Annotated in this window: 53 protein-coding genes (1 of these 53 cut by a window edge); 35 read left to right on the top strand and 18 right to left on the bottom strand. The window is 71.4% G+C overall.

The genetic code is table 11. From position 1 onward, the window contains the following. From ABCQ75_RS11755 to ABCQ75_RS11740, 4 genes are all read left to right on the top strand, one after another. On the top strand, positions 1-259 hold the end of the coding sequence (locus ABCQ75_RS11755; RefSeq protein WP_345885562.1) for an HAD family hydrolase. Its footprint begins 2,744 nt before the window's first position; the window shows 259 of its 3,003 coding nt (coding positions 2,745-3,003); its start codon lies beyond the left edge, outside the window; the stop codon is at positions 257-259. Next, complete coding sequence (locus ABCQ75_RS11750) at positions 259-1,365, top strand: ABC transporter permease (RefSeq protein ID WP_345885561.1); 1,107 nt, start codon at positions 259-261, stop codon at positions 1,363-1,365. The genes ABCQ75_RS11755 and ABCQ75_RS11750 overlap by 1 nt, the downstream gene beginning before the upstream one ends. Before the next feature lie 114 nt (positions 1,366-1,479). Beyond that, positions 1,480-2,190, top strand: a complete 711-nt coding sequence (locus tag ABCQ75_RS11745; protein WP_345885560.1) for an ABC transporter ATP-binding protein — start codon at positions 1,480-1,482, stop codon at positions 2,188-2,190. A gap of 166 nt (positions 2,191-2,356) precedes the next feature. After that, the gene (locus tag ABCQ75_RS11740; RefSeq protein WP_345885559.1) at positions 2,357-2,851 is read left to right on the top strand and encodes a hypothetical protein; all 495 of its coding nucleotides are present in this window, start codon (positions 2,357-2,359) and stop codon (positions 2,849-2,851) included. 128 nt (positions 2,852-2,979) lie between these two features. On the opposite strand, the gene ABCQ75_RS11735 is transcribed toward ABCQ75_RS11740, so the two are convergent. Further along, a complete protein-coding gene (locus tag ABCQ75_RS11735; protein WP_345885558.1) occupies positions 2,980-3,651 on the bottom strand; it encodes an MBL fold metallo-hydrolase in 672 nt (223 codons plus the stop codon). 40 nt (positions 3,652-3,691) lie between these two features. Between ABCQ75_RS11735 and ABCQ75_RS11730 the strand changes: the two genes are divergently transcribed. From ABCQ75_RS11730 to secG, 13 genes are all read left to right on the top strand, one after another. Beyond that, positions 3,692-4,081 (top strand): GntR family transcriptional regulator, encoded by a 390-nt coding sequence (locus tag ABCQ75_RS11730; RefSeq protein ID WP_345885557.1) that lies wholly within the window; start codon positions 3,692-3,694, stop codon positions 4,079-4,081. A 236-nt stretch (positions 4,082-4,317) separates the two neighbouring features. Further along, positions 4,318-7,152 (top strand): excinuclease ABC subunit UvrA, encoded by a 2,835-nt coding sequence (gene uvrA / locus ABCQ75_RS11725; protein WP_345885611.1) that lies wholly within the window; start codon positions 4,318-4,320, stop codon positions 7,150-7,152. 55 nt (positions 7,153-7,207) lie between these two features. Then, the gene (locus tag ABCQ75_RS11720) at positions 7,208-7,909 is read left to right on the top strand and encodes an HAD hydrolase-like protein (RefSeq protein ID WP_345885556.1); all 702 of its coding nucleotides are present in this window, start codon (positions 7,208-7,210) and stop codon (positions 7,907-7,909) included. Further along, positions 7,903-8,568 (top strand): lysophospholipid acyltransferase family protein, encoded by a 666-nt coding sequence (locus ABCQ75_RS11715; RefSeq protein ID WP_345885555.1) that lies wholly within the window; start codon positions 7,903-7,905, stop codon positions 8,566-8,568. The genes ABCQ75_RS11720 and ABCQ75_RS11715 overlap by 7 nt, the downstream gene beginning before the upstream one ends. A gap of 43 nt (positions 8,569-8,611) precedes the next feature. Then, positions 8,612-10,627: an excinuclease ABC subunit UvrC gene (gene uvrC / locus ABCQ75_RS11710; RefSeq protein ID WP_345885554.1), complete on the top strand. Its 2,016-nt coding sequence runs from the start codon at positions 8,612-8,614 to the stop codon at positions 10,625-10,627. Positions 10,628-10,640: 13 nt separating this feature from the next. Next, the gene (gene rapZ / locus ABCQ75_RS11705) at positions 10,641-11,564 is read left to right on the top strand and encodes an RNase adapter RapZ (RefSeq protein WP_345885553.1); all 924 of its coding nucleotides are present in this window, start codon (positions 10,641-10,643) and stop codon (positions 11,562-11,564) included. Then, positions 11,561-12,610, top strand: coding sequence for a gluconeogenesis factor YvcK family protein (locus ABCQ75_RS11700; protein WP_427916092.1), 1,050 nt, complete (start codon positions 11,561-11,563; stop codon positions 12,608-12,610). Before rapZ ends, ABCQ75_RS11700 begins: the two co-directional genes overlap by 4 nt. 38 nt (positions 12,611-12,648) lie before the next feature. Beyond that, positions 12,649-13,629: a DNA-binding protein WhiA gene (gene whiA / locus ABCQ75_RS11695; protein WP_345885552.1), complete on the top strand. Its 981-nt coding sequence runs from the start codon at positions 12,649-12,651 to the stop codon at positions 13,627-13,629. Between the two features lie 92 nt (positions 13,630-13,721). Continuing rightward, complete coding sequence (locus ABCQ75_RS11690; protein ID WP_345885551.1) at positions 13,722-14,357, top strand: superoxide dismutase; 636 nt, start codon at positions 13,722-13,724, stop codon at positions 14,355-14,357. A 235-nt stretch (positions 14,358-14,592) separates the two neighbouring features. Continuing rightward, a complete protein-coding gene (gene gap, locus ABCQ75_RS11685; protein ID WP_345885550.1) occupies positions 14,593-15,600 on the top strand; it encodes a type I glyceraldehyde-3-phosphate dehydrogenase in 1,008 nt (335 codons plus the stop codon). Positions 15,601-15,638: 38 nt separating this feature from the next. Next, positions 15,639-16,883 (top strand): phosphoglycerate kinase, encoded by a 1,245-nt coding sequence (locus ABCQ75_RS11680; protein ID WP_345885549.1) that lies wholly within the window; start codon positions 15,639-15,641, stop codon positions 16,881-16,883. A gap of 126 nt (positions 16,884-17,009) precedes the next feature. Then, positions 17,010-17,822, top strand: coding sequence for a triose-phosphate isomerase (tpiA, locus tag ABCQ75_RS11675; RefSeq protein WP_345885548.1), 813 nt, complete (start codon positions 17,010-17,012; stop codon positions 17,820-17,822). Between the two features lie 55 nt (positions 17,823-17,877). Beyond that, the gene (gene secG / locus ABCQ75_RS11670) at positions 17,878-18,135 is read left to right on the top strand and encodes a preprotein translocase subunit SecG (protein ID WP_345885547.1); all 258 of its coding nucleotides are present in this window, start codon (positions 17,878-17,880) and stop codon (positions 18,133-18,135) included. Positions 18,136-18,277: 142 nt separating this feature from the next. Here the strand turns inward: secG and pgl are convergent, their stop codons facing one another. The 6 genes from pgl to tkt are packed head-to-tail and all read right to left on the bottom strand — an operon-like array spanning position 18,278 to position 26,506. Then, complete coding sequence (gene pgl / locus ABCQ75_RS11665) at positions 18,278-19,096, bottom strand: 6-phosphogluconolactonase (RefSeq protein ID WP_345885546.1); 819 nt, start codon at positions 19,094-19,096, stop codon at positions 18,278-18,280. Further along, entirely contained in the window at positions 19,086-20,027 is a 942-nt protein-coding gene (locus ABCQ75_RS11660) for a glucose-6-phosphate dehydrogenase assembly protein OpcA (protein WP_345885545.1), read from the bottom strand. The genes pgl and ABCQ75_RS11660 overlap by 11 nt, the downstream gene beginning before the upstream one ends. Next, positions 20,024-21,577, bottom strand: a complete 1,554-nt coding sequence (gene zwf / locus ABCQ75_RS11655; RefSeq protein ID WP_345885544.1) for a glucose-6-phosphate dehydrogenase — start codon at positions 21,575-21,577, stop codon at positions 20,024-20,026. Before zwf ends, ABCQ75_RS11660 begins: the two co-directional genes overlap by 4 nt. 25 nt (positions 21,578-21,602) lie before the next feature. Beyond that, a complete protein-coding gene (locus tag ABCQ75_RS11650) occupies positions 21,603-23,219 on the bottom strand; it encodes a glucose-6-phosphate isomerase (protein ID WP_345885543.1) in 1,617 nt (538 codons plus the stop codon). 2 nt (positions 23,220-23,221) lie between these two features. Further along, a complete protein-coding gene (gene tal / locus ABCQ75_RS11645) occupies positions 23,222-24,343 on the bottom strand; it encodes a transaldolase (RefSeq protein WP_345885542.1) in 1,122 nt (373 codons plus the stop codon). Positions 24,344-24,373: 30 nt separating this feature from the next. Next, positions 24,374-26,506, bottom strand: a complete 2,133-nt coding sequence (gene tkt, locus ABCQ75_RS11640; protein WP_345885541.1) for a transketolase — start codon at positions 26,504-26,506, stop codon at positions 24,374-24,376. Positions 26,507-26,957: 451 nt separating this feature from the next. On the opposite strand from tkt, the gene ABCQ75_RS11635 reads away from it, so the two are divergent. Beyond that, entirely contained in the window at positions 26,958-27,908 is a 951-nt protein-coding gene (locus ABCQ75_RS11635) for a heme o synthase (protein WP_345885540.1), read from the top strand. A 79-nt stretch (positions 27,909-27,987) separates the two neighbouring features. On the opposite strand, the gene ABCQ75_RS11630 is transcribed toward ABCQ75_RS11635, so the two are convergent. From ABCQ75_RS11630 to ABCQ75_RS11620, 3 genes are read right to left on the bottom strand one after another with little or no spacing between them, the layout of a single operon-like run. Continuing rightward, the gene (locus tag ABCQ75_RS11630; protein WP_345885539.1) at positions 27,988-28,926 is read right to left on the bottom strand and encodes a COX15/CtaA family protein; all 939 of its coding nucleotides are present in this window, start codon (positions 28,924-28,926) and stop codon (positions 27,988-27,990) included. Between the two features lie 6 nt (positions 28,927-28,932). Next, entirely contained in the window at positions 28,933-29,673 is a 741-nt protein-coding gene (locus ABCQ75_RS11625) for an ABC transporter permease (protein ID WP_345885538.1), read from the bottom strand. Next, positions 29,670-30,674 (bottom strand): ABC transporter ATP-binding protein, encoded by a 1,005-nt coding sequence (locus tag ABCQ75_RS11620; RefSeq protein ID WP_345885537.1) that lies wholly within the window; start codon positions 30,672-30,674, stop codon positions 29,670-29,672. The genes ABCQ75_RS11625 and ABCQ75_RS11620 overlap by 4 nt, the downstream gene beginning before the upstream one ends. Before the next feature lie 137 nt (positions 30,675-30,811). On the opposite strand from ABCQ75_RS11620, the gene ABCQ75_RS11615 reads away from it, so the two are divergent. Genes ABCQ75_RS11615 through ABCQ75_RS11595 form a run of 5 tightly spaced genes read left to right on the top strand, consistent with a single transcriptional unit; the run spans position 30,812 to position 35,514 of the window. Beyond that, on the top strand, positions 30,812-31,591 hold the full coding sequence (locus tag ABCQ75_RS11615; RefSeq protein WP_427916091.1) for a helix-turn-helix transcriptional regulator: 780 nt from the start codon (positions 30,812-30,814) through the stop codon (positions 31,589-31,591). Further along, complete coding sequence (gene sufB / locus ABCQ75_RS11610) at positions 31,591-33,060, top strand: Fe-S cluster assembly protein SufB (protein WP_345885535.1); 1,470 nt, start codon at positions 31,591-31,593, stop codon at positions 33,058-33,060. Before ABCQ75_RS11615 ends, sufB begins: the two co-directional genes overlap by 1 nt. A 2-nt stretch (positions 33,061-33,062) precedes the next feature. Further along, positions 33,063-34,349, top strand: coding sequence for a Fe-S cluster assembly protein SufD (gene sufD, locus ABCQ75_RS11605; RefSeq protein ID WP_345885534.1), 1,287 nt, complete (start codon positions 33,063-33,065; stop codon positions 34,347-34,349). Between the two features lie 50 nt (positions 34,350-34,399). Then, complete coding sequence (gene sufC / locus ABCQ75_RS11600; protein WP_345885533.1) at positions 34,400-35,170, top strand: Fe-S cluster assembly ATPase SufC; 771 nt, start codon at positions 34,400-34,402, stop codon at positions 35,168-35,170. A gap of 14 nt (positions 35,171-35,184) precedes the next feature. After that, a complete protein-coding gene (locus ABCQ75_RS11595; protein WP_345885532.1) occupies positions 35,185-35,514 on the top strand; it encodes a metal-sulfur cluster assembly factor in 330 nt (109 codons plus the stop codon). A gap of 86 nt (positions 35,515-35,600) precedes the next feature. On the opposite strand, the gene ypfJ is transcribed toward ABCQ75_RS11595, so the two are convergent. Then, complete coding sequence (gene ypfJ, locus ABCQ75_RS11590) at positions 35,601-36,500, bottom strand: KPN_02809 family neutral zinc metallopeptidase (protein ID WP_345885531.1); 900 nt, start codon at positions 36,498-36,500, stop codon at positions 35,601-35,603. Between the two features lie 41 nt (positions 36,501-36,541). Between ypfJ and ABCQ75_RS11585 the strand changes: the two genes are divergently transcribed. The 3 genes from ABCQ75_RS11585 (at position 36,542) to ABCQ75_RS11575 (ending at position 40,379) form a co-directional block, all read left to right on the top strand. Further along, positions 36,542-37,942: a class I adenylate-forming enzyme family protein gene (locus ABCQ75_RS11585; protein ID WP_345885530.1), complete on the top strand. Its 1,401-nt coding sequence runs from the start codon at positions 36,542-36,544 to the stop codon at positions 37,940-37,942. A 40-nt stretch (positions 37,943-37,982) separates the two neighbouring features. Next, positions 37,983-39,224, top strand: coding sequence for a thiolase family protein (locus tag ABCQ75_RS11580; protein ID WP_345885529.1), 1,242 nt, complete (start codon positions 37,983-37,985; stop codon positions 39,222-39,224). A gap of 228 nt (positions 39,225-39,452) precedes the next feature. Beyond that, positions 39,453-40,379 carry a hypothetical protein gene (locus ABCQ75_RS11575; RefSeq protein ID WP_345885528.1) on the top strand — a complete coding sequence of 309 codons (927 nt, stop codon included), beginning with the start codon at positions 39,453-39,455 and terminating at the stop codon, positions 40,377-40,379. Positions 40,380-40,533: 154 nt separating this feature from the next. Here the strand turns inward: ABCQ75_RS11575 and ABCQ75_RS11570 are convergent, their stop codons facing one another. Then, entirely contained in the window at positions 40,534-41,157 is a 624-nt protein-coding gene (locus ABCQ75_RS11570) for an energy-coupling factor transporter transmembrane component T family protein (RefSeq protein WP_345885527.1), read from the bottom strand. After that, positions 41,157-41,906, bottom strand: a complete 750-nt coding sequence (locus ABCQ75_RS11565) for an energy-coupling factor ABC transporter ATP-binding protein (RefSeq protein ID WP_345885609.1) — start codon at positions 41,904-41,906, stop codon at positions 41,157-41,159. Before ABCQ75_RS11565 ends, ABCQ75_RS11570 begins: the two co-directional genes overlap by 1 nt. A 201-nt stretch (positions 41,907-42,107) precedes the next feature. On the opposite strand from ABCQ75_RS11565, the gene ABCQ75_RS11560 reads away from it, so the two are divergent. Together ABCQ75_RS11560 and ABCQ75_RS11555 are read left to right on the top strand one after the other, a co-directional pair. Next, on the top strand, positions 42,108-43,835 hold the full coding sequence (locus ABCQ75_RS11560) for a RecQ family ATP-dependent DNA helicase (RefSeq protein WP_345885526.1): 1,728 nt from the start codon (positions 42,108-42,110) through the stop codon (positions 43,833-43,835). Positions 43,836-43,888: 53 nt separating this feature from the next. Next, positions 43,889-45,490 (top strand): ABC-F family ATP-binding cassette domain-containing protein, encoded by a 1,602-nt coding sequence (locus ABCQ75_RS11555; RefSeq protein WP_345885525.1) that lies wholly within the window; start codon positions 43,889-43,891, stop codon positions 45,488-45,490. A gap of 38 nt (positions 45,491-45,528) precedes the next feature. Here the strand turns inward: ABCQ75_RS11555 and ABCQ75_RS11550 are convergent, their stop codons facing one another. The 4 genes from ABCQ75_RS11550 to ABCQ75_RS11535 are packed head-to-tail and all read right to left on the bottom strand — an operon-like array spanning position 45,529 to position 47,676. Next, entirely contained in the window at positions 45,529-46,005 is a 477-nt protein-coding gene (locus tag ABCQ75_RS11550) for a YbaK/EbsC family protein (protein ID WP_345885524.1), read from the bottom strand. 35 nt (positions 46,006-46,040) lie between these two features. After that, positions 46,041-46,955 (bottom strand): SURF1 family cytochrome oxidase biogenesis protein, encoded by a 915-nt coding sequence (locus ABCQ75_RS11545; RefSeq protein WP_345885523.1) that lies wholly within the window; start codon positions 46,953-46,955, stop codon positions 46,041-46,043. Continuing rightward, positions 46,955-47,182, bottom strand: a complete 228-nt coding sequence (locus ABCQ75_RS11540; protein WP_345885608.1) for a hypothetical protein — start codon at positions 47,180-47,182, stop codon at positions 46,955-46,957. The genes ABCQ75_RS11545 and ABCQ75_RS11540 overlap by 1 nt, the downstream gene beginning before the upstream one ends. Before the next feature lie 11 nt (positions 47,183-47,193). After that, positions 47,194-47,676: a DUF3099 domain-containing protein gene (locus ABCQ75_RS11535; protein ID WP_345885522.1), complete on the bottom strand. Its 483-nt coding sequence runs from the start codon at positions 47,674-47,676 to the stop codon at positions 47,194-47,196. Between the two features lie 215 nt (positions 47,677-47,891). On the opposite strand from ABCQ75_RS11535, the gene fabG reads away from it, so the two are divergent. Both fabG and ABCQ75_RS11525 read left to right on the top strand, forming a co-directional pair. Next, positions 47,892-48,617, top strand: coding sequence for a beta-ketoacyl-ACP reductase (gene fabG, locus ABCQ75_RS11530; protein ID WP_345885521.1), 726 nt, complete (start codon positions 47,892-47,894; stop codon positions 48,615-48,617). Between the two features lie 158 nt (positions 48,618-48,775). Continuing rightward, positions 48,776-49,519 (top strand): SDR family oxidoreductase, encoded by a 744-nt coding sequence (locus tag ABCQ75_RS11525; RefSeq protein ID WP_345885520.1) that lies wholly within the window; start codon positions 48,776-48,778, stop codon positions 49,517-49,519. Positions 49,520-49,634: 115 nt separating this feature from the next. On the opposite strand, the gene serB is transcribed toward ABCQ75_RS11525, so the two are convergent. Beyond that, positions 49,635-50,510 carry a phosphoserine phosphatase SerB gene (gene serB, locus ABCQ75_RS11520; protein ID WP_345885519.1) on the bottom strand — a complete coding sequence of 292 codons (876 nt, stop codon included), beginning with the start codon at positions 50,508-50,510 and terminating at the stop codon, positions 49,635-49,637. Positions 50,511-50,579: 69 nt separating this feature from the next. Here serB and ABCQ75_RS11515 point away from each other — a divergent pair, with 69 nt between their 5' ends. From ABCQ75_RS11515 to ABCQ75_RS11495, 5 genes are all read left to right on the top strand, one after another. After that, complete coding sequence (locus ABCQ75_RS11515) at positions 50,580-51,431, top strand: ABC transporter ATP-binding protein (RefSeq protein WP_345885518.1); 852 nt, start codon at positions 50,580-50,582, stop codon at positions 51,429-51,431. Between the two features lie 2 nt (positions 51,432-51,433). Continuing rightward, positions 51,434-52,231 carry a sulfite exporter TauE/SafE family protein gene (locus tag ABCQ75_RS11510; protein ID WP_345885517.1) on the top strand — a complete coding sequence of 266 codons (798 nt, stop codon included), beginning with the start codon at positions 51,434-51,436 and terminating at the stop codon, positions 52,229-52,231. Continuing rightward, positions 52,224-53,132, top strand: coding sequence for a TrmH family RNA methyltransferase (locus tag ABCQ75_RS11505; RefSeq protein WP_345885516.1), 909 nt, complete (start codon positions 52,224-52,226; stop codon positions 53,130-53,132). The genes ABCQ75_RS11510 and ABCQ75_RS11505 overlap by 8 nt, the downstream gene beginning before the upstream one ends. A gap of 139 nt (positions 53,133-53,271) precedes the next feature. Then, the gene (locus ABCQ75_RS11500) at positions 53,272-53,445 is read left to right on the top strand and encodes a hypothetical protein (RefSeq protein WP_345885515.1); all 174 of its coding nucleotides are present in this window, start codon (positions 53,272-53,274) and stop codon (positions 53,443-53,445) included. Positions 53,446-53,922: 477 nt separating this feature from the next. Further along, positions 53,923-56,431, top strand: a 2,509-nt coding sequence (locus ABCQ75_RS11495; protein WP_345885514.1) for a DUF6531 domain-containing protein, incomplete at its 3' end; no start/stop codon positions are given.

Below are 56,431 nucleotides of genomic sequence, written 5' to 3'. Positions count from 1 at the left end.
GCGCAGCTTCGCCGGCCTCCGTCTCACCGCCGACGCGCTCGTGTTCTCCCCCCGGATGCCGGCGGGGCTCGGGGGGATCGCCTTCCACGTGCGCTACCGGGGCCACCTGCTCGAGGTCGCGCTGCGGGACAACTGGATCCGGGTGTCCTCTGCACCAGGGGACGCGGAGCCGATCCGGGTGCGGCTCGGATCCGTCGAGTCCCTCGTGCGGCCCGGCGGCGAGCACCGCTTCGACCTCACGCGCGGAAAGGGGGAGTGATGCTCTTCCTGGCCCTCAAGAACCTCCTGCAGGAGCGCACCAGACTGCTGATCAGCGTGGGCGGCGTCGCGTTCAGCGTCCTGCTCATCATGACCCTCCAGGGCCTCTACCAGGGCTGGAGCACCAAGATCGGCGAGTACATCGGGACCGTACCGGCCGACTACTGGGTCACCCAGGCAGGGGCGACGGACATGTTCCACACGCCCTCGGTCCTGCCGCTGGCCCTGCGGCCGCAGCTCGAGGCGCTCGACGGCGTCGCCTCCGCGAAGCCGTTCAGCGGGCGGCGCGTCGCGTTCGAGCGCGGGGACCGCGAGGTCAACCTCTACGTGATCGCCGACGACATCGAGAACGGCGTCGGCGCGCCCGCCCGCGTCGTCGAGGGGAAGGCGGTGCCCGGGCCGGGGGAGCTCATCATCGACCGCGTGACCGCCCGCAGCGAGGGAGTACGCCTCGGGGACAGGATCGCCCTCGCGGGCACGGACCTCAAGGTGGTGGGCTTCTCCGAGGGCGGGTACATCCTGAGCTTCTCGTTCGCCTTCGCCACGAAGGGCGACGCCGAGAGCATCCTCCGGCTCCCCGGCTCCACCAACTTCTTCCTCGTCACGCTCGAGGAGGGGGCAGACGCAGGGCAGGTCGCCGAGCGGATCGACCGTGTGGCAGCCGTGGACGCGATCACGAGGGAGGAGTTCATCGAGAACAACGTCAGCATCGTCACGGACACGTTCCTGCCGATCGTCGCGGTCCTCCTGCTGATCGGGGTCGCGGTCGGCATGACCGTGATCGGCCTGACCATCTTCACGTCCACGATCGAGAAGGCGCGCGAATACGGGGTCCTCAAGGCCATCGGGGTGAGCAACCGGCAGCTCTACACCGTGGTGCTCGAGCAGGCCCTCACCGCCGCTGTCCTGGGCTACGCGGTCGGCGCGGCCCTCGCCTTCGGCGTCGGCGCCCTCGCCGCAGCCTTCGTGCCGGAGTTCATCACCGAGATACGCCCCGTGGACATGGCCTGGATCTTCGCTGTCACGCTCGGCATGGCTGTCGTGGCCGCCTTCCTCCCGGTGCGCCGCCTCGCCCGGATCGACCCGGCGGAGGTGTTCAGGGCATGAGCGTCGTCTCCGCGCGCGCAGTCGGGAAGGTCTTCGGCTCGGGCCACACGGCGGTCCGGGCCGTGGACGGGGGGGGGCCCGCCGGGGAGCCCCGGGCCCCACGCCACATGCATTGTGCCCCCGCGGGTCGCCGCCGCGGCCCCCCCGCCGCGCGGGGCGGGGCCGGGCGCCCCCCCCGCGGGCGCCGCCGGCGACATCGTCCTGATCATGGGTCCCTCCGGGTCCGGCAAGACCACGCTGCTGTCGATGGTCGGCACACTCATGCGGCCCACCGAGGGGAGGATCCTCATCGACGGGCAGGACATCTCGGCCCTCGGGTCCGCGGACCTGGCCCGGCTGCGCCTGCGCCGGTTCGGGTTCGTCTTCCAGACCTTCAACCTCCTCTCCGCCCTCACGGCAGAGGAGAACGTCATGCTCCCCCTCCTGACGGCAGGCGTGCCGCGGCGGGAAGCCCTCGAGCGGGCCCGCGAGGCTCTGGCCCCGCTGTCCCTCGGCTCCCGGCTCCGCTCCCTTCCCCGGGACCTCTCCGGTGGGGAGAAGCAGCGCGTCGCGATTGCCCGCGCCCTGGCCAACGACCCCGGTCTGCTCCTGGCCGACGAGCCCACGGCGAACCTCGACAGCAGGACCGGGAGCGAGGTGACCCTGCTGATGTGCCAGATCGCCTGCCGCGAGAACAGGGCGGTCGTGATCGTGAGCCACGATCCCCGCCTGCGCGCGGCTGCCAAGCGGGTCATCACCATCGAGGACGGCCGCCTCACCCACGAGGAGGAGGGCGAGCACCACCTGAACTGCCGGATGCACCCCCCGGCCCACCGCGCCCCTTGAGGGCGCCTGGCGCAGCCGGACGCGAGGAAGAGCGCAGGCTCTGCCCCTCCGCTCAGGCTTGCCCAAGGATTGGCACAGATCCGGCTGCGGGACGAGTCTGGCTGGCTAACGTCGGAGTGGGGCCGGAGAAGACCGGCCGCAGACCACACGAAGAAAGAGATCCTTGATGAACGCTCTGCCCAAGCTCGCAGCCGTCGTCCTCGCAAGCGCCATGCTCACCGGGGCCGGTGCGGCTGCCGCGACGGCCGTCGAGACCACCGACACGACCCAGGTCACCGACGTCGTCGTCGTGGCCCCCATCACCCAGGAGCAGGTCGACGCCGCCAAGGCTGCCTTCGAGAAGGCCAAGGCCGATGCCCGCGCCTCCGAGAAGCTCGCCCGCGCGACCTACAAGACGGCCGAGGCGAACGCGCTCAAGGCCGCCAAGAGCGCCAAGGGCACGGCCAAGAAGGCCGCGGTCAAGAACGTCCAGACGCTGCGCAAGGCGAACCAGACCGCGCTCAAGGCCCTCGTGGCGGAGAACCGCGCCCTCGTCGACGCCGCGAAGGCCGCCTACCAGGCCCTCGCCGCCCAGTTCGAGGCCCAGAACGCGGCCGTCGAGGCGCCCGTCGAGACCGCTCCGGTCGTGACCGCTCCGGTGGAGACCGCTCCGGCCGTCTGACCGGCAATGGCCCGTGGGCACGGGCTGGGGGACCGCCCTTCGGCCAGGCCCATCTGATCCGCGCAGAGGCGCTGCTGCACATGGGGGCAGCAGCGCCTCTGCGCGTTCCCGTTCCCAGTGTCAGGTTCCTACCAGCCGCGCTGCTTCCACTCGGGAAGATGCGGACGCTCCGCTCCGAGCGTCGTGGGCTTCCCATGGCCGGGATGCACCTCGGCCGTGTCGGGATAGGCCCCGAAGAGCCGGTCGGCGACGTCGGCGAACAGGAGGGCGAACCGGTCGGCGTCGTCCTGCGTGTTCCCCACGCCGCCGGGGAACAGCGAGTCGCCGGAGAAGATGAGGACCGGCGCATCCTGCTCAGTGAGGACATAGGCGATCGACCCGGGCGTGTGGCCGCGCAGATGGACCGCTGCCAGCTCGAATCCCCACGCCCCGTGGGCTTCGGGCAGCACGTCGCCGTGGTCGAGCACCGTGTCGACCGGCACAGGGATGCCCGAGGCGTCCTGACGGCCTGCCGCCGTGCGCGCCCCCGTCGCCGCGACGACCCCCTCGAGCGCCCGGACGTGGTCCCAGTGCTGGTGGGTCGTGGCGACGAGCTCGAGCTTCGGCGGGCGGCCCGCGCCGGCTGCGTCCGCGCCGCCCTCCGCAAGGAGCGACCGGATGGCCGGGAGGTCGTCCGCGGCGTCGATGAGGACCTGGGCCCCGGTCTCCTTGGACGTGATCAGGTAGACATTGTTGTCCATCGAGCTCACCGAGATCCGGCGGACGGTCACCTTGGCGAGGTCGTGCAGGAGGCTGCTCATGGGGCCAGTCTAGGCAGCAGCCCGGCGGTAGGGTGGGGACATGGCAGAGCAGGAGTTCCCAGGGAAGTGGCGGCCGGACACCGAGCTCGTGATCCCCCTCTTCGAGCAGCTGCGCCGCCGCATCCTCGCCCTCGTGGACGACGGCGCCCTCCCGGTCGGGCGGCGCCTGCCCCCGGTGCGTGGCCTCGCCACGGAGCTGGGTGTGGCGCCGCACACTGTCGCGCGGGCGTACCGCGAGCTCGAGGAGGCCGGCGTGCTCGTCACTGCAGGCAGGGCGGGCACCTCGGTGGCACCCCGTGGCGCACGGGAGGAGGAGCTTGCTGCCGCGGCGCGCTCCTTCGCGGCGGCGGTCCTCGCTTCAGGAGCCTCCCTCGAGGACGCCCTCGCGCTTGCGGCGTCCGCCTACCGCGAGGGCCAGGGCAGGCCCTGACGCCTCTGTGAGGCCCGGGGGAGGAGCCCAGAGTGTGATCGAAGACATTTTCGAAAAGGCGTTCTGTCGACTAGCATGGACGGGTGCAGAGTCCCTCCACGCTCACTGACGCCTCCATCCCCACTCCATCCGCGGCCGAGCCGTCCGCAGCGCCGTCCGCGGTCGGGAGCGCTGCGCCGAAGGCTGCCGCCAAGGGCGCACGGCAGGTCTCCCACACGCCGGACCAGTCGCGGCTCATCGTCAAGGGCGCCCGCGAGCACAACCTGCGCAACGTGGACCTGGACCTCCCGCGGGACGCCATGATCGTCTTCACGGGCCTCTCGGGGTCGGGCAAGTCCTCCCTCGCGTTCGACACGATCTTCGCCGAGGGCCAGCGCCGTTACGTCGAGTCTCTCTCGGCCTACGCCCGCCAGTTCCTCGGGCAGGTGGACAAGCCGGACGTGGACTTCATCGAGGGCCTCTCGCCGGCCGTCTCGATCGATCAGAAGTCCACGAGCAAGAACCCGCGCTCCACGGTGGGCACCATCACCGAGATCTACGACTACATGCGCCTCCTCTGGGCGCGCGTCGGCCGCCCGCACTGCCCCGTCTGCCACGAGGCGGTCACCCGCCAGACGCCGCAGCAGATCGTGGACCAGCTGCTCGAGCTCCCCCAGGGCACGCGCTTCCAGCTCCTGGCCCCGGTCGTGCGGGGGCGCAAGGGGGAGTTCGTCGAACTCTTCAAGGAGCTCGCGGCCAAGGGCTACTCGCGTGCCCGCGTGGACGGCGAGCTCATCCAGCTCTCCGAGCCGCCCAAGCTCGGGAAGCAGTTCAAGCACACGATCGAGGTCGTCGTCGACCGTCTCGTGGTCAAGGACGGCATCCGCCAGCGCCTTGCGGACTCGGTCGAGACCGCGCTCGGGCTCGCCGAAGGCCGCGTCCTCGCGGACTTCGTGGACCTCGAGCCGGACGATGAGGCGCGCGTGCGCGCCTTCTCGGAGAACCTCGCGTGCCCCAACGAGCATCCGCTCGCGATCGACGAGATCGAGCCCCGCTCCTTCTCGTTCAACAACCCGTTCGGTGCGTGCCCCGCGTGCACGGGCATCGGCACCAAGCTCGAGGTCGACGAGGAGCTCGTCGTCCCAGACCCCGAGCTGTCCCTGTCGGAAGGCGCGATCGCGCCCTGGTCGCTGGGTGCGGCGACCCAGGAGTACTGGACGCGCCTCCTCGAGGGGCTGGCCGACGATCTCGGATTCTCCATGAAGACCGCGTGGCACAGCCTCCCGCAGTACGCGCGGGAAGCTGTCCTGCACGGCAAGGACCACAAGGTCGTGGTGCAGTACCGGAACCGCTTCGGGCGGGAGCGCAAGTACAGCACCGGGTTCGAGGGAGCAGTCTCCTACATCCAGCGCAAGCACCTCGAGACGGAGTCCGACTCCGCGCGGGACCGCTACGAGGAGTACATGCGCGAGATCCCGTGCCCCGAGTGCGGCGGTGCGCGCCTGAACCCGGCGTCCCTGTCCGTGCTGGTCGGCGGCCGCTCGATCGCGGACGTCTCGCGGCTCCCCCTCAGGGACGCGCGGCAGTTCCTCGGGGACCTCGACCTGACCCCGCGCGAGGAGCAGATCGCCCACCAGGTCCTCAAGGAGATCGACGCGAGGCTCGAATTCCTCCTCGACGTGGGCCTCGAGTACCTCAACCTCGAGCGCGCGGCAGGCACCCTCTCCGGCGGAGAAGCGCAGCGCATCCGGCTCGCCACACAGATCGGCTCGGGGCTCGTGGGCGTCCTGTACGTCCTCGACGAGCCGAGCATCGGCCTGCACCAGAGGGACAACAGGCGGCTCATCGAGACGCTGACGCGCCTGCGCGATCTCGGCAACACGCTCATCGTCGTCGAGCATGACGAGGACACGATCCACGAGGCGGACTGGATCGTGGACATCGGCCCCGGCGCGGGCGAGCACGGCGGCGAGGTGGTCCATTCCGGGTCCCTCGAGGAGCTGAAGGAGAACCGCGCCTCTGTCACGGGCGACTACCTCTCGGGCCGTCGCTCCATCGCAATCCCGGCGAAGCGCCGCAAGGTGGACCGCAAGCGCCAGCTGAAGGTCGTCGGCGCCCGCGAGCACAACCTCACCGGCGTGGACGTGGTCTTCCCCCTCGGCGTCCTCACGGCGGTCACCGGCGTGAGCGGGTCGGGCAAGTCCACCCTCGTGAACGACATCCTCTACAAGGTCCTCGCGAACCGCCTCAACGGGGCCAAGCAGGTTGCGGGCCGGCACACCCGGGTCGAGGGCCTCGAGCACCTCGACAAGGTCATCCACGTCGACCAGAGCCCGATCGGCCGCACGCCGCGGTCCAACCCCGCGACGTACACCGGGGTGTTCGACCACATCCGCAAGCTCTTCGCCGAGACGAACGAGGCCAAGGTCCGCGGGTACCAGCCCGGACGCTTCTCCTTCAACGTCAAGGGCGGGCGCTGTGAGGCCTGCAGCGGCGACGGCACGCTCAAGATCGAGATGAACTTCCTGCCGGACGTCTACGTCCCGTGCGAGGTGTGCCACGGGGCGCGGTACAACCGCGAGACCCTCGAGGTGCACTACAAGGGCAAGACGATCGCGGACGTCCTGGACATGCCGATCGAGGAGGCCGCGGACTTCTTCGCAGCGTTCACACCGATCGCGCGCCATCTGCGCACGCTCAACGACGTGGGGCTCGGGTACGTGCGCCTCGGCCAGCCGGCCACGACCCTGTCCGGCGGCGAGGCCCAGCGCGTGAAGCTCGCGGCCGAGCTGCAGAAGCGGTCCAACGGGCGCAGCATCTACGTCCTCGACGAGCCGACCACAGGCCTTCACTTCGAGGACATCCGCAAGCTGCTCCTCGTGCTCCAGTCGCTCGTGGACAAGGGCAACTCGGTGATCACGATCGAGCACAACCTCGACGTCATCAAGAGCGCAGACTGGATCATCGACCTCGGTCCCAACGGGGGCTCGGGCGGTGGCCGTGTCATCGCGACGGGGACGCCGGAGCAGGTCGCCGAGGTCGAGGGCAGCCACACCGGGACCTTCCTCGCGGAGGTCCTCGGCACACGGTGACGCTGCGCCGCCCGTGGTTTCCGGGCATCGGAGGCGATGTGGGAGACTGGCCAGCGTGAATGACAGCCCCGCACTCGTGATCTTCGATCTGGATGGGACCCTCGTCGACCCTGCGGGGAGCATCACGGGCGGGATCGCCCATGCCCTCACGGCCCACGGCCTGCCCGTGCCGGACCAGGCGAGCCTCTCGAGCATGGTCGGGCCGCCGCTCGTCGAGTCCCTTGCGCGTCTCGGCTCGGTTCCCGCCGAGGAGGTGCCCGGCGTCGTCCACACCTACCGCCGGCACTACGTCACCGCCGGGATGGCGGAGAGCCGCCCGTACCCGGGAGTGCCCGAGCTGCTCGCGCGCCTGCGGGCGCGCGGCCTGCGCCTCGCCGTCGCGACGCAGAAGCCCCAGACGCTGGCCGAGCGCCTCCTCGAGGTCCACGGCCTGGACGCCTGCTTCGACAGCGTGCACGGCGCCCCCGACGACGAGACCCAGCCGCCGGCCGCGGACGGCAAGGCCGGCATGGTGCGTGCCGCGCTCGAGGAGAACCGCGCAGCTGCGGGCAGCTCGGTCATGGTCGGCGACCGCCGGTACGACGCGGCCGGGGCAGAGGCCAACAGCGTGCCGTGCATCGGTGTGCGCTGGGGCTTCGCCCCTGCGGGGGAGCTCGAGGCGCTCGCCCTCGTGGCCCTCGTCGAGGACGCCGACGAGCTCGAGTCTGCCGTCATCGCCGTCCTCGCCGGCGCTGTCGCGGAGGCCGCGCCATGCTGATCTACTCGATGACCCGCCAGAGCATCCGCGGCTTCATCTCAGCGTTCTGCCGGCCCACCGTGACGGGACTCGAGAACGTTCCCGAGGAGGGGCCGTTCATCGTCGCCTCGAACCACCTCTCGTTCCTGGACTCGGTGATCATCCAGGCGCTCATGCCGCGCGGGGTCGCCTTCTTCGCCAAGGCCGAGTACTTCACGGGCAAGGGCGTCAAGGGCAAGCTCATGAAGGCGTTCTTCGAAGGCGTCGGGTCCATTCCCGTCGAGCGGGGCGAGCAGGCCGCGAGCGTTGCCGCGCTCAAGACCCTGCTCGACCTCCTCGACAAGGGCCAGGGCATAGGGATCTACCCCGAGGGCACTCGCTCCCGCGACGGGCTCCTGTACCGGGGCCGCACCGGCGTCGGCTGGCTCGCGCTCACGACGGGCGCCCCGGTGGTGCCTGTCGGCCTCAGGGGCACGGAGCGCCTGCAGCCCGCGGACCGCAACACGATCGTGCCGAGGCACTTCGAGATGGCAGTCGGGGAGCCTCTGTACTTCGACAAGACGGGGCCGGACCACTCGCTCCCAGCTCGGCGCGAGGCCACGGACCGGATCATGGACGCCATCGCCGCCCTGAGCGGCCAGGAGCGCGCCCCGGGCTACAACAAGCCCCCGGCCGCCTAGGCCAGCGGACCACGGGGTCGGCGGGCCTCACTAGAATGGACCAGTGGCAGATCCATCGAGCTACCGGCCCAGGACCGGGGAGATCCCGACCGAGCCCGGCGTGTACCGCTTCCGCGACCCGCACGGGCGGGTCATCTATGTCGGCAAGGCCAAGAGCCTCCGGCAGCGGCTCACGTCCTACTTCGCCAACCCGCTGACGCTCCTGCCGAAGACGTACGCGATGGTGCATGCGGCCTCGAGCGTCGAGTGGACGGTGGTCGGGAGCGAGCTCGAGGCGCTCCAGCTCGAGTACACGTGGATCAAGGAGTACGCGCCCCGGTACAACCTCGCCTTCCGCGACGACAAGACGTACCCGTACCTCGCCGTCACGATGGGGGAGAAGTTCCCCCGGGTGCAGGTCCTGCGGGGGGAACGGCGGAAGGGCACCCGGTACTTCGGCCCGTACACCGCCGGTGCCATCCGCGAGACCATGGACACGCTCCTGCGCGTCTTCCCAGTCCGCTCGTGCAGTGCGGGGGTCTTCCGCCGTGCCGAGCAGAGCGGGCGCCCCTGCCTCCTGGGCTACATCGACAAGTGCTCCGCGCCGTGTGTGGGACGGGTCTCCGAGGAGGAGCACCGCAGCCTCGCCGAGGACTTCTGCTCCTTCATGGGAGGGGAGGCCCGCCGGTTCATCGCCCAGCTCGAGAAGCGCATGGCAGCGGCGGTCGCGGAGCTCGACTACGAGCAGGCCGCGCGCCTGCGCGATGACATCATCGCGATGCGCAAGGTCTTCGAGCGCAACGCGGTCGTGCTGGCCGAGGAGACCGACGCGGACGTCTTCGCTGTCGAGGAGGACGAGCTCGAGGCCGCGGTCCAGGTGTTCCACGTGCGCGGCGGCCGGATCCGCGGCCAGCGCGGGTGGGTCGTGGAGAAGGTCGAGGACACCACGCCTGCCGAGCTCGTCGGCCACCTCCTCACCCAGGTGTACGGCGAGCAGTCCGAGACGGACGGCCGCCTCCCGCGGGAGGTGCTCGTCCCGGTGCTCCCGGACGACGCCGACGGGCTGGCAGCGTGGCTGTCCTCCCTCCGCGGGGCGAAGGTCGCGCTCCGCGTCCCGCAGCGGGGGGACAAGGCGGCCCTGATGGGAACCGTCCACGAGAACGCCGTGCAGGCGCTGCGCCTCCACAAGAGCCGGCGCGCGGGGGACATCACGACCCGCTCGCTCGCCCTCCAGGAGCTCCAGGAGGCGCTTGAGCTGCCGGAGCCGCCCCTGCGGATCGAGTGCTTCGACATCTCGCACGTGCAGGGCACGAACGTGGTCGGGTCCATGGTCGTCGTCGAGGACGGCATCGCGAAGAAGGCCGAGTACCGGCGCTTCTCGATCACCGGCGACGCGGCGCGGGACGACACGTCCGCGATGCGCGACGTCCTCACCCGCCGGTTCCGCGGCTACCTCGCGGAGCGGGAGCTCCCTGTCGAGGAGCGCGAGCGCTCCGGCAGGTTCGCGTACCCGCCCAACCTCGTGGTGGTCGACGGCGGGCAGCCCCAGGTCTCGGCCGCCGTGAAGGCCCTCGCAGACCTCGGCCTCGGGGACGAGATCCGGGTGGTCGGCCTCGCGAAGCGGCTCGAGGAGGTGTGGCCCCCCGAGGGCGACTTCCCCGTGATCCTCCCGCGCGCGTCCCAGGGCCTCTACCTGCTGCAGCGGATCCGTGACGAGGCGCACCGCTTCGCGATCGCCTTCCACCGCCACAAGCGCGGGAAGTCGATGACCGCCTCGGTGCTCGACGAGGTGCCGGGCCTGGGCCCCGCCCGGAAGAAGGCGCTCCTCGCGCACTTCGGCTCCGTCAAGCGGCTCAAGGCCGCCGGTCCGGCCGAGCTCGCCGAGGTCAGCGGCGTCGGGCCCGCCCTTGCCGCGGCGGTCCACGCACGCTTCCACGGGGTGCCGGAGGGGGCGGCGGCCGGAACTGGGGCGGACAGCGCCGGCGCAGGCGACCTGACGGGCGAGCCCGCCACGGTCCCGGGCGTGTCCGACACCATGCCGGCGGTCAACTACAGCACCGGCGAAATCCTCGACTCTTAGCTAGGCTGGCAGCATGAGCGAGACGAGCGCGGTCGATGCCGGACCGGACACGAACCTCACGCCCGTGAAGCCAGAGGCCACGGAGCTGCTCATCGTCACCGGCATGTCGGGGGCGGGCCGCAGCACGGCGGCCAATGCGCTCGAGGACCACGGCTGGTACGTCGTCGAGAACCTCCCGCCCCAGCTCCTCGGCACGCTGGCCGAGCTCGTCGGCCACGCCCCGGACAGGATCCCGAAGCTCGCGGTCGTCATGGACGTGCGCAGCAAGGCCCTCTTCGCGGACATCCGGGAGGCGCTCCACCAGCTCGCCGCCCAGGGGGCCGAGTACCGCGTGCTCTTCCTCGACTCGAGCGACGAGGTGCTGATCCGCCGATTCGAGCAGGGCCGGCGGCCGCACCCGCTCCAAGGGGGCGGGCGGATCTCGGACGGCATCGCCGCCGAACGGGCGCTCCTGGCCGAGCTCAAGGAGCAGTCGACACTCGTCCTGGACACCTCGGACTTCAACGTCCACGGCCTCGCGACCGCCATCACCGAGCTGTTCTCCGAGAAGGGCCCGGTGACGCTGCGCCTGAACGTCATGAGCTTCGGCTTCAAGTACGGACTCCCCGCGGACGCCAACTACGTGGCGGACGTGCGCTTCCTGCCCAACCCCCACTGGGTCCCGCAGCTGCGCCCGCACACCGGGCTCGACGCCGAGGTGCGCGACTACGTCCTGGTCGCAAACGGCGCGCAGGACTTCGTGGACCGCTATGTCCACGCGCTCGAGCCGGTCCTCGCGGGCTACCGCCGCGAGAACAAGCACTACGCGACCATCGCGGTCGGCTGCACAGGGGGCAAGCACCGCTCTGTCGCGATCGCCGAGGAGCTCTCCAAGCGGCTCGCGCAGCTCCCGCGCGTGACCGTCACGACCGCGCACCGGGATCTGGGCCGCGAGTGAGCACGCTCTTCACCGGCCAGCTCCCGCTCGTCCGCCCGGGAGCCGGCACCGGGATCGGCGGCGTGCCCAAGGGCCCCACAGTCGTTGCGCTCGGCGGCGGGCACGGCCTCTCGGCCTCGCTCGCGGCGCTGCGCCTCCTCACGACGGAGCTCACCGCGGTCGTCACGGTCGCGGACGACGGCGGCTCCTCCGGCCGCCTGCGCGAGGACTTCGGCGTCGTGCCCCCGGGAGACCTCCGCATGGCCCTCGCCGCGCTGTGCGACGACACCGACTGGGGCCGCACTTGGCGCGACGTCATGCAGCACCGCTTCCACTCGCCGGCGGGCAGGAGCGGCCTGGACAACCACGCGATGGGGAACCTGCTCATCGTCACGCTCGCCGAGCTGCTCGGGGACATCGTCGCAGGACTGCGCTGGGCGGGTGCCCTCCTCGGTGCGCGCGGCCAGGTGCTGCCCATGTCCCGGGTGCCCCTCATGATCGAGGGCGACGTCCTGGTCGAGTCCTCCGGGGTGCACGGAGGGCCCCCGCGCCGCGAGACGATCCGGGGGCAGGCCGCGTGCGCGGTGGCCGGCCGGCTCGAGGAGGTCCGGCTCGTGCCCGCGGACGCGCCCGCGTGCCCCGAGGCCCTCAGCGCGATCGAGTACGCAGACTGGATCGTGCTCGGGCCGGGATCCTGGTACACGTCCGTGCTCCCGCACCTAACCCTCCCCGAGACGCGCCAGGCCCTGTGCGACACGCCGGCCCGGCGCTGCCTCACGATGAACCTCGCCGTGGACACCCGGGAGACGACCGGCATGAGCGCGGCGGACCACCTGCGCGTCATCCAGCGGGCCGCCCCCGAGTTCAGGGTGGACGCCGTCATCGCCGACGACTCCTCGGTGGGGGACCCGGGAGAGTTCGAGCAGGTGGCCGGCGAGCTGGGGGCGGAAGTCTTCTTCGGTAGAGTGAGGTCTTCCGGGCAGCGGTCGGTCCACGATCCGCTCCGCCTGGCCGGGGCATACCACGAGGTGTTCGCCTCGGCAGGAGCGGCCGGGGGAGGACGATGACGGGCCCGAACGGTGCCCTGCAAGCAGGAGGGCACACCATGGCATTGACCCAGAGCGTCAAGGACGAGCTGTCGCGGCTGGGCGTGAAGAAGTCGTCGGAGCGCAAGGCCGAGGTCTCCTCGATGCTGCGGTTCGCCGGCGGCCTGCACATCATCTCGGGCCGGATCGTGATCGAGGCCGAGGTGGACCTCGCGGCAACCGCGCGCCGCCTCCGGGCAGCTATCCACGAGGTCTACGGGCACGAGAGCGAGATCATCGTCGTCACCGGGGGAGGGCTGCGCAGGGGCAGCCGCTACGTGGTGCGCGTGGTCCGCGACGGCGAGGCCCTCGCCCGGCAGACGGGCCTTCTGGACAACCGGGGCCGTCCCGTGCGCGGGCTGCCGTCCGTGATCGTCAATGGTTCCGCCGCGGATGCCGAGGCCGTGTGGCGCGGGGCCTTCCTCGCCCACGGCTCCCTCACCGAGCCCGGCCGCTCGAGCTCGCTCGAGGTCACGTGCCCGGGCCCTGAGGCTGCGCTCGCGCTCGTCGGGGCGGCCCGCCGCCTGGGGATCGTCGCGAAGGCGAGGGAAGTGCGCGGAGTGGACCGCGTCGTCGTGCGCGACGGCGATGCGATCGCCGCCCTCCTGACCCGCATGGGCGCCCACGACGCGCTCCTCGCCTGGGAGGAGCGCCGGATGCGCAAGGAGGTCCGCGCGACCGCGAACAGGCTTGCGAACTTCGACGACGCGAACCTCCGGCGCTCGGCGCAGGCCGCAGTGGCCGCGGGCGCGCGGGTCGAGCGGGCGCTCGAGATCCTTGCCGACGACGTCCCCGAGCATCTGCGCTACGCCGGCGAGCTGCGCGTGGCCCACAAGCAGGCGAGCCTCGACGAACTGGGCCGGCTCGCGGACCCGCCGCTGACCAAGGACGCGATCGCCGGACGGATCCGCCGCCTGCTCGCGATGGCGGACAAGAAGGCGGAGGAGACGGGCATTCCCGGCACGGAGGCGAACGTTACGCCGGACATGCTCGAGGGCTGACCGGACGGCGGACGGATCCGGCAGGGTCTGCTTAGGATGGAGCAGTCACCAGCTTCGCGCCGCAGAGCCTTGTGGCGCGCGGAAACCAACCGATGGAGGATGTTGTGACCTACGTACTGCCTGAGCTTCCGTACGACTACGCGGCGCTCGAGCCGCACATCTCGGCCCGGATCATGGAGCTGCACCACAGCAAGCACCACGCGGCCTACGTCACGGGCGCGAACACGGCGCTGGAGAAGATGGCCGAGGCCCGCTCGAACGGCGATGCCGCGGCCGCCGCCAAGTTCTCCAAGGACCTCCAGTTCAACCTCGGTGGCCACCTCAACCACTCGATCTTCTGGAACAACCTCTCCCCGGAGGGGGGCGACAAGCCCGAGGGCGAGCTCGCCGCCGCGCTCGACGAGTACTTCGGCTCGTTCGACGCGTTCCGCGGGCACTTCACCGGCGCTGCGACGACCATCCAGGGATCCGGCTGGGCCATCCTCGCCTACGAGCCGCTCGGCGGGAACCTCGTGATCGAGCAGATGTACGACCAGCAGAACGGCGTCCCGGTCGCGACGACCCCGCTCCTCCAGCTCGACATGTGGGAGCACGCCTTCTACCTCGACTACCAGAACGTCAAGGCGGACTACGTCAAGGCCTTCTGGAACATCGTCAACTGGGCCGACGTCGCCAAGCGCTTCGACGCCGCCCGCAACGGGGCTGCGGCCCTCGTCACCGTTTCCTGAGAGCGGCGTCACATTCTGTGACATTCCGTGCGGAAGGGCCTGTCGGTTCCCCGGCAGGCCCTTTCGCCGTAGGATGGGGGTTCGGGAGGGCCGGACAGGCCTTTCAGCCATGGACGATGGAGCTCGGGCTGTCGGCCTTTCCTCGTGCAAATCTCTGCCCAATGAAGTGCGGGACCGTCAGACAGTTCGAGCATTCACCCTTGGGTGCTCGACTGAGCATCAAGGAGATCGACGAGTGACCACTCGGATTGGCATCAATGGCTTTGGCCGCATCGGCCGCAACTTCTTCCGCGCCGCCCTCGCGCAGGGCGCGGACCTCGAGATCGTGGCCGTCAACGACCTCACGAGCCCCGAGACCCTGGCGCACCTGCTGAAGTACGACTCCGTCACGGGACGCCTCTCCGAGTCGGTCGAGGCCCGCGAGGGCTCGCTCGTCGTGGGCGGCAAGGAGATCAAGGTCCTGGCCGAGCGCGACCCCGCCAACCTCCCCTGGGCGGACCTCGGCGTGGACATCGTCGTCGAGTCCACGGGCTTCTTCACCAAGGCCGCCGACGCCAAGAAGCACCTGGCCGCCGGCGCGAAGAAGGTCATCATCTCGGCTCCCGCCACGGACGAGGACGTCACGATCGTGATGGGCGTCAACGACTCCGTCTACGACGCGGGCGCGCACGACATCATCTCGAATGCCTCCTGCACCACCAACTGCCTCGGCCCGCTCGCCAAGGTCATCAACGAGGCCTTCGGCATCGAGCGCGGCCTCATGACGACGGTCCACGCCTACACGGCCGACCAGAACCTCCAGGACGGCCCGCACAAGGACCTCCGCCGCGCCCGTGCCGCCGCGATCAACATGGTCCCCACGTCGACCGGTGCCGCGAAGGCGATCGGCCTCGTCCTGCCCGAGCTCAAGGGCAAGCTCGACGGCTACGCGATCCGCGTCCCCGTTCCGACCGGCTCGGCCACCGACCTCACCGTCACGGTCTCCCGCGAGGTGACCAAGGACGAGGTCAACGCAGCGGTCAAGGCCGCGGCCGAGAGCGCCGAGCTCAAGGGCATCCTGACCTACACCGAGGACCCGATCGTCTCCTCGGACATCGTCACCGACCCGGCATCCTCGATCTTCGACGCCGGCCTGACCAAGGTCATCGGCAACCAGATCAAGGTCGTCTCGTGGTACGACAACGAGTGGGGCTACTCGAACCGTCTCGTGGACCTGACCGAGCTCGTCGCGTCCAAGCTCTGAGCGGCGTAACGAACAGGGAACTCGGATAGCCTGAGTCCATGACTGCACACACTCTCGACGAGCTGCTCGCCGATGGTGTCCGCGGGCGGCACGTCCTGGTCCGGTCGGACCTGAACGTGCCGCTCGACGGTTCCACCGTCACGGATGACGGCCGCGTCCGCGCATCCCTCCCCGTGATCCAGAAGCTGGCCTCCGCCGGCGCACGGGTCATCGTGATGGCCCACCTCGGCCGCCCCAAGGGAGCGCCGGATCCGAAGTACTCGATCAGGCCCGCTGCCGACCGCCTTGCGGAACTCGGCGCGAGCGCCGGCCTGACGGTCCAGCGTGCCGAGGACACCGTGGGGGAGAGCGCCCGGGCCCTCGCGGCGTCCCTCGGGGACGGGCAGGTCCTCGTCCTCGAGAACGTGCGCTTCGACGCCCGCGAGACGAGCAAGGACGAGGCGGAGCGCGCGGCGTTCGCGCGTGAGCTCGCTGCCCTCACGGGGGAGAAGGGCGCGTACGTCGACGACGCCTTCGGTGCCGTGCACCGCAAGCACGCCTCGGTGTTCGACATTGCAAAGGTCCTTCCCGCCTACCTCGGCGAGCTCGTCCGTGCCGAGGTCGAGGTGCTCCGTCGCCTCACCGACGGTGCGGACCGGCCCTACGTCGTCGTCCTCGGCGGCTCGAAGGTCTCGGACAAGCTCGCGGTGATCGACAACCTCATCGGCAAGGCCGACAAGCTCCTCGTGGGCGGCGGCATGCTGTTCACCTTCCTGGCCGCGAACGGCCACAAGGTCGGCGCCAGCCTTCTCGAGCAGGACCAGATCGGCACCGTCCAGGACTACCTCGCGCGTGCGGCGGCGGCGGGCACCGAGTTCGTACTGCCCACCGACGTCGTGGTCGCGTCCGGCTTCGCCGCCGACGCCGAGCACGAGGTCGCCGCGGCGGACGCGATCGAGGGCACGGCCTTCGGAGCCGCGGGCATCGGCCTCGACATCGGGCCCGAGACTGCCGAGGCGTTCGTGCGCGAGATCAAGGGCGCGAAGACCGTCTTCTGGAACGGCCCCATGGGCGTCTTCGAGTTCCCCGCCTTCGCGGCCGGCACAAAGGCGGTGGCCCAGGGCCTCGCCGACGCCACCGCGAACGGCGCGCTCACGGTCGTCGGCGGCGGCGACTCCGCCGCGGCCGTGCGGACGCTCGGCTTCGAGGACGGCCAGTTCGGCCACATCTCGACCGGCGGCGGCGCGAGCCTCGAGTACCTCGAGGGCAAGGAGCTCCCCGGCCTCACGGCGCTCGGCGCCTAGCAGCAGCGCGGACCGCCACCGCGGAGCGGGCGCGCGCGACCACCCCGGGGCCGGGCCCAGCAGACACTCGAATGCTCTGCTGCGCCCGGCCCTTTCCCTTCCACCGACCCACCGCCAGGAGGCACCGTGACCAGCTCGACCAACGGCACGTTCGACCGCACCCCGCTCATCGCGGGCAACTGGAAGATGAACATGGACCACGTCCAGGCCATCACGCTCCTCCAGAAGCTCGCCTGGACCCTCGACGACGCGAAGCACGACTTCGGCCGCGTGGAGGTCGCGGTGTTCCCGCCGTTCACCGACCTCCGCGGCGTGCAGACGCTCGTGGCCGGGGACGACCTCCCCGTCGCGTACGGCGGGCAGGACCTGTCCCAGTTCGACTCGGGCGCCTACACGGGGGACATCAGCGGCCAGTTCCTCGCCAAGCTCGGCTGCCGGTACGTGCTCGTCGGCCATTCCGAGCGCCGCACGGTCCACGGCGAGACCGACGAGGTCCTCAACGCCAAGACCAAGGCGGCCTTCCGCCACGGCCTCGTGCCGCTCCTGTGCGTGGGGGAGGGCCTCGAGGTCCGCCAGGCCGGCACCCATGTCGAGCACACCCTCGCCCAGCTGCGCGCCGATGTCGAGGGGCTCACGGCCGAGCAGGCCGCGCAGCTCGTCGTCGCCTATGAGCCGGTGTGGGCCATCGGCACCGGAGAGGTCGCCGGCCCCGAGGACGCGCAGGAGATGTGCGCCGCGATCCGCGCCGAGCTGACCACGCTGTTCGGCCAGGAGTCCGCTGCCGGGACCCGTCTGCTGTACGGCGGCTCGGTCAAGTCGGGCAACGCGGCGGCGATCCTGGCCGAGGCGGATGTGGACGGCGTGCTGGTCGGCGGTGCGAGCCTCGACGCCGCCGAATTTGCTAGCATTGTCAGGTTCGAGAGCCACGCGGCGGCCTAGCCAGTCCGCACGACGGCGAGAACCGACTCCCTGCGAGAAAGGCCGGATCCCCTAAGTGGAAGTCCTCACGATCATCCTGCAGATCCTGCTCGGCATCACGAGCCTGCTGCTCACGCTCCTCATCCTCATGCACAAGGGCCGCGGTGGTGGGCTCTCCGACATGTTCGGCGGCGGCATGTCCTCCGGACTCGCCTCGTCGGGTGTGGCGGAGAAGAACCTCAACCGGTTCACGGTGGTCCTCGGACTCACGTGGGGGCTTGTGATCATCGCACTGGGGCTCATCATGCGCTTCTCGAACGTCGGGGACTCCTGACCCGTCCCTGACGCGAGCACCACGAAGGGGGCGGGAGCAGCGCATGCTGCTCCCGCCCCCTTCTGCTGTCCCGGACGAGCCCGGGGCCCGGGGGCCCGGAGCCCGGGCTCCAAGCGGTCGGCGAGCCCGGACGGGGGTGCCGTCAGGCCGAGGCGGGCTCCTTGCGGACCAGTTCCTCGGGGACCTTGGCCGCCGCGGCGGCGTCGATGAGCCAGAGCGTTCGCGACCGGCCGCGAGCACCGGCAGCGGGGACCTGGACATGGCCGGCCCCGGCGAGGGCGAGCCCGACCGCGCCAGCCTTGTCCTCGCCCGCCACGACCATCCACACTTCCTGCGCCGACTTGATGGCCGGGAGCGTGAGGGAGATGCGCGAAGGCGGCGGCTTCGGCGCGTTCTCGACTCCCACGACGAGCCGCTGGGTCTCCCGGATTCCCGCCATCTCGGGGAACAGGGAGGCGATATGGGCGTCCGGCCCCACGCCGAGCAGGAGGATGTCGAACCGGGGGAGACGTCCCGGCGCGTCCGGCCGGGCGTCCGAGTAGTCGGCCGCATGCTCCGCAGCCGCAGCCTCGGCGAGGCGGCGCTCATAGTCCGCTGCGGCGTCGTCCGCCGTGGCGAAGTCTCCCGCGGCGCCCGGCACGTGCACCCGCTCCGGGGCGAACGGGAGCGCGTCGAGGAGCGCCTCGGCGGCCTGGCGGCTGTTGCGCTCGTCCGAGTCCGCGTCGACGAAGCGCTCGTCGCCCCACCAGACGTTGACCTTCGACCAGTCGACGGCCGGGCACGCCGGGGACTCCGCCACGGCGCGCAGCGTGCCGATGCCCATGCTGCCGCCAGTGAGCACGACAGTCGCCTCGCCGTACCGGTCCTGCACATCCACGAGCTTCGTGATGAGCCGGGCTGCGATCGCCGCGAGGAGGACTGACGAGTCGGGATGGATGCTCACACGGGGATCAGCGCTCACTCGGCTGCACACTCCTCAGGTTGGTGCGCGCGAGACCCGATGCGAGGACTTCACCGAAGACCTCGTCCGGATCGAGCCTGCGCAGTTCTTCGGAGAGGCAGTCTTGCAGACTCCGCCGCGGGAGGGCAATCCGCTGCGCCGGCTGGTCCGGCTGCGTCAGCTCGGCGACCGTGAGGCCCGGCCGGTAGAGCTGGATGTCCCCCGCCGCGCGGTGCAGCCGGACCCGGCGGATGCCGGTCCCGGCGGGGTCCGCGACGATCGTGACCGGCGTGCCGAGCGCGAGGGCGAGCCAGGACGCGAGGAGGACCGTGCTGGGCGAATCCGAGGCGCCCTCCACGGTGACTGCCGTGACCGGGCTCGAGTCTGCCTGGTCCAGGGCCGCCGCGAGCTGGATCCGCCAGTTGGTCAGGCGGGTCCATGCGAGGTCCGTGTCCCCTGCGCTGTACGTCTCCCGGAGGTGGAAGAGCGCGGCCGTCGGGTCGGACTCGTTGCCGGAGTCCGTGATCCGGCGATGGGCGATGCGTCCGATCGAGGTCGCCCCGGCATTGCGGGGGGCACCGTGGGGCCACCACGCCACGATCGGCGCGTCAGGGAGGAGCAGCGCTGCGACGAGCGACTCGCTCTCCTCGGCGAGCCTGCCGTAGCCGCGCAGGACGATGACCTCCGACGCGCCGGCGTCGCCGCCCACACGGATCTGGCCGTCGAGCCGGTCGGCGGACTCCCGCCCCGAGTCCACGAGGACGATGATGCGGCAGGGGTGCTCGCGGCTGGCCTGGTTGGCGGCCTCGATCGCCTCCTCCTCGAACCCATGCTTGGTGATGACCACGAGCGTGAGCACCCTGCCGAGGGCAACGGCCCCGCCGCGGTGGCGCAGGTTGGTGAGCTCCTTGGAGATCTTCGAGGTGGTGGTGTTGGGCAGGTCGATGATCATGGCCGCCTCCAGGAACGTCCGTCACGGGCCAGGAGGGCGTCCGCGGACGCCGGGCCCCAGCTTCCGGGGGCGTAGGGCTCGGGCTGCTCACCCGTCCCGGCCCAGTAGTCCTCGAACGGGTCGAGGATCTTCCACGAGAGCTCGACCTCCTCGTGCCGCGGGAACAGCGGGGGCTCGCCGAGCAGCACGTCGAGGATGAGGCGCTCGTACGCCTCGGGGGATGACTCCGTGAACGCATGGCCGTAGCCGAAGTCCATGCTCACGTCGCGCACCTCCATCTGCGTCCCCGGCACCTTGGACCCGAAGCGGATGGTCGCGCCCTCGTCAGGCTGGACGCGGATCACCACGGCGTTCTGGCCGAAGTCGGCGTCGGCCTGGTCGAGGAACAGGAGGTTCGGCGCCTTCTTGAAGACGACGGCGATCTCGGTCACCCGGCGTCCCAGCCGCTTGCCCGCCCGGAGGTAGAACGGGACTCCCGCCCAGCGGCGCGTGTTGATGTCCAGGCGGATCGCGGCGTACGTCTCGGTGGTCGAGTCGGCGGGGATGCCCTCCTCCTCGAGATAGCCCTGCACCAGCTCGCCGCCCTGCCAGCCGCCCGCGAACTGGCCGCGGGCCGAGTGGGTCGAGAGGTCCTCGGGGAGCCGGACGGCGGCGAGCACCTTCTCCTTCTCCGCGCGCAGGTGGTCGGCGTCGAACGAGATGGGCTCCTCCATGGCCGTGAGCGCGAGCAGCTGGAGCAGGTGGTTCTGGATCACGTCGCGGGCTGCGCCGACGCCGTCGTAGTAGCCCGCGCGGCCGCCGGTCCCGATGTCCTCGGCCATCGTGATCTGCACATGGTCCACGTAGTTCGCGTTCCACAGGGGCTCGAAGAGCTGGTTCGCGAACCGGAGGGCCAGGATGTTCTGGACCGTCTCCTTGCCGAGGTAGTGGTCGATCCGGAACACCGCGTCGGCGGGGAACACGGATTCGACGATCTCGTTGAGCTTGCGCGCCGAGGCGAGGTCGTGCCCGAACGGCTTCTCGATGACCACGCGGCGCCACTTGCCCTCCTCGGCCTGCGCGAGCCCGTGCTTGGAGAGCTGGCGGCAGACCTGCTCGAAGGCCTTGGGCGGGATCGAGAGGTAGAACGCGTGGTTCCCGCGCGTCCCGCGCTTCTCGTCGAGGTCGTCGATCGTGTCCTTGAGGCGCAGGAACGCCTCGTCGTCGTCGAACGAACCCTGGACGAACCGCACGCCCTCGTTCAGCTGGGCCCACACGTTCTCGTCGAAGGGGGTCCGGGCGTACGCCTTGACGGACTCCTTGACCTCCTCGGCGAAGTCCTCGCGCTCCCAGTCCCTCCGGGCGAACCCGACAAGCGCGAAGCTCGGAGGGAGGAGGCCGCGGTTGGCGAGGTCGTACACGGCCGGCATGAGCTTCTTGCGGGCGAGGTCGCCCGTCACCCCGAAGAGGACGAGCGACGACGGCCCGGCGATGCGGTTGAGCCGGCGGTCCCGCGGATCGCGCAGGGGGTTCGCCGGCCGCTTCACAGCGCCGTTCTCGTTGACAGGCATACTCTGCTTTCGTGTAGGGGCCGGATCAGGCCTGTGCCCGCAGCGAGGCTGCAGTCTCGAGGACCTTCTCGACGCCGGCCCTGCGGTCGGTGAGGTGCAGGCGCAGGACGGGACGGCCATGCTCGGCGAGCACCTGCGCGTCTCCCGCCGCCTGCGCGGCGATGAGCTCGCCGAAGGTGAAGGGCCTGCCGGGGATGTCCACGTCCTCGTCCGCGTCCGCGGTGATCTGGAGGAAAACCCCCACGGCCGGTCCGCCCTTGTGGTACTGGCCGGTCGAGTGCAGGAAGCGCGGCCCCCAGCCGAACGTGGCCGGGCGGCCGGTCGCGGCGGCAAGCGCGTCGCGGACCTGCTCGAGTTCACCGAACGCGAGACGGTCGAGGTACGCCTGGACGCTCACGTATCCGTCCTCGCCCAGCTCGCCGAGCACTGCGCGGACGGCCTCGGTGACCGTTGCGGCGCCGTCGAGCCACTCGCCCCCGCGGACCTCGACGGAGCCCTCTGTGAAGACGGCCGGGGTCGGCTCAGGACGCGCGTCCAGGAGGCCGCGGGCTGCGACCTTGGCGGCCTCGACGTCAGGCTGGTCGAAGGGGTTGATGCCGAGCAGCCGGCCCGCGACGGCAGTCGCGAACTCCCACAGCAGCATCTGGGCAGCGAGCCCGCCGCCCACGGCGACCTCGTGGGCACCCACCTGCGGGTCGGCGTCGGCCGAGACCAGGCGTACGACGAGGACGTCGTCAGCGCCCGAGGAGACCTCGGGGGAGTCCACGGACGCCACGACCGGCAGCACGCCGCGGCCGATCTTGCCGGTCGACTCGGCGATGAGCTGCTCGGCCCAGTCTGCGAAGCCCGCGATCCCGGAGCCGTCCTCGACGATCACGATCTTGTCCCGGAGCGGGGACGTGCCGCCGAGGGCTGCGCCGAGCTGGAGGCCGATGTTGTCCGCGGAGTCCTCGCGCAGGAGCTCGGCGGCCTCCTCGGCCTCGTCGAGGAGGGCCTGGATGTCGACGCCCGCCAGGCCCGAGGGCACGAGGCCGAACGCCGTGAGGGCGGAGTAGCGGCCGCCAACGGTCGGGTCGGCGTTGAACACCGCTCGGTAGCCCGCCTCGCGGCTCGCTGCGTCGAGCGGCGAGCCCGGGTCGGTCACGATGATGATGCGGCGCGTCGCGTCGATGCCGGCCGCCGTGAACGCGGCCTCGAAGGCGCGTCGCTGCGAATCAGTCTCCGCAGTCGAGCCGGACTTCGAGGACACGACGATGGCCGTGGCCTCGAGGCGCTCGTCGAGGGCGGCACGGACCTGCTCAGGGTCGGTCGAGTCGAGGACGACGAGGGGCACACCCGCCGTCGCCGTGATGACCTCGGGGGCGAGCGAGGAGCCGCCCATCCCGCAGAGCACGATCCGGTCGATCCCCTCGCCGCGCAGCTCGTCGCGCAGGGTGAGGATGTCCGCCACAAGTGGCTGCGAGACGGTGGCCGCCTCGACCCAGCCGAGGCGCTTGGCCGACTCCTCCTCCGCCTCCGTACCCCACAGCGTGTGGTCCTTGGCGAAGATCCGGCTGGCAACGGCGTCGTCCGCGAGGGCAGCAGCGTGCGCCTCGACGGCGGCCCGGGCCGCGCCCGTCGCGTCGAAGGAGAGTGCGCTCATGCTCAGACCCCCTTGGCGGCGGAGGCCTGGGCGAGGCCGGCCTCGATGTCGCCGAGGAGCTCGTTCCAGGAGGCGACGAACTTCTCCAGGCCCTCGGACTCGAGGACGGCGACGACGTCGTTGTAGTCGATGCCGAGCGCGGCGAGGGCGTCGAGGTGGGCGTTGGCCTCGGCGTAGGTGCCGGTGACGGTGTCGCCCGTGACCTGGGCGTGGTCGTAGGTGGCCTCGAGGGTCTTCTCGGGCATGGTGTTCACGACGCCGGGGGCGACCAGGCCGGTGACGTAGAGGGTGTCGGGCAGGTTCGGGTCCTTGACCCCGGTGGAGGCCCAGAGCGGGCGCTGGGGGCGGGCACCGGCGTCGGCGAGGAGCCTGAACCGCTCGGAGGAGAACTCCTCCTGGTAGACCTGGTAGGCCAGGCGGGCGTTGGCGAGGCCGGCCTGGCCCTTGAGCGCGGCGGCCTCCTCGGTGCCGATGGCCTCGAGGCGCCTGTCGATCTCGGTGTCCACGCGGGAGACGAAGAACGAGGCCACGGAGTGGATCTGGGACAGGTCGTGGCCGTTGGCCTTGGCCTTCTCCAGGCCCAGGAGGTAGGCGTTGACCACGGCGCGGTAGCGGGTCAGGGAGAAGATGAGGGTCACGTTGACGCTGATCCCGGCGCCGAGGGTCTCGGTGATGGCCTCGAGGCCTTCGAGGGTCGCGGGGATCTTGATGTGCACGTTGTCCCTGCCGACCTTGGCGTGCAGCTTCTTCGCCTCTGCGATCGTCGCGGCGGTGTCCCACGCCAGGCGCGGATCGACCTCGATCGAGACGCGGCCGTCGACGCCGCCGGTGGCCTCGGCGACGGGGGCGAAGAGGTCGCACGCGTCGGCGACGTCGGCGGTGGTCAGCTCGAACACGGCGTGCTCGACGTCGGCGCCGGCGGCGGCGAGCTCGGCGAGCTGGGCGTCGTAGCCGTGGCCCTTGGTGATGGCCAGGTGGAAGATCGTCGGGTTCGTGGTCACGCCCACGACGTTCTTCTCCTCGATGAGGGCCTTGAGCGAGCCGTCGGTGAGGCGGGAGCGGGAGAGGTCGTCGAGCCAGATCGAGACGCCGGCGTCGGAGAGTGCCTGGGTGGGGGTGGTCATGGTGCTGCTCCTGATGAGGGTCGGTGCGGGTCAGGCGGTCGCGGAGGCGATGGAGTCCTTCGCCGCGGCGGCGACGGCCTCGGCGGTGATGCCGAACTCGCGGAAGAGGGTCTTGTAGTCGGCCGAGGCGCCGTAGTGCTCGAGGCTGATGCTGCGCCCGGCGTCGCCGACGAATTCGGCCCAGCCCAGCGCCAGGCCGGCCTCGACCGAGACGCGGGCCTTCACCGAGGACGGGAGGACGGACTCGCGGTAGGCGGGGTCCTGGGCCTTGAACCACTCCACGCACGGCATGGACACGACCCGGGCCGCGATGCCCTCGGCGGCCAGGGACGCGCGGGCCTCGACGGCGAGCTGGACCTCGGAGCCGGTCGCGATCAGGACCACGTCCGGGGCGGCCTCGGCCCCGTCGCGCTGGGCCTCGGCCAGGACGTAGGCGCCCCGGGCCGTGCCTGCGGCGTCGCCGAACGCGCCCTGGCCGCGCTCCCAGACCGGGAGGTTCTGGCGGGTCAGGACGATGCCGGCCGGGTTGGCAGTGTTCTCCAGGATCGTCTTCCACGCCCATGCGGTCTCATTGGCGTCCGCGGGGCGGACGACGTCCAGGCCCGGGACAGCGCGCAGCGACGCGAGCTGCTCGACCGGCTGGTGGGTCGGGCCGTCCTCGCCCAGGCCGATCGAGTCGTGCGTCCACACGTAGGTCGAGGGGATGCCCATGAGCGCCGAGAGGCGGATCGCGGGGCGCTGGTAGTCGGAGAAGATCAGGAACGTGCCCGAGAACGCCCTGGTCTTCCCGCCGAGGGTGATGCCGTTGACGATCGAGGCCGCGGCGTGCTCGCGGATGCCGAAGTGCAGCACCCGGCCGTACGGGTTGCCCTTCCACGCCGCGGTCGAGCGGGAGGAGGGGATGAACGACGGCGAGCCCTCGATCGTGGTGTTGTTCGACTCGGCCAGGTCCGCCGAGCCGCCCCAGAGCTCGGGGAGCACGGGCCCGATCGCGTTGAGCACCTTGCCGGAGGCGGCGCGGGTCGAGACGTCCTTCCCGGCCGGGAACTCGGGCAGGGACTCCTCCCAGCCAGCGGGCAGCTCGCGGGCCTCGATGCGGGCCTGCAGCTCCGCGGCCTCGGCGTTCGCGTTCTTCCAGGCGTCGAAGGACTCCTGCCACGCGGCGCGCTCGGAGCGACCGCGCTCGAGGGCGCCGCGGGTGTGGGCCAGGACCTCGGGGTCGACCTCGAAGGACTTCTCCGGGTCGAAGCCCAGGACGCCCTTGAGCGCGGCGACCTCCTCGGCGCCCAGGGCGGAGCCGTGGATCTTGCCGGTGTTCTGCTTGTTCGGCGCCGGCCAGCCGATGATGGTGCGAAGGGAGATGATCGAGGGGCGGCCGGTCTCGGCCTTGGCCGTGACGAGGGCGTCGTAGAGGGCGTGGACGTCCTCGGCGTACTCGCCCGTGGCGGTCCAGTCCACCCGCTGGGTGTGCCACCCGTAGGCCTCGTAGCGCTTCAGGACGTCCTCGGTGAAGGCGATGTCGGTGTCGTCCTCGATCGAGATGTGGTTCTCGTCGTAGATGACCACGAGGTTGCCCAGCTCCTGGTGCCCGGCCAGAGAGGAGGCCTCGGCCGTCACGCCTTCCTGGAGGTCGCCGTCGGAGGCGATGACCCACACGGTGTGGTCGAACGGGGACTCGCCCGCGGCGGCCTGCGGATCGTAGAGGCCCCGCTCGCGGCGCTGGGAGTAGGCGAAGCCGACCGAGGACGCCAGGCCCTGGCCCAGCGGCCCGGTGGTGATCTCCACGCCCGCGGTGTGCTTGTACTCCGGGTGGCCCGGGGTGGCCGAGCCCCATGTGCGCAGCGCCTGGAGGTCCTCGACCTCGAGGCCGTACCCGGCCAGGAACAGCTGGATGTACAGGGTCAGGGAGGAGTGCCCGGGGGAGAGGATGAACCGGTCGCGGCCGATCCACGCCGGGTCCGAGGGGTCGTGCCGCATGAGCTTCTGGAACAGCAGGTACGCCGCCGGGGCCAGGCTCATCGCCGTGCCCGGGTGCCCGTTGCCCACCTTCTGCACGGCATCCGCCGCCAGGACACGCACCGTGTCCACCGCCTTGCGGTCCAGATCCGTCCACGTCAGTTCTTGCACATCCACAGCAGGCACGAAGACCGAGCCCCTCTCCATTGCTGACGGCGTGCAGCTTCCGATGAGCCCGTGCGAACGGTGGGCCCGCGGAAGTCTGCCAGCCGTTCACCATCGAAACGTTGTCTCACGGATGCTCCCGCCCGCTGGCGGACAGGCCTGGCAGCATTGCCTCGGCCATTGCGCGCACGCCGGCCCCCAGATGGTTCCGGGGCAGGTCCGGCCTGCTGTGCAGAAGCGGGGCGTCCAGCTCACATACTAGCCACGCGGTCCCTCGGTGAGAGAGGGATGGCCAAAAATTGCCGCGATATTCCGGACTGTGAACGCGGACGGTGTCGCCCGGGGCGCAATCTCGGCCTATGATGTTCGGCTCGGGCTGACTCGCCCCGACCGGTATGATGGAGGCCGGTCCCCGAGGACCCGGGGCCTGCGCGGCAGGCCTGTCGGGATCCGGTGGCCCCGTGATCCCGAGTAGAAACAGAGTCGCACGCCCGTGAGCACAGCAGACGCACCTGCCACCGTCCCGTCGAGCCCGGCGCGGCCGGGCCTGCGCCGCAAGCTCAAGGCATACGTCGCGCTCACGAAGCCCCGGGTCATCGAGCTGCTGCTCGTCAGCACGCTCCCGACCATGATCTACGCCGAGCGCGGCTTCCCGTCGATCGGACTCATCATCGCCACCATGGTGGGCGGGGCCTTCGCCGCCGGCAGCGCGGGCGCGTTCAACTGCTACATCGACCGCGACATCGACCGCCTCATGCGGCGCACGGAGAACCGGCCCCTCGTCACGGGGGAGGTCACGCCCCGCGAGGCCCTCGCCTTCGCATGGCTGCTCGGCATCGCCTCGCTCGCGATCCTCTGGTTCGGCGCCAATCCGCTCTCGTCGGTGCTCGGCGCGGCGGCCATCTTCTTCTACGTGGTCATCTACTCACTGATCCTCAAGCGCCGCACGGCCCAGAACATTGTGTGGGGCGGCGCGGCCGGCTGCTTCCCCGTCCTCATCGCCTGGGCCGCCGTGACCAACACGGTCGAGTGGCCGGCAGTGATCCTCTTCATGGTGATCTTCCTCTGGACGCCGCCGCACTACTGGCCTCTGTCAATGCGCTACGGCGAGGACTACCGCAATGCCAACGTGCCGATGCTCGGCGCTGTGGCCGGTGCCAAGATCGTCGCCGTGCAGGTGGTCCTGTACGCGTGGGCGATGGTCATCTGCTCGCTGCTCATGGTCCCGCTCGGCGGGGCCGGGTGGGTCTACACCACCGCCGCCGTGCTCACCGGCGCCTGGTTCCTCTACGAGTCCCATGCCCTCTACGCCCGCGCGCAGCGCGAGGAGATCGAGGACAAGAAGGCCATGAAGGTCTTCCACGGCTCGATCAGCTACCTGACCGTGCTCTTCCTGGCCCTCGCAGTCGACCCGTTCGTGGGCGCCCCGATCATCGCGGGATAGCGCCCACGCAGATCCTGGACACAGCAAGGGCCGCACCCGGCGGGTGCGGCCCTTGCTGTTCTTGCGGCGTGCGTGGGTTTCAGGCCCGCGGACTGTGCCGGGCGAGGTCGGCGACGTTCACGGCTGCGGCCATGAGCAGCGCGGCGACGACCATGTGCGTGCCCACGAGGAGCGCGGGGATGCCCGTGTAGTACTGGGTGATGCCGAGGGCGGCCTGCAGGAGTGTCAGGACGAGCAGGGTGACCGCGCCTGAGCGGTAGGCCCCATGGGCCCGTGCGCGCACCGCGGTCCAGACGGCGAAGAGCGCGCCGAAGAGCACGAGGTAGGCGGGCACGGCGTGGATGTGCGAGAACAGGTCCCAGTCGAGGCCGTTGCGGGGGGCATCGGCGTCGCCTGCGTGGGGCCCCGCGCCGGTGACGACGACGCCGAGCACCACCGCGGCTGCGGCGGCCGCCGCCGTGGCGATCGCCGCAGGCGCCGCGGCCCCGGGGAGGGCGGGCAGTGTCCGGTCCATGAACCGGCCGGTGCGGCCGAACGTCCGGTTGACGAGGAGCATGGCGACCACGACGAGGGCCATCGAGACGAGGAAGTGCAGCCCCACGACCCAGGGGTTGAGCTGGGTCAGCACGGTGATGCCGCCGATGACCGCCTGGGCGGGGATGCTGCCCAGGAGGGCAGCGGCGAGCCAGAAGAGGTCCTTGCGCTCCTTGCGCAGGTTCCACAGCATGACGAGCATAGCGAGCGCCACTGCGGCGAGGGCGAACGTGAGGAGCCGGTTGCCGAACTCGATGACACCGTGGATGCCCATCTCGGGGGTCGCCGCGAGGGACTCGGCGGTGCAGCGCGGCCACGTGGGGCAGCCCAGCCCGGAAGCGGTGAGCCGGACGGCGCCGCCCGTCCCGATGAGGACGGTCTGGCCGATCAGCGACGCGATCGACAGGGCCCGGACCCGGCGGTCCACCGCGCGGGGGAGCCGCGCGGCGAGGCGCGTGAGGGGGGAGTGGCCAGTAGCGGTCATTTCAGATCAGCTCCATCGGAACCAGCGGGTGGCGGCGGCGCCGGAGGCCGCCGCCCAGAGGGCGAGGACCACGGCGGCGTGGACGTTGAAGGCGCCCTCGAGGGCCGCTGAGCGCAGCGCATCGCCGAGGGCGCCAGAGGGAAGGTAGGGGACCACGGGCTCGAGGGCCGCGGGGAGCCGCGAGGCCGGCAGCACCATGCCGCCGAAGGCCCCGAGCAGGATCCACACCAGATTGGTCACCGCGAGGGTTGCCTCGGGGCGCGCGGTCCCAGCGATGAGCAGGCCCAGCGCGGTGAACGCTGCGGCGCCGAGGGCGAGGAGGGGCAGGCCGAGGGCGATCGCCTCGGGGGAAGGGCGCCACCCGAGCAGGGCGGCAGTGCCACCGACGACGACGGTCTGCACGCCGAGGACGACGAGGACCGCGAGGACCTTCCCCGCGATGAGGCCCCCCCGCCCGAGGGGCGTGGTGGAGAGGAAGCGGAGCACGCCGTAACGGCGGTCGAACCCGGTGGCGATGCCCTGCCCCGTGAAGCCGACGCTCATCGCGCACAGGGCCAGGACGCCCGGTGCCGCGGCGTCCACACGGCTCGGGCCGAGCCCGTCGATGAAATGCGTCATCACGAGCGCCACGAGCGCGAGCAGGGGGAGGACGAGCATGAGGATGAGCTGTTCGCCGTTGCGCAGCATGGCGAGGGTCTCGTAGCGCCCCTGCTGCCACACGCGCCGTGCGATTCCCGCGGCCCTCACGCGGTCTCCTCCGCGGCGTGGCCTTCGCGGGCGCTGGCTGCTTCCTCGGCGGACTCGGCCGCGATCGTGAGGAACACGTCCTCGAGGTTCTGCCGCCCCAGTTCGAGCCGGTGCGGGAGGATCCCCTTCGCGTGGAGCCACGACGCGACGGCGAGGAGGTCGCCGCTCGTGAGCTCGCCGTCGACCGTGTAGTGCCCGGCCGGACCCTCGGTGACCGAGGGCCGGCGGCGCTCCGCGGCGAACGCCTCGGCGAGCGGGAGCCCCGGCTCCGTCCTCAGCGTCAGGCGGCGCGCGGCGTCGTGCCTGCCGGCGAGCAGCTCGGCGACCGAGCCGCTCGCGACGACGCGTCCGCGGTCGAGGATGTGCACGACGTCGGCGAGGCGCTCGGCGTCGTCGAGGAGATGGGTGGTGAGGATGATGCCCAGACCGTCTGAGCGCAGCTCCTCGAGGAGCCCGACGACGAGCTGCCGCGACTGCGGGTCGAGACCCGCGCTGGGCTCGTCGAGGAAGACGACGTCCGGACGGCCGACGAGCGCCGCGGCGAGGGCCACGCGCTGCTTCTGGCCACCGGAGAGCCGGCGGATGCTCGTGCCCGCGAATTCGTCGATGCCGAGGCGCCCCACGAGGGCCTCGACCGGCGCCGGGTCCGCATACATGCCGGCGACGTGGCGCAGGAGCGCCACAGGGCGCGCCGACGGGGGGAGGCCGCCTTCCTGGAGCATGATGCCCACCCGGGCCCGCAGCTCGGCCCCAGCCCGCTCGGGATCCTCCCCGAGCAGCCGCACCGTGCCGCCGGTGCGGCGGGAGAGGCCCTGGGCGCATTCGAGCGTGGTGGTCTTCCCCGCCCCGTTGACGCCGAGGATCACCGTGATCTCGCCGGCGTTCGCGGTGAGGTCGACGCCGGCCAGGACCCGCTTCATCCTGCCGTCGAGGGTGGGAATCGGGCCGACATCCTTGACGAGCCCCGCAATCTCGAGGCAGGGTGAACCGGTTGTGAGCACCCGTCCATTCTACGCGGGGTAGTAGGAACGGTCGGGCAGCGCCGGTTCGGGACCAAGGTCCCTTGCCCCGTTCCGCGGGCGGCGTGATAAGCCTCTCCTTACTGGAGACCCGCGGAATATTAGGCAATGATTGTTTTGTGTATTCCGTGACTGGGCCGAAGCCTGCCTTCAAGGCGAGCACCGACACCGAGGACCGCACGCGTGACCGCGTCCTCAGTGCCGTGCTCCAGCACGGCCCCGTGAGCGCTGCCGAGCTCGGCGACCTGCTCAACGTCACCCCCGCGGCCGTGCGGCGCCACCTCGACGCCCTGACCCAGGCCGGCGTGGTCGAGGTCAAGCGGGTGGCCACCTCCGGCACCGGCGCCGGGCGGCCGGCGCGCCGCTACGTCCTCACCTCGCGCGGGCAGTCGACTATCGGCGACGACTACCTGGACATCGCGCGCAGCGCCCTCGCCCGTCTGGCGTCGCTTGGCGGCCCCGAGGCAGTCGAGGAGTTCGCACGCGAGCGGTTCGGCGAGATGGAGCGCCGGTATGCCCCTCTCATGGAGGCGGCCGGTCCCGACGTGGCCGCCCGCTCCCGGGCCCTCGCCGAGGCGCTCACCGCGGACGGCTTCGTGGCCTCCGCAGCGTCCGTGCAGGGCAGGGCACCGCTCCCGGCCCACCTCGCAAGCGTCCAGCTGTGCCAGGGGCACTGCCCCGTCCAGCAGCTTGCCGCCGAGTTCCCCGAGTTCTGCGAGAGCGAGACGGCGGTGTTCTCACGCCTCCTGGGCGTGGACGTGCGCCGGCTCTCGACGCTCGCCCGCGGCGGCCACGTCTGCACGACCCACATCCCCACAGGGCGTGTGAGCGTGCCGACGCCGGCTCTGCGTGCAGCACACCACCAGTCTGACGAAACCATCGATACTGAGAGGCCGTGATGACGGATCGATTGGCCGAGAACAAGGCCGTGGACGGCGAGTCCACAGTGATCTCGGAGATTCTGGAGAAGAACCCGGAACTCCACGGGATCGGCAACTACGAGTACGGCTGGGCCGACGCCGACGTTGCCGGCGCCAACGCGCGCCGCGGCCTCGACGCCGAGGTGGTCCGCGACATCTCCGCCAAGAAGGGCGAGCCCGAGTGGATGCTCGACCTCCGGCTCAAGGGGCTGAAGTACTTCGACCGCAAGCCGATGCCGCTGTGGGGCGCTGACCTCTCCGGGATCGACTTCGACAACATCAAGTACTTCGTGCGCTCCACCGAGAAGCAGGCGCAGACGTGGGAGGACCTCCCCGAGGACATCCGCAACACGTACGAGAAGCTGGGCATCCCGGAGGCCGAGCGCTCGCGCCTCGTGGCCGGCGTCGCGGCGCAGTACGAGTCCGAGGTCGTGTACCACCAGATCCGCGAGGACCTCGAGGCCCAGGGCGTGGTCTTCCTCGACACCGACACGGCGCTCAAGGAGCACCCGGAGATCTTCCAGGAGTACTTCGGGACCGTGATCCCGGTGGGCGACAACAAGTTCGCCTCGCTCAACACGGCCGTGTGGTCCGGCGGCTCGTTCGTGTACGTCCCGAAGGGCGTCCACGTCGAGATCCCGCTCCAGGCCTACTTCCGCATCAACACGGAGAACATGGGCCAGTTCGAGCGGACCCTCATCATCGCCGACGAGGACTCGTACGTGCACTACATCGAGGGCTGCACGGCGCCGATCTACACGTCCGACTCGTTGCACTCCGCCGTGGTCGAGATCATCGTGAAGAAGGGCGCCCGCGTCCGCTACACGACCATCCAGAACTGGTCCACGAACGTCTACAACCTCGTGACCAAGCGCGCCGTGTGCCACGAGGGCGCGACGATGGAGTGGATCGACGGCAACATCGGCTCCAAGGTCACCATGAAGTACCCGGCCGTGTACCTCGTGGGCGAGCACGCCAAGGGCGAGACCCTCTCGATCGCGTTCGCGGGCGAGGGCCAGCACCAGGACACCGGCTCGAAGATGGTCCACATCGCGCCGAACACCAAGTCCTCGATCGTGTCCAAGTCGGTGGCCCGCGGCGGCGGCCGGGCTGCGTACCGCGGCCTCGTCCAGGTCCGCGAGGGTGCCAAGCACTCGGCGAACACGGTCCGCTGCGACGCACTGCTCGTCGACACGATCTCCCGTTCGGACACGTACCCGTACATCGACATCCGCGAGGACGACGTGGTGCTCGGCCACGAGGCCACCGTGTCGCGGGTGTCCGAGGAGCAGCTCTTCTACCTCATGTCCCGCGGCATGCCCGAGGACGAGGCCATGGCCATGATCGTGCGCGGCTTCATCGAGCCGATTGCCCGTGAGCTGCCCATGGAGTACGCCCTCGAGCTGAACCGCCTGATCGAACTGCAGATGGAAGGGTCCGTCGGTTAGTCATGACTGAAAGCATCAAATTCGCCGAAGCGGCGCAGGACAAGGCACGCATCGGGGCCCCCTCGATCCTCGGCTTCACGGAGGAGGGCGAGAGCCTCGTCCCCGCCGAGGCAAAGGCCGGCGCCCTGGGCGGCGCTGCGGCGAAGGGCCACTCCCACGGCGGCGGCTTCGGCGTGCCGGACAGCTCGCGTGCCGGCCGCCTCGCCTCCTACCGGCTCGAGGACTTCCCCGAGGTGAAGGGCAACGAGGAGGAGTGGCGGTTCACGCCGCTCAAGCGCTTCGGCGGGCTCCACGCGGTGGCGCTCGACGGCGCCGCCCCGGCGGTCGCTGTCGACGCACCCGAGCAGGTGCGCGTCGAGGCGGTCGGCCGCGACGACTCCCGCGTCGGCTCCGCCGCGACCCCCGAGGACCGCGCGTCCGCGAACGCGTGGGCGCACTTCGGCGAGGCCACGGTCGTGACCCTCCCGGCCGGCGTCGAGCTCGACGCCCCGGTGCGGATCCAGCAGACCGGGACCGGGTCGGTGCCCGCAGCAGCCCACGTCGTGGTCATCGCCGAGGCCGGGGCGCGCGGCGTCGTCGTGCTCGGGCACGAGGGCGAGGCCGTGGTGTCCGAGAACGTCGAGGTGGTCCTCGAGGACGGCGCCGAGCTCACCCTCGTCTCGCTCCAGGAGTGGGACGACACGGCCGTGCACGCCTCGAGCCAGCAGGTGAGGATCGGCCGCGACGCGAAGCTCAAGCACATCGTGGTGAGCCTCGGCGGGGGCGTGGTCCGCATGACCCCGACCGCGCGCTTCGCCGCGCCGGGCGGCGAGGCCGAGCTGTACGGCCTCTACTTCGCCGATGCAGGCCAGCACCTCGAGCACCGCACGTTCGTGGACCACGCCCAGCCCAACTGCGTCTCCAACGTCCTGTACAAGGGCGCCCTGCAGGGCAAGGAAGCGCGCACCGTGTGGGTCGGCGACGTCCTCATCCGCAAGGAGGCCGAGGGCACGGACAGCTACGAGAAGAACCAGAACCTCGTGCTGACCGACGGCTGCCGCGCCGACTCCGTGCCGAACCTCGAGATCGAGACGGGGCTCATCGAGGGGGCCGGGCATGCGAGTGCGACCGGCCGCTTCGACGACGACCACCTCTTCTACCTCATGGCCCGCGGCATCCCGGAGGACGTGGCCCGCCGCCTCGTCGTCCGCGGGTTCCTGAACGAGATCATCCAGAAGATCGGCGTTCCGGCCATCGAAGAGCACCTCACCGAGGCTGTCGAGCGCGAGCTCGCCGCCGGAGACAACTGACCCCGCTACACCTCGCCCGGTGCGACCGGGGAACAAGGAGAACAACACACATGTCGACTCTGGAGATCAAGGACCTGCACGTCTCGATCGAGACCGAGCAGGGCGTGAAGGAGATCCTCAAGGGCGTCACCCTCACGATCAAGACCGGTGAGACCCACGCCATCATGGGCCCCAACGGCTCGGGCAAGTCCACCCTGGCCTCGACGATCGCTGGCCACCCGCGCTACACCGTCACCTCGGGCTCGATCACGCTCGACGGCGAGGACGTCCTCGCCATGAGCGTGGACGAGCGCGCCCGCGCGGGCCTCTTCCTCGCGATGCAGTACCCGGTCGAGGTCCCGGGCGTCACGATGACGAACTTCCTGCGCACCGCCAAGACCGCGATCGACGGCCAGGCACCCGCCCTGCGCACGTGGACCAAGGACGTCAAGGCCGCCATGGACCAGCTGCGCATCGACGCGGACTTCGCCCAGCGCAACGTCAACGAGGGCTTCTCCGGCGGTGAGAAGAAGCGCGTGGAGATCCTCCAGCTCGAGCTCTTCAAGCCCAAGTTCGCCGTCCTCGACGAGACCGACTCAGGCCTCGACGTCGACGCGCTCAAGGTCGTCTCCGAGGGCGTCAACCGCGCCCACGCCGAGGGCAACATGGGCACGCTGCTCATCACGCACTACACGCGGATCCTGCGCTACATCAAGCCGGACTTCGTGCACGTGTTCGTGGACGGCCGCATCGCCGAGCAGGGCGGCCCCGAGCTTGCCGACCGCCTCGAGGACGAGGGCTACGACCGCTACGTGGCCGGCGCCGGCGCGGCGAAGGCCTGAGAGAGGGCAGCACGATGACCGAGATCCAGCCTGCGCAGACGTCCCTCGAGGACGTCGAGGAGAGCCTCAAGGACGTGATCGATCCCGAGCTGGGGGTCAATGTCGTGGACCTCGGGCTCGTCTACGGCCTCGAGTACGGCGAGGACGGTGCACTGCTCATCAACATGACGCTCACCACCGCGGCCTGCCCGCTCACCGACGTGCTCGAGGAGCAGGTCGGCAAGGCCCTCGAGGGCGTGGTGGACGAGTGGCGCCTCAACTGGGTGTGGATGCCGCCATGGGGTCCCGAGCGGATCACCGAGGACGGGCGCGACCAGATGCGGGCGCTCGGCTTCAACATCTAGGCTCGCCCCTGGCTCGACACGGCGCACGACGACGGGCGGCCGCCTTCCTCTGGAGGGCGGCCGCCCGTCGTCGTCACCCGCGATTCCTACACCTTGCCCGTGAGGGTGTTGCACTGGTTGATGTCGCCGCTCTTGTAGCCGCGGTAGAACCAGGCCTGGCGCTGTTCGCTCGAGCCGTGGGTCCAGGCCTCGGGACTGACCCGCCCCGTGGCGGCCTCCTGGATGCGGTCGTCGCCGACGGCCTCGGCGGCCGAGAGCGCGTCGCGGAGGTCCTTCGGAGTGAGGGGCTCGAGGAACGGCTGCCCGGTGGCGGGGTCCTTGACGGTGGTCGCGTACCGGGTCCAGAGGCCCGCGAAGCAGTCCGCCTGCAGCTCGACCCTGACCGCCCCGGACTGGGGGCCCTTCGGGTCCTGCTGCGCGTAGTCGAGGGTCCCGAGGATGTTCTGCACGTGGTGCCCGAACTCGTGCGCCACAACGTATTCCTGCGCGAGCGGCCCGCCCGAGGCGCCGAACCGGGTCTCGAGGAGTTGGAAGAACCCGGGGTCGAAGTAGGCAGTCGTGTCTGCGGGGCAGTAGAACGGACCCACCTCGCTCGTCGCCGGCCCGCACGCCGTGCGCACGCCCGCATCGAAGATGACGGTCTCCGGCCTCGGGTACTCGACGCCGCGCTCGGGGAGGTACTTGCTCCAGAACGCGTTGAGGCTGTTGACCGTGCCGACGATCCGGCAGTCCAGCCGCTCGTCCGCGGAGACGCCCGAGCGGCACTCGGCGATGCTCCCCGGACCGGTCTGCTCCTGCTGCGTCCCAGGGCCCTGCTCGGTGAGCCCGCTGAGGATGTCCGGGTTGATCCCGAACAGGGCCAGGATGAGCACGAGGATGCCGCCACCGATCCCGCCGCCGATCTTGGTGCCGCGGCCGATCCCGCCGCCGCCCCTGCGGTCCTGGACCTGTGACGGGTCCAGCTGCGCGCCGTCATTGAAGCTCATGACCCAAGAGTAGCCTCACGGCGCGCCGATAGACTCGGAGGATGCCCTTCCTCGACAGACTGGCCCGCTGGGCGGCCGAGAAGCCGGACGACGTCGCCCTCGTGTGCGGGGGGGACCGGCTCTCGTGGTCGGGGCTGCGCGACGCTGCCGCGGACCTCGCCCGCTCGGGCGCGCCGACGGGGATCCTGCGCGAGGGCAACGGGGTGGGGTTCGCCGTCCGCTGGGCCGCCGGTGTCGCGGGCCGGCGCGAGTGCGCCGTCCTGGACCCGCTCTGGCCGCAGGAGCTCGCCGACGAGGTCGCGGAGCGCCTCGCCCAGCGCTGGAGCCGCACCCCGACCGGCCCGGACGAGCTCGCGGACGGCGACCTCTCGTCGTCGTTCCTCGTGGGCCTGACCTCCGGCACCACGGCGCTGCCCAAGGGGTTCTCCCGCACGCGCGACTCGTGGCGGCGCTCATTCGAGGCCTCCAGCGCATGCTTCGGCCTCACGCCCGAGGACCGGGTGCTGGTCCCCGGACCCCTCTCGGCGAGCCTGAACCTCTACACCCTGTCCGAATGCCTCTACGCCGGCGCGGCATTCCACACCCTCGCGCACTTCGACGTCGCGGACGCCCACGCCGAGATCGCGCGCCGGGGCATCACGCGCCTCGTCCTCGTCCCGACGATGCTGCGCGTCCTCGCAGAGCGGGGCATCACGGGGGACGTCGACGCGAGCGGCATCACCGCCATCGTGTGCGCCGGCCAGAAGCTCGACCGCCGCACGCTCGAGGCCGGCCGGCGCTGGGCGCCGAACGCCACCGTGTGGGAGTACTACGGCGCCTCGGAGCTCTCATTCGTCGCCGCGAGCCGCCACGACCCGGGCGAGGGGCCCGCGGAGGTGGGGACCGGCGTCGGGCGCGCCTTCCCCGGCGTGGAGGTCGCGATCCTCGACGACGGCGGGCGGCCGGTCCCGGACGGCACCGCGGGGAACATCTGCGTGCGCAGCCCGCTCGTGAGCGCCGGGTACGTGTGGGGCGACGATGGGGAGGCGTTCACGAGCCTCGGCGGCTGGGCCACGGTACGCGACCAGGGCTTCCTCGAGGACGGCGTGCTGCACGTCCTGGGCCGGCTCGCGGACATGATCAACACCGGCGGGGCGAACGTGTACCCGCATGAGGTCGAGGCCGCGCTCGCCATGCTCCCCGGCGTCGCCGAGGTGGTGGTCACGGGGGTCCCCGACGACGTGCGCGGGCAGCGGATCGTGGCCGGGATCGTCCCGGCGCATGCCGGGCTGGGCCAGCTCGCCCTGCGGGCGGGACTCGAGGGCACCCTCGCGCCGGTCAAGCGCCCGCTCCAGTACCTCCAGCTCGAGTCCCTTCCGACCACCGAGCGCGGCAAGCTGAGCCGCGCCGAGTTCGCCCGCTGGGTGCTCGAGGGGGATCCGCGTGCCCGCGCCCTCGTCTGACCCAGTGGCCTCGTCTGATGCTGCGCCCTCGTCTGATGCTGTGCGTCCACCGGCGGCACCGGTCCCGACCGGCGGTGCGCCGCTGATCGTGCGCGCGCTCCGCACCCCCCTCGCGCGCTCCCGAACGGCCTTCAAGGACGTTCCCGTGCACGAGCTCCTCGCGCCCGTCCTCGCGGCCCTCGCGGAGGGGACGGACCCTGCCGCGCTGGCGGACGTCGTCGTGGGCAACGCCGCGGGAGGCGGCGGGAACCTCGCGCGCCTCGCGGCCCTCGAGGCGGGCCTGCCCGAGTCGCTGCCCGGAATCACGGTGGACCGGCAGTGCGGTTCGGGGCTCGACGCGATCGTGCTCGCGTGCCGGCTCGCCCAGGCGGGCGCAGGGCGCGCCTACATCGCCGGGGGAGCGGAGAGCATCTCGACGGCGCCGGTGCGGGGACGCCGACTGGCCGACGGGGGGATCGAGTTCTACGCGCGCGCCCAGCATGCGCCTGCGCACCGCGGCCGCGGCGGGGACGAGGCGGGCGAGGCCGAGTCCGGAGACCCGGACATGGGGGTCGCGGCCGAGGCGGTGGCCCGCGAGGCCGGCGTGACGAGGGCCCGGCAGGACGCCTTCGCGCTCCGCAGCCATCAGCGGGCGCTCGCCGCTGCGGCCCGGGGGGCGTTCGACGGCGAGCTCGTCGCCGTGCGCGGAGCCGGCACCGGGGGAGGCGGCTGGGTGTACGCGGACAACGGCCCCCGGCCGAGCCTGCGGCCGGAGCTGCTCGCGCGCTTCCCCGCGGCGTTCGTGCCCGGGGGTAGGGTGACGGCCGGGAACTCGTGCCCCGACGCTGACGGCGCCGCGGGCGTGCTCGTCGTGGCGCCCGGGGAGGCGGCGCCCGGCATGCTGGCGGGGCGGACCGCCCTCGCGTTCCGCGATGCCGAGACCGTGGGCGTTGATCCGCGCCGGCTCGGCCTCGGCGCGGCAGCAGCGGCCGAGCGACTCCTGGCGAGGGGCGGGATCTCAGCGGACGCTCTGGCTGCGATCGAGTTCAACGAGGCGTTCGCCGGCCAGGTGCTCGCGTGCATGGACCGGCTCGGGCTGGACGACAGCCGGGTCGAGGCCGTCCTCAACACCGATGGCGGGGCCCTCGCCCTCGGCCATGCGTACGGGGCGTCGGGGGCCGTCTCGGTCGTCCGGCTGCTCGCGCGGGCGCAGCAGCTGCCCGAGGGGGCGCTGTGCCTGGCCATGATCAGCTCAGCAGGCGGCATCGGGACGGCGGCGCTCTTCGAGGCCGTCCGCCTCTGACCCCCATGTGGCCTCATCTCGCCCCTCGCGTGGCCACCACTGACCCAAGGCGTGGCCATGTCTGACCCAAGGCGTGGCCATGTCTGACCCAAGGCGTGGCCATGTCTGACCCAACGGCTGGCCACGTCTGACCCAACGCGTGGCGACGTCTCATCCCCCGCGTGCCCGCTCGCACCAGCCTGTGGATAACTCGACGCAGGACCCAGCCGTCCGTGGAAGCATGTGGCTATGACCACAGACCCCACGCCGGCATCCGCACCGCTCGATCGGCCCTTCACGTCATCCGAGGCAGCGTCTCTGGGGTTCTCCTACCGGGATCTCCTGAAGGAGGACGTCCGCCACGTGAGCCGGGAGCTCTACATCCCTCGTGGGACTGACCACCGGCTCGTGGACCGCCTTCGCGCCCATCTCGCCGTCGCCCCGGGCGGCTGGGGCAGTCACAGGACAGCGGCCGCCATCCACGGACTCTGGCTTCCCGAGTCAGCCGGAGACCATCGTCTACTTCACGTGAGCCGCAAGGCCGGCGGGCAGCGGGTCCGCCGCACGGGGGTCGTCGGGCATCGCGTTCGTGTGCTCCCCGAAGAGATCGAGACGGTCGCGGGTGGCGTCCACGTGACGACACCTGCAAGGACGTGGTTCGACATGGCCCACGAGCTCGGCCCGGTCGCCCTCACTGCGATGGGCGACCAGCTGATACGGAAACCCCGCTCGAAACTTGAATGCCGTGCCGAGCCCTACGCCACGACAGCACGACTGACGGAGATGCTGAGGGCGCACCCCAACGTCAAAGGGCTCGCCAAGCTCAGGGCGGCGCTGGCTGACATGCGAGTGGGGTCCGACTCGATCCCCGAGACCCTTCTACGGCTGGCCCTCCTTGCCTATGGTTTCCCCGAGCCGGAGCTTCAGATCGCGCTCCGCCCTTTCGATCCGTTCTCTCCGACCGGTGACATGGGCTATCCGGAGATCCGCGTCGTCCTGCAATACGAAGGCGCCCACCACCGTGAGGAGGACCAACAGCTCAAGGACGCCAGACGCGATGCAGCGTTCCGCGCGGCGGGATGGATCGTCATCCACGTCACGGCCGAGGACCTTCGCGACGACTTCGACCGGATCCGCAGAGAACTCCGGGTTCTGTTCAGCAAGCGGGCAGCCTAAACCAGAACGCCTGCCGAACGCGGTGGCCACGTGTGGGGTGGGAGGTGGCCACGTGTGGGGTGGGAGGTGGCCACGTGTGGGGTGGGAGGTGGCCACGTGTGGGGTGGGAGGTGGCCGCGCGTGGGGTGGGAGGTGGCCGCACGTGGGGAGGCAGTCAGTCGTCGCCGAGGCCGCGGGCCGCGAGGGCGTCTCCGGTGCGCCGCGCGTAGGCGACCGTGGAGAGGACCACAGGCACCGTGCGCGCGCGGACGCTGCGTTCGAGGCCCCGCGCCCGGGCGGCGTCCCCGACCTCGGCGAACGCCCCGGCGAGCACCGGGATGCTGCGGAGCATGATCGCGATGGCGAGCGCGAACCGCTCCGGATCCGCCCCGAAGCGGCGGAACGGCCGCGCGAGGGATGCGACGGCGTCGAGCAGGCGCTCGAGCGGGACGGTCGCCGTGAGCAGGCCCGCGGCGACGAAGCACAGGAGGAGGTTCGCGACGATCCGGGTCGCGGTCGCGGGCCCCTGCTGCCAGGCCTGGAAGGCGAAGAGCACGACGGCGAGCGGCAGCACGAGCTTCCAGGACGCCACGAGCCGGCGCCCGCCGAGGCCTGCGGAGAGCCACACGGCGATGGCGCCCGCGAGCGCCGCGGCCGAGACGCGCCAGTCCACAAGGACGAAGCTCGCCGCGCCCGCGGCGACGACTCCCGCGAACTTCGCCCACAGCGGCGCGCGGTGGAGCCACGAGCGGCCGGGGACGTAGCCGGCGAGCAGCCCCCCGGCCGAGCGGGCGCGCATCAGCGGCTTCCCGCCGTCGTGCGTCCCTGCCCGGTCCCCACGGGAACAGGGGCCGCCGCGCACAGCGCCCGGTAGAACCCGACCGCCTCAGCGGGGTCGCCGTCGAAGGCGATGCGGCCGTCCTCGACCACGAGGACGCGGTCCGCGTCCAGGGCCAGCTCGAGGTCGTGCGTGGTGAGGATGACCTGCTGCGGAAGTCCTGCGAGCGTGCGGCGCAGGAGCTCGCGGTTGCGCAGGTCCAGGAGCGTGGAGGGCTCGTCGAGGACGAGGACCTCCGGCTCGACCGCGAGCACCGCGGCGAGGGCCATGAGCTGCCGCTCGCCGCCCGAGAGCTCGTAGACGCTCTGGTCCGCGAGCGCCGCGAGGCCGAAGCGCTCGAGGACGGCCTGCGCGGCGGCGGCCCGCGCGGAGCGGTCGCGGTGATGCCGGCGCAGCGAGAGCTCGACGTCCTCGCGGCCCGTGGGCATGACGAGCTGCGAGAGCGGGTCCGTGAAGACGAAGCCCACGCGCTGCCGCACGGCACGCCCGTCCCGCACCGTGTCCAGCCCCCCGACCGTGACGCTGCCCGTCGTGGGGGCGATGAGGCCGTTGAGCAGGCGCAGGAGCGTGGACTTGCCGGAGCCGTTCGCGCCGATGACGGCGATGCGCGCCTCGCCCAGGGCCACGTCGACACTCTCGAGGATCACCTTCTCCGGCGCGTCCTCCACGGCGACGGCGACCGAGACGTCCCTGAGTTCGAGCCGGTTCACGGGGCGCGGTGGGCTGTCGGAGGTGGCCTTCTGGCTCACAGCGGTCTCCTCGGGGTGGTGCGGACGGGTCTGGTGTGAAGGCTACGCCCGTGGCGGACAGCCCATTTTGTAGAGCTGCCACGAGCGGCTCGGGCGCCCGGTTGGCGGTCCGCTACAACGCGGCGCCGTTTCCGGCTGCAGGCGGGGGGTAAGCGCCCGGGCATGGACGCAGAGGGCAGAGAGCATGACGGCACCGACCTCGGCGGCACCGGGAACCGCAGCAACGGGAACCGCCCCAGCGACGAGGAGCTGCGGGCGGTGGCCGCGGATCGGTTCGGGATCACGCAGTGGCGCTCGGGCCAGTTCGAGGCGGTCCGCGCCGCGGCAAGCGGCCGCGACGTCCTCGCGGTCATGCCCACCGGCCACGGCAAGTCGGCGGTGTACCAGATCCCCGGCGTCCTGCTCGACGGCCCCACGGTGGTGGTGAGCCCGCTCATCGCGCTCCAGCGCGACCAGACCGAGGCGCTCGGGGCCGTGCTCGGCCCGGGCAGCGCGGTGGCGGTCAACTCGTCGCTCGGCGTGCGCGCCACACGCGAGGCGTGGGAGGCCGCCGACGCCGGCCGGGCGCGGTTCGTGTTCCTCGCACCGGAGCAGCTGGCCCGCCAGGAGACGGTGCAGCGGCTCGCCCGCCTGCGCCCTGCGCTGTTCGTGGTCGACGAGGCGCACTGCGTCTCCTCGTGGGGCCATGACTTCCGCCCCGACTACCTCTCGCTCGGCACAGTGGCCCGCGCGCTGGGCAGGCCGCCCGTCGTGGCCCTCACGGCGACCGCGACCCCGCGCACCCGGGAGGAGATCGCCGGGCTGCTCGGGCTCGAGCGGCCCGAGACCGTGGTCGAGGGCTTCGACCGGCCCGAGATCGCCCTCGAGGTGGTGCGCCACGAGGACGCGAAGGGCAAGCGCGCGCGGGTGCTCGACGACGTCGCCGGGCTCGAGGGGCCGGGCCTGCTCTACGCCGCGACCCGGCGGGAGGCCGAGGAGTACTCGGAGGACCTGGCCGGACGTGGCCTGCGGGCGGCCGCGTACCACGCGGGCCGGAAGGCCGCCGAGCGCGCCGCGGTCCACGAGCGCTTCCTCGGGGACGGGCTCGACGTGGTGGTGGCGACCTCGGCCTTCGGGATGGGGATCGACAAGCCGGACGTGCGGTTCGTGGTCCATGCGGACATCCCGGACTCGCTGGACAGCTACTACCAGGAGATCGGGCGCGCGGGCCGTGACGGCAGCCCGGCCCGAGCGGTGCTGCACTACCGCAGCGAGGACCTCGGGCTGCAGCGCTTCTTCGCCCGCGGCGGGCTGTCGGCGGACGACGCCGAGGCCGCCTTCCGCGCGGTCGACCGCCTCGGGACTGTGCCCCGGGCCGCGCTGCGGGAGGCGACGGGGCTGGGTCCGCGCGCCCTGGCCCGCGCGGTCGATGCGCTCGAGCGGTGCGGTGCTGTCGTCGTCGGCCGCCGTGGCATCAGTGCGGCGCGGGGCGTGACGGCCGAGGAGGCGGTGGAGCGCGCGCAGGAGCGCGAGGAGGCCCGCGTGCGTATCGACGAGTCGCGGATCGAGATGGCGCGGGGCTACGCGGAGACGACCGGGTGCCGCCGCCAGTGGCTCCTCAACTACTTCGGGGAGGAGGCGCGCGCGTGGTGCGGGAACTGCGACAGGTGCACCGGCGGGAGCGCCGACGGGCGCCTCGAGGAGATGGCGGAGGAGATGGCGGCCCGGGAGGCCGCCGAGGCTGGCGGGTGGGCCGTCCAGGCACCCGTGCGGCACCGTGAATGGGGCGCCGGCTCGGTCATGGCGGTCCACGCGGACCGCCTCACCGTCCTCTTCGATGCGGTGGGCTACAAGGACCTGGCGCTGTCCGCGCTCGAGGGCGATCCAGGGCTGCTGGCCCGCGGCGGCTAGCATGGTGGGTGGCCCTTCTCGGGTCCCCACCTGCGCGAAAGGCAACACCCCCCGTGATCACTGTCTCCAATCTCGAACTGCGCGCCGGCGCCCGCCTGCTCATGGACGGGGTGAACTTCCGGATCGACAAGGGGGACAAGATCGGGCTGGTCGGCCGCAACGGCGCCGGCAAGACGACCCTGACCCGGGTCCTCGCGGGCGAGGGGCTGCCCGCCGCCGGCACGGTGACGCGCACGGGCGAGATCGGCTACCTGCCCCAGGACCCGCGTACCCCGGACATGGAGCAGCTCGCGCGGGACCGCATCCTCTCCGCCCGGGGGCTCGACGTCGTCGTGCGCCGGCTCCGCACCGCGCAGGCCGAGATGGCGAGCGACGACCCGGCAGTGCAGCGCAAGGCCATGGCGCGCTACGACCGGCTCGAGGCCGAGTTCCTCGCCGGAGGCGGGTACGCCGCCGAGGCCGAGGCGGCCGCGATCTCGGCGAACCTGGCCCTCCCGGACCGCATCCTCAACCAGCCGCTGCGCACCCTCTCGGGCGGCCAGCGCCGCCGTGTCGAGCTCGCGCGGATCCTGTACTCCGGCGCCGAGACAATGCTCCTGGACGAGCCCACGAACCACCTTGACGCCGACTCGATCGCCTGGCTGCGGGACTTCCTCAAGGCGCACCAGGGCGGGCTCATCGTCATCTCGCACGACGTCGAGCTGCTCGAGGCGACCGTGAACAAGGTCTTCCACCTCGACGCGAACCGCGCCGTCATCGACATCTACAACATGGGCTGGAAGCGCTACCTCGCCCAGCGCGAGACCGACGAGCGCGCGCGGCGCCGCGAGCGGGCCAACGCGGAGAAGAAGGCCGCCGTCCTGCTCGACCAGGCGAACAAGATGCGCGCGAAGGCCACCAAGGCCGTCGCGGCGCAGAACATGGCCAAGCGCGCCGAGCGGATGCTCGCGGGCCTCCAGGAGGAGCGCGCCTCCGACCGCGTGGCCGCCCTGCGCTTCCCCGAGCCGGCCCCGTGCGGCAAGACGCCGCTCACGGCCGAGGGCCTGAGCAAGTCCTACGGCTCGCTCGAGATCTTCACCGACGTGGACCTGGCCGTGGACCGCGGCTCGCGCGTCGTCATCCTGGGCCTCAACGGCGCGGGCAAGACGACGCTCCTGCGCATGCTCGCGGGCGTCGACGCCCCGGACACCGGCGAGATCAAGCCCGGCCACGGGCTCAAGATCGGCTACTACGCCCAGGAGCACGAGACCCTCGACCACGACCGCACGGTCCTCGAGAACATGCGCAGCGCCGCCCCCGACCACCTCGGCGACGCGGACGTGCGCGGGATCCTCGGCTCGTTCCTCTTCCAGGGCGACGATGTCGACAAGCCCGCGGGCGTGCTCTCGGGCGGCGAGAAGACGCGTCTCGCCCTCGCGACGATCGTGGCCTCGAGCGCGAACGTGCTGCTCCTCGACGAGCCGACCAACAACCTCGACCCCGCGAGCCGCCGCGAGATCCTCGGTGCGCTCAAGACCTACAAGGGCGCCGTGGTCATGGTCAGCCACGACGAGGGCGCGGTCGAGGCGCTCAACCCCGAACGCGTCGTCCTGCTGCCCGACGGCGTCGAGGACCTCTGGAGCGCGGACTACCTGGACCTCATCACGCTCGCCTGAGCGTCAGGGGCGCTCGGGGCGGCGGCGACCGCCCTCCGCTACCTGACCTCGAGCTCCTCGGCGCCGGTCACCCGGGCCAGGTCCGCATAGGTGATCGAGAGCATCGAGCGGTGGTCCCCGGCCCCCGCCCACAGGAGCGGGTGGGCCGCGAGGTGGGTGTCGATGAGCGTGCGCAGCGGCGCCGGGTGCCCGACGGGGGCGACGCCGCCCACGCGCTGGCCGGTGTGCTCGAGCACGAACTCCGGCGACGCCCGCCGAACCTTGGCGCCGAGCTGCCGCGAAACGAGGTTCGTGTCCACGCGCGCGGCACCGCTCGCGAGGATCAGCAGGGGGGCGCCGTCGAGGTCGAACACGAGGCTGTTGGCGATCGCGCCGACCTCGCACTCCAGCACGGCCGCGGCTGCGGCGGCCGTGGGGACCTCGTCGTCGAACGTGCGGACTGTGTCCGCGAGCCCGGCGGCGACGAGGGCGGCGCGCACACGCTCCACGGGAGAGCCGGGACCAGGGGAAGCCATGCGGACGATCCTATAGGCCGCGCCGGACGCCAGGGCTACTGGTAGCCCTGGGCGTCGAGGATCGCGTCCTCTTCCTCCTCCGCGGTGCGCCGGCGCGGCTTCCGGGGCGCGAGCCGCGCGGCCTTCGCCGCGGCACGCTGGGCCGCCTCGCGCGCAGCCGCGTCGTCGCGGCCCTCGGCGACGGCCGTCTCGTGCGCCTCGGCGGCGTCGGCAGCGGCGTCGATCGCGTCATTGCGGGCCTGCTGCCGCGCGGCCCAGCCGAACGCGACGAACATGAGCACGCCGAACGCGAGCCACTGGAGTGCGTAGGAGAGGTGGGTGCCCTCATTCGGCTGGGGGCGGGGGAGCGGTGCGGGCGTCTCCGCCGGCGCCGGGTCCTCGGAGGCAAGCTGGCCGTAGGCGCCGGTGAGGACGGGGTAGGGGAGCTCGGCGGAGTAGGCGGCGAGGTCGATCGAGGCGAGCTGGCCCTGGGGGGCGCCGCGGTCCAGGGCGGGCTCGGCGGGGCGCAGGCGCACGACGACGTCGACCGTCCCCTCGGGCGGGGCGGGCACGGCGTCCGGGCGGCCCGACTCGGCGTTGCCGATCGGGAGCCAGCCGCGGTCGACGACGACCGTCTCGCCGCTCGTGAGGCGCAGCGGGACCACGACCTCGTAGCCGGGCTGGCCGTTGAGGGGGCGGTTCCGCACGACCCTCGTCTGCTCCACGTCATAGGTTCCGCGCAGCGCAACAGGGCGCCACTCGCTGGCGATGTCCAGCTGCGAGAACTGGCCTGCGGCCTGGGCGAACGGCAGCGCGGGGGCGTCGTAGTTCTGCTCGACCCTGTCCACCACGGCGCGCGCCTCGTCCAGGCGCGCCATCTGCCAGCGGCTCAGGAAGACGCACGCCACGGCGAAGAGGGCCGCGATGCCGAGGTAGGTGAGCCAGCGCCGGGTGAAGAGGAAGCGGTACATCAGGCCGCCCCCGCCGGGCCGAGGGGGAGCGTCTCGCGCCAGAGGAGGCGGGTGCGCAGGTAGTCCTCGAGCCAGCCGCGGTGCTCGTCGCATGCAAGCCAGGCCTTGCGGCGCTCGGGGGTGTGGATCTTCGGGTTGTTCCAGAGCAGCTGCCATGCCGCGGCCTCACGGCAGCCCTTGCGCGAGCACACGGGGGCCTGCGGACCGTCCCCGGCGCCGGGCATCATCTCGAGCAGGTTCACCCGGCTCCCTCCTGCCGCCCGCCCGGGCGGCCCTCGTCGTCGCGCGGGGCCGTCACGCCGTCCTGCGCGCCGTCCCCGTCCTCATCCGGCACGTCCTCCTCCGGGACGGTCTCGCCCTGGATGGTCTCGCCCGCCGCAGCGCCGGCCTCAGCGGACGGGGGCGCAGCGGGGAGCTCGCCGAACGGCACCGAATCCACCGCCTCGCTCTCGTACACCTCGGCCTGCGTGCCGGCGTTGGCGATCACCACGGCGACCCACGGCAGGAACACCGCGCCGGCGACCGCCGCGATCTTCCACCAGCCGTCGAGGACGAAGAGCAGCAGGATGCACACCATGCGGATGCCCATCGCCACCGCATAGCGGACCATCCGCTGGTGCATGTCCACACTGTGCGCGGGGGCGGCGGCGGTGATGCTGTGGACCTCCACGGCGCTGCTGCCGTCCTCATGGCCCCTGCGCGGCCCAGAATGTCTCGTCATCACTCTCCCAGTGCCCTCCATTGTCCCACCGGTCCCGGGCAGCGGGCCAATCGGCGGGTGCGCGCCCCGAGCCCGGCGGCCGGCGGGCGTACGACGGCGGGTGGGGCCCGCCGTCGTACGCGCCCGTTGTACCCGCAGGTCCGTGCCGCGGCGGCTAGGATTCACTTCTGGACCGGCGCCGAGCAGCGGCGCCCCGAACCCCTCCAAGGAGCACCGTGAGCCTGGAAGCACCCTCACCGCGCAGCGTCCTCGTGACCGGCGGCAACCGCGGCATCGGACTGGCCATCGCCAAGGCGTTCCTCGCCAACGGGGACAAGGTCGCCGTGACCTACCGGACCCCGTCCGAGCTGCCCGAGGGGATCCTCGGCGTCCAGGCCGACGTCACGGACGAGGCCTCTGTCGACGCCGCCTTCAAGGCAGTCGAGGAGGCACACGGCCCGGTGGAGGTCCTCGTGGCCAACGCCGGCATCACGAAGGACACGCTCCTGCTGCGCATGAGCGAGGAGGACTTCACCTCGGTCATCGACACGAACCTCACCGGTGCGTTCCGCGTGGTCAAGCGTGCGTCGAAGGGCATGATCCGCCTGCGCCGCGGCCGCGTCGTCCTCATCTCCTCCGTGTCGGGCCTCTACGGCGCGCCGGGCCAGATCAACTACTCGGCGTCCAAGGCCGGCCTCGTCGGGCTCGCCCGCTCGTTCACGCGGGAGCTGGGCTCACGCGGGATCACGGCGAACGTCGTCGCGCCGGGCTTCATCAACACGGACATGACGGCCGAGCTCCCCGAGGAGACGCAGAAGGACTACCTCACGAAGGTCCCCGCCGGCCGCTTCGCCGAGGCGGAGGAGGTGGCCAACGTGGTCCGCTGGGTCGCGAGCGACGAGGCCGCCTACATCTCCGGGGCCGTGATCCCGGTCGACGGCGGGCTCGGCATGGGCCACTGAGCCCGAGCACCTCGTGATGGGCGGGGCCGTTGTTGGAGGTTTCCTACAACGGCCCCGCGCCGTACCGGCTGGCATGATGGTGCCCAGCCACAGCCATTTGGATGGATCGGACAAGGCCGGACCAGAGCGCCACGTCCGGTCGGAAGGAAGGGGCCCGCATGGGAGTTCTCGAGGGCAAGACCGCAGTCGTCACCGGCTCGTCGCGCGGGATCGGCGCCGCAACGGCGAAGATCCTCGCCGGCGAGGGAGCCGCCGTCGTCATCAACTACCGCCAGAAGGCGCCGCGCGCGAACAAGGTCGTCTCGGAGATCGAGGCCGCCGGCGGCCGCGCCGTCGCCGTGGGCGGGGACCTGACGAACGCGGACGACGTCGAGGCGCTCGCCCAGGCAGCGGTGGAGGCCTTCGGCTCCCTCGACCTGCTCGTCCTCAACGCCTCGGGCGGCATGGAGTCGGGCCTGGGCGAGGACTACGCGCTGCGCCTGAACCGCGACGCCCAGGTCGCGATGCTCAAGGCCGCAGCCGAGCGCATGAAGCCGGGCTCCCGCGTCGTCTTCGTGACGAGCCACCAGGCCCACTTCATCGACACGGTCCCCACGATGGACGCCTACGAGCCCGTGGCCCGGTCCAAGAACGCCGGCGAGAAGGCGCTCCGCGAGCTCATCCCGTGGCTCGAGGAGAAGGGCATCACCTTCGTCGTCGTCTCGGGCGACATGATCGAGGGCACCATCACGGCGACGCTGCTCGACCGCGCCGCCCCGGGCGCGATCGAGGCCCGCCGCGAGGCCGCCGGCAAGCTCTACTCGGTCGAGGAGTTCGCCGCCGAGGTCGCGAAGATGGCCACGGCCGACGTCGAGACGGGCCACACCGAGTACGTCGGCGGCGCGGGCCACTTCCAGGGCTGAGAGACCCGAGGCGGACAGGGACCCCACAGCAGCAGGGACGGGACCCCACAACCTTGTGGGGTCCCGTCCCGTCTGCTGTGGGGTCGCGTCCCGTCTGCTGTGGGGTCGCGTCCCGTCAGACCCCCGCGAAGTGGCGGACGATGTCCAGGTACGGGAGGTCGACCGTCGCGTCAGCCGCGGCGCGCACCTTGGGCTTGGCGTTGAACGCGACCCCGAGCCCGGCCGCGCCGAGCATGTCCAGGTCGTTGGCGCCGTCGCCCACCGCGATGCAGTGCTCGAGCGGGATCCCGTGCTCGCCGGCCCACGCGCGCAGCATGCGCTCCTTGACGGCCCGGTCCACGACCTCGCCGAGCACCTTGCCCGTGAGTCGGCCGTCCACCACCTCGAGCTCGTTCGCGAGCGCGTGGTCCAGCCCCAGCCGCGCAGCGAGCGGGTCGAGGATCTGGTTGAACCCGCCCGAGACGACGCACACGATGTGCCCCGCCGCGTGGAACGCAGCGATGAGCTCCTCAGCGCCGAGGGAGAGTACGACGGCGGCGCGCGCCTTCTCGATGACCTCCACCGGGAGCCCGGCGAGCGTGGCGACGCGCGCGTGCAGGCTCTGGGCGAAGTCGAGCTCCCCGCGCATAGCGGCCTCGGTCACGGCAGCGACCTCCTCGCGCTTGCCCGCGTGCTCGGCGAGAAGCTCGATGACCTCCTGCTGGATGAGGGTCGAGTCGACGTCCATGATGAGCAGCTTCCGCCCGGCGCCGCGCAGGGCCGCCGGCACGAGGACAGCGCCCGTGCCAAGCCCCGCGAGTGCGGCCCGCGCCTCGCCCAGACGGGCCGGATCCAGCCCGACGCCGGCGGTCGCCACGGCGTAGCGCGCGTCCCCGTCCGTGGTGAAGGGCCCGACGCCGGCACCCACGCCTTCGAGGGCCCGCGTCGCCGCGGCGGTTTCCTCCTCGGAGAGCGTCGGGGCAGAGAGGACGACGGCGAAGTCAGCAGGCATAGCCCCAGATTCTAGCCAGCGCGGCGGCGGTTCGCGGTCCGCGAACATCCTGCACTAAGGTCAGAGGACATGAGCAACGTTCTCCAGCTGTCTTCAGTGAGCGTCGTCCGAGGACGGAAGACGCTCCTGGACAGCATCGACTGGCAGGTGCGCGACGGCGAGCGCTGGGTGATCCTGGGCCCCAACGGCGCCGGCAAGACGACCCTCCTGCACCTGGCCGCGGCCCGCCTCCACCCAACGCGCGGAACCGTCGACATCCTGGACGAGACCCTCGGCAAGGTCGACGTGTTCGAGCTGCGCCCCCGGATCGGGCTCTCCTCCGCGGCGCTGGCCACCCAGATCCCGGAGCACGAGAAGGTCCTCAACGTCGTCGTGACCGCCGCCTACGGGGTTACCGGCCGCTGGAACGAGGCCTACGAGAAGGACGACGAGCGCCGCGCGTTCCGCCTGCTCAACGAGTGGGGGATGGGCCCGCTGCTGGGCCGCGTGTTCGCCTCGCTGTCGGAGGGGGAGCGCAAGCGCGTCCAGATCGCGCGCGCCCTCATGACCGACCCCGAGCTGCTCCTCCTCGACGAGCCCGGCGCAGGCCTGGACCTCGCGGGCCGCGAGGAGCTCGTGCACCGTCTCGCGGAGCTCGCGGCGGACGACGCCGCCCCTGCGCTCGTGCTCGTGACGCACCACCTCGAGGAGGTTCCGCCGGGCTTCACGCACGCGATGCTGCTGCGCGAGGGCGGGATCGTCGCTGCAGGCCCGATCGAGGCGACCCTCACGCAGGAGAACCTCAGCCGGACCTTCGGCATGGAGCTCGACGTGGTCTCCCGCGGCGGCCGCTACACCGCCACGGCGAAGGACGGCGCAGGATCGGCGAATGCCGGCGCCAAGGCCGGCGCGGCCCAGTCCGGCGCGCCTGCCAGCTCCTGAGCATGGAGTTCTGGCGCGAGGCGCTGGTCTTCCTCGGCGGGCTCTGGGCCGGGACGATCAACACGATCGTCGGGTCCGGCTCCCTCGTGACCTTCCCGATCCTGGTCGCCCTCGGCTACGGGCCCGTCAACGCGATCATCTCGAACGCGATGGGGCTCGTGGCCGGCGGCTTCTCGGGCGCCTACGGCTACCGGCGCGAGGCCGCCAGCGCCAGGCGCACGCTCGTGAGGCTGCTCCCGGCCTCCCTCGCGGGGGGCCTGCTCGGCGCCTTCCTGCTCCTGATCCTCCCGGAGAAGGTGTTCGGGTACGTCGCACCGGTGCTGATCGTCGTCGCGATCCTGCTCGTGGTCTTCCAGCCGAGGCTGTCCGCGTGGGCCAAGGCGCGGCAGGCACTCGGCCATATCACTCCCGAGGAGGCCGACCACCAGAGGCTCCCGGCAGTCCTGTACGTCCTGGTCTTCCTCATCGGCGTCTACGGCGGCTACTTCACGGCCGCCCAGGGCGTGCTGCTCATGGCGGCGCTCGGGATCTTCTTCCATGGCACGCTCCAGCAGTCCAACGCCGTGAAGGTGATCCTGACCCTCGTGGTGAACCTGGTCGCAGCGGTCGCATACCTGCTCTTCGCCTTCGACCGGATCAACTGGCTCGTCGTGCTCCTCATCGCGGTCGGCTCCACGATCGGCGGGTTCCTCGGTGCCGGCATCGGCCGGCGCATGCGCCCGGGCGTCCTGCGGTTCGTGATCGTGCTCCTGGGACTCATGGCGCTCATCGACATGACCCTGAGGCTCGTCCGTGGCTGAGGGCCAGGTCGTCCGGATCGCCGGGCCGGACGATCCGCGCGTGTCCGACTACACCAGGCTCACCGACGTGCACCTGCGCACCCTGCGCGAACCGGCCGAGGGCCTGTACATCGCCGAGTCGAGCCGCGTCCTCCGCCGCGCCCTCGCGGCCGGGCACCGGCCCCGCTCGTTCTTCCTCGCCGAGAAATGGCTCGAGGGCCTCTCGGACGTCCTCGCCGCCCATCCCGACGTCCCCGCGTTCGTGGGCCGGCCCGAGCTCCTCGAGCAGATCACGGGGTTCCACCTGCACCGCGGGGCCATGGCGGCGATGCACCGGCCGGACCCCGTCCCCGTTCCCGAGCTCCTGGCCAACGCGCGCCGGGTCGCGGTCCTCGAGGACATCGTGGACCACACCAACGTCGGGTGTTCCAAAATGCGCAGCGATCCGACGGGGGTCGAAGGCGTGCGTCGACGTTCGAGGATCGCTGTGCTTGAAAATCTGGCCGATCATACAAATGTAGGCGCAGTTTTTCGCAGCGCCGCAGCGATCGGCGTCGATGCCGTGCTGGTGACGCCTCAGTGCGCCGATCCGCTCTACCGTCGCTCGATTCGCGTCTCCATGGGCACTGTGTTCCAGGTGCCGTGGACGCGGATCGAGTCGTGGCCTGACGACGTCGGGCTGCTGAAGGAAGCCGGCTACGTCGTGGCCGGGATGACACTGGGGGAGGGGGCGATCACGCTCGACGAGCTGGTTGCCGAGGACCATGAGACCCTGGCGCTGGTCTTCGGCACCGAGGGTGAGGGGCTGACCCCGGAGACGGATCGTGTGCTTGACCGGCGGGTCACCATCCCGATGATGAATGGCGTGGATTCGCTCAACGTCGCTGCTTCATCGGCCGTTGCCTTCTACGCGACCAGGTAGTGGCTGAGCGTGACTGCCCCGATCTGACCGCGGTGTCAGAAGCGAATGCCAGGCCAGAATACTCTGGTCTCTGAGGCGAAACCCTAGGTCAGAGCTATTTGCCACCCACCGCCCCCATCGAGCACCTGCGAGGTGTGTCATGAGCGGGCGAGCGCTGGGCGTGGGCCTCAACGGCTACCTGATTGATGTCGGGGCCGGCATCCAGCAGACCCTGCCGAGCTTCATGGTCCTGGGCCTTCCGGACTCGGCGCTCAAGGAGGCGCGGGAGGGCATCACCTGCTCTTCGTCGGCCCTCCGGGTCCCCATCTGGTAAGTACAGACGTGACGGAAGCCTCGTATCCGAGTCGAATCTGGCCCTGAGCGACCGGCTCGGATGTCGTGAGGGGCCCGTTTGCGCGGGGCGGGCAGCCCTCGTTCGCTGCTACCCGGCGAAGGTCGAGAAGCTCTTCGCAGAGTACTCTGGGCAACTTCGAGCGGCTGGCCCATCAGGTTGCTGGAGCGGGGCGAGCTGGCAGCCTTGTTCGCTCGAGCGGTCTGCCATCGCCGTTGGCAGGGGGTTGCCGCGAGGGTCCTTCTGAAATCGAGTACATGATTTCCCAATTCAAGTAGTCAACCGGGCAACCCACCTCTGGTTCCCCCTGGGCTTTGGCCATAGGCTCCGGCCCAACTTTCTTGGCCTGTTCATTGGGGGAGGACCGTGAAGCCGAGTCTTCGTCGCGTGTGGAATGCCGCCAAAATCGGTCTGACTGCATTCGTCGCCGCGTGTGTTGGGCCGGTGGCCTTGGTCGGCGTGGCGGGTCCGCTCCCGGCGGCGCAGGCCACGTCGGGGACGGTGATCACCAACCAGACCCTCACGGCGGACACGACCTGGACCACTGCGGGGTCGCCGTACTGGGTCCAGAACAGGCTGACCGTCGGGGCGGGGGTCAGGCTGACGATCGAGCCGGGCGTGGTGGTGAAGATCGGCAACCCGGTGGACAGGTACGGGCAGATCAGCGTGCAGGGCCAGCTGGTCGCCCGAGGGACCCCCGCAGCGCCGATCGTGATCACCTCCCACCGGGATGACTCTGTCGGAGGGGACACGAACGGCGACGGCGGGGTGACGGCCCCGGCCCGTGGCGACTGGTACCGCGTCTACTTCGGCGAGTCGGCCACGGCCCAGTCGGTCGTGGACAGGGCGGTCATCCAGTACGGCGGGAACGGTACCGGGCATCCCTGCGGGACGTACGCGCTCCTGAGCGCTTCTGGGCCGGCTCCGCTGTCGGTGACCAACAGCGACCTGAAGCACAGCCAGTCCAGTGGCGTCTCCCATGCCCCGGGAGCAGGGGCCCTGCGCGTGGCCAACAACCGCTTCGGCGACAGCGGGTGCGGGGTGCACGCGACGGCGGGGACCATTGAGGAGAACGTCTTCGAGTCCACGATCGACACCTATGCCGCGCGGTTCTACGGGGCCGAGGGTGTGAAGTTCTACGACAACCATGCCGCCAAGGCGGTGGACGCGCGCAGCTCCTCGCCGGGCCCTGCCCGGGAGCAGCTGGACCTGCGGGGCAATGCCCTGCTGGCGGGCGTGGTCGATGCCCCTTCGGGCCAGGACCCGCAGGATCTGGCGTACAACTGGTGGGGACGGGTCCTGGAGGACCCCCCGACCGGGTGCTACGACCCGAACGCCACGTATGTCCCGGCCGTGACGTACGCCGGGGACAACACCTGTCCGAGCTACCTGGAGATCACCGGGTACTTCACGAAGGTCCTGCCGGCGCTGGCGGAGGCGCCGCCTATGCCCTCGGCCGGGGTCAGCGGGGCCGGGACGTATGCCGGCTCGGTGTCGGACGGGCAGCTGTACGGCCCTGACGGGGGGTCCGAGTTCGCTGCAGCGCCGTCTGGGTCGATGGCGGACCCGGTGAACACCGCCACGGGGGCCTTCACCCATGCCGAGACGGATCTGGGCATGGCGTCGGTGACCGGGAACCTGTCCGTGAACCGCTTCTACACTTCCGCCGACACGGCCGAGGGGCCGTTCGGGAAGGGCTGGAGCCTGGGCTACGACATCCGCCTCGCCGTCGCTGCCGGGGAGGCGGTGCTGAAGGCCGGGACCGGGCAGCGGGTGCTCTTCACGGAGAACTCCGACGGCACCTACACGCCCCCGCCCGGGGGCACTGCGTCCTTGGTGCGGAACCAGGACGGGACCTTCACCGCTGTGACCCGTTCCGGCCTCACCCACACCTTCGACGCCTCCGGGAGGCTCACCGCCCTCACCGATTCCTCCGGGCGCGGCCCCGCATATGCCTACGACGCCGGCGGCCGGCTGACCAGGGTCACGGACGGGGGCCGGTGGATCGCCTTCGCCTGGGACACCGCCGCGGGCAGGGTCACCCGGGCGCAGACCTCGGCCGGGCAGGCCACCACCTACTCCTACACCGCAGGTCTCCTGACCGGCGCCACCGACGCCGCCGGCGGGACCACCGTCTACGCCTACGACGCCGGCGGGAGGCTGGCAGAGATCACGTCCCCCACGGGGCGGACGGTGGTGCGCACGGCCTACGACACCTCCACTGGGAGGGTCGCGGAGCAGTGGGACGGGCTCGGCCACCGCTCCGCCTTCGCCTGGGACCCGGCCACCTCGACCGCGACGATGGCCGACCCGAGGGGCGGGGTGTGGAAGGACGTGTACGCCGGCAACGTGCTCCAGCGCCGGGTCGATCCCACGGGGCGGAGGACGGACTACCAGTACGACGCCCAGCTGCGCCTGTCCGCCACCTACGCCGCGGACGGCAGCCGGAGTGCCTTCGCGTACAGTCCGGCAGGTGACCTGAAGACCTTCCAGGGCGGCACCGGGACCGTGCGCTCCGAGTACAACGCCGCGCACCTGCCCACCACCACGGTCAACGCCCGCGGCCACACCAGCACCCGCGGCTACGACGCGGCGGACAACCTCACTCAGCTGAGCCGCCCCAACCCCGCCGGCGGGAGCGTCAACTACTCCTACGGCTACGACGCGGCCGGGAACGTCACCTCGGCCACCGACTCGCTGGGCAACGTCTCCGCCTTCACCTACAGCGCCGAGGGGGACCTGACCCGGACTGCTTCCCCGCTGGGCTCGGTGCAGTCGATGGTCTACGATGCCGCCGGCCGTGTCACGGCGGTGACCAGCCCCCGCGGGAACGCCGCCGGGGCGGACCCGGCCCAGTTCACCTGGCGGTACGAGTACGACGCCCTCGGCCGGACCATCAAGGCCACCGACCCCGCCGGGCAGTACGAGAGCGTCGACTACGACACCGACGGGCGGGTCACCAGGGCCA

It is taken from the genome of Sinomonas halotolerans, assembly GCF_039615075.1.
Lineage (GTDB): Bacteria > Actinomycetota > Actinomycetes > Actinomycetales > Micrococcaceae > Sinomonas > Sinomonas halotolerans.
Note: the sequence above shows the minus strand (reverse complement) of the source record. Positions and strands in the feature narration are given on the sequence as shown.

Bases quoted from the DNA above. Each gene is read 5' to 3' on its own strand.
- ABCQ75_RS11660 (WP_345885545.1), bottom strand. From the start codon at position 20,027: ATGATCATCGACCTGCCCAACACCACCACCTCGAAGATCTCCAAGGAG.
- ABCQ75_RS11730 (WP_345885557.1), top strand. From the start codon at position 3,692: ATGGCAGAGCAGGAGTTCCCAGGGAAGTGGCGGCCGGACACCGAGCTC.
- ABCQ75_RS11550 (WP_345885524.1), bottom strand. From the start codon at position 46,005: ATGGCTTCCCCTGGTCCCGGCTCTCCCGTGGAGCGTGTGCGCGCCGCC.
- ABCQ75_RS11540 (WP_345885608.1), bottom strand. From the start codon at position 47,182: ATGATGCCCGGCGCCGGGGACGGTCCGCAGGCCCCCGTGTGCTCGCGC.
- ABCQ75_RS11680 (WP_345885549.1), top strand. From the start codon at position 15,639: ATGACTGCACACACTCTCGACGAGCTGCTCGCCGATGGTGTCCGCGGG.
- ABCQ75_RS11525 (WP_345885520.1), top strand. From the start codon at position 48,776: ATGGGAGTTCTCGAGGGCAAGACCGCAGTCGTCACCGGCTCGTCGCGC.
- ABCQ75_RS11735 (WP_345885558.1), bottom strand. From the start codon at position 3,651: ATGAGCAGCCTCCTGCACGACCTCGCCAAGGTGACCGTCCGCCGGATC.
- ABCQ75_RS11715 (WP_345885555.1), top strand. From the start codon at position 7,903: ATGCTGATCTACTCGATGACCCGCCAGAGCATCCGCGGCTTCATCTCA.
- ABCQ75_RS11510 (WP_345885517.1), top strand. From the start codon at position 51,434: ATGGAGTTCTGGCGCGAGGCGCTGGTCTTCCTCGGCGGGCTCTGGGCC.
- ypfJ (WP_345885531.1), bottom strand. From the start codon at position 36,500: ATGAGCTTCAATGACGGCGCGCAGCTGGACCCGTCACAGGTCCAGGAC.
- ABCQ75_RS11595 (WP_345885532.1), top strand. From the start codon at position 35,185: ATGACCGAGATCCAGCCTGCGCAGACGTCCCTCGAGGACGTCGAGGAG.
- rapZ (WP_345885553.1), top strand. From the start codon at position 10,641: ATGAGCGAGACGAGCGCGGTCGATGCCGGACCGGACACGAACCTCACG.
- ABCQ75_RS11750 (WP_345885561.1), top strand. From the start codon at position 259: ATGCTCTTCCTGGCCCTCAAGAACCTCCTGCAGGAGCGCACCAGACTG.
- serB (WP_345885519.1), bottom strand. From the start codon at position 50,510: ATGCCTGCTGACTTCGCCGTCGTCCTCTCTGCCCCGACGCTCTCCGAG.
- ABCQ75_RS11630 (WP_345885539.1), bottom strand. From the start codon at position 28,926: ATGACCGCTACTGGCCACTCCCCCCTCACGCGCCTCGCCGCGCGGCTC.
- ABCQ75_RS11560 (WP_345885526.1), top strand. From the start codon at position 42,108: ATGGACGCAGAGGGCAGAGAGCATGACGGCACCGACCTCGGCGGCACC.
- ABCQ75_RS11585 (WP_345885530.1), top strand. From the start codon at position 36,542: ATGCCCTTCCTCGACAGACTGGCCCGCTGGGCGGCCGAGAAGCCGGAC.
- whiA (WP_345885552.1), top strand. From the start codon at position 12,649: ATGGCATTGACCCAGAGCGTCAAGGACGAGCTGTCGCGGCTGGGCGTG.
- sufB (WP_345885535.1), top strand. From the start codon at position 31,591: ATGACGGATCGATTGGCCGAGAACAAGGCCGTGGACGGCGAGTCCACA.
- ABCQ75_RS11545 (WP_345885523.1), bottom strand. From the start codon at position 46,955: ATGTACCGCTTCCTCTTCACCCGGCGCTGGCTCACCTACCTCGGCATC.
- ABCQ75_RS11515 (WP_345885518.1), top strand. From the start codon at position 50,580: ATGAGCAACGTTCTCCAGCTGTCTTCAGTGAGCGTCGTCCGAGGACGG.
- sufD (WP_345885534.1), top strand. From the start codon at position 33,063: ATGACTGAAAGCATCAAATTCGCCGAAGCGGCGCAGGACAAGGCACGC.
- ABCQ75_RS11500 (WP_345885515.1), top strand. From the start codon at position 53,272: ATGAGCGGGCGAGCGCTGGGCGTGGGCCTCAACGGCTACCTGATTGAT.
- ABCQ75_RS11575 (WP_345885528.1), top strand. From the start codon at position 39,453: ATGACCACAGACCCCACGCCGGCATCCGCACCGCTCGATCGGCCCTTC.
- ABCQ75_RS11570 (WP_345885527.1), bottom strand. From the start codon at position 41,157: ATGCGCGCCCGCTCGGCCGGGGGGCTGCTCGCCGGCTACGTCCCCGGC.
- tal (WP_345885542.1), bottom strand. From the start codon at position 24,343: ATGACCACCCCCACCCAGGCACTCTCCGACGCCGGCGTCTCGATCTGG.
- ABCQ75_RS11650 (WP_345885543.1), bottom strand. From the start codon at position 23,219: ATGAGCGCACTCTCCTTCGACGCGACGGGCGCGGCCCGGGCCGCCGTC.
- ABCQ75_RS11535 (WP_345885522.1), bottom strand. From the start codon at position 47,676: ATGACGAGACATTCTGGGCCGCGCAGGGGCCATGAGGACGGCAGCAGC.
- zwf (WP_345885544.1), bottom strand. From the start codon at position 21,577: ATGCCTGTCAACGAGAACGGCGCTGTGAAGCGGCCGGCGAACCCCCTG.
- tkt (WP_345885541.1), bottom strand. From the start codon at position 26,506: ATGGAGAGGGGCTCGGTCTTCGTGCCTGCTGTGGATGTGCAAGAACTG.
- sufC (WP_345885533.1), top strand. From the start codon at position 34,400: ATGTCGACTCTGGAGATCAAGGACCTGCACGTCTCGATCGAGACCGAG.
- ABCQ75_RS11740 (WP_345885559.1), top strand. From the start codon at position 2,357: ATGAACGCTCTGCCCAAGCTCGCAGCCGTCGTCCTCGCAAGCGCCATG.
- ABCQ75_RS11690 (WP_345885551.1), top strand. From the start codon at position 13,722: ATGGAGGATGTTGTGACCTACGTACTGCCTGAGCTTCCGTACGACTAC.